At 72.6% G+C, this 57,671-nt stretch carries 49 protein-coding genes and 2 pseudogenes (2 of these 51 running past the window's edge); 41 read left to right on the forward strand and 10 right to left on the reverse strand.

Going from position 1 to position 57,671, the window contains the following annotated elements; genetic code table 11:
- The 15 genes from BN6_RS05165 to BN6_RS05230 form a co-directional block, all read left to right on the forward strand.
- Positions 1–735, forward strand: partial view of a TIGR02680 family protein gene (locus tag BN6_RS05165; protein ID WP_015098488.1) — the end only. Its footprint begins 3,342 nt before the window's first position; 735 of the gene's 4,077 nt are visible here — the last part of the coding sequence; the start codon falls outside the window, past its left edge; its stop codon occupies positions 733–735.
- A 427-nt stretch (positions 736–1,162) separates the two neighbouring features.
- Entirely contained in the window at positions 1,163–2,887 is a 1,725-nt protein-coding gene (locus BN6_RS05170; protein ID WP_041311995.1) for an FtsX-like permease family protein, read from the forward strand.
- Positions 2,888–3,112: 225 nt separating this feature from the next.
- Positions 3,113–3,316 carry a hypothetical protein gene (locus BN6_RS45315; protein WP_015098490.1) on the forward strand — a complete coding sequence of 68 codons (204 nt, stop codon included), beginning with the start codon at positions 3,113–3,115 and terminating at the stop codon, positions 3,314–3,316.
- A 98-nt stretch (positions 3,317–3,414) separates the two neighbouring features.
- Complete coding sequence (locus BN6_RS05175) at positions 3,415–4,272, forward strand: ATP-binding cassette domain-containing protein (protein WP_015098491.1); 858 nt, start codon at positions 3,415–3,417, stop codon at positions 4,270–4,272.
- Entirely contained in the window at positions 4,269–5,732 is a 1,464-nt protein-coding gene (locus BN6_RS05180) for a hypothetical protein (RefSeq protein ID WP_015098492.1), read from the forward strand. The genes BN6_RS05175 and BN6_RS05180 overlap by 4 nt, the downstream gene beginning before the upstream one ends.
- Positions 5,723–6,364 carry a hypothetical protein gene (locus BN6_RS05185; RefSeq protein ID WP_015098493.1) on the forward strand — a complete coding sequence of 214 codons (642 nt, stop codon included), beginning with the start codon at positions 5,723–5,725 and terminating at the stop codon, positions 6,362–6,364. Before BN6_RS05180 ends, BN6_RS05185 begins: the two co-directional genes overlap by 10 nt.
- A gap of 6 nt (positions 6,365–6,370) precedes the next feature.
- The gene (locus tag BN6_RS05190) at positions 6,371–6,889 is read left to right on the forward strand and encodes a MauE/DoxX family redox-associated membrane protein (RefSeq protein WP_015098494.1); all 519 of its coding nucleotides are present in this window, start codon (positions 6,371–6,373) and stop codon (positions 6,887–6,889) included.
- 16 nt (positions 6,890–6,905) lie between these two features.
- Positions 6,906–7,454 (forward strand): TlpA family protein disulfide reductase, encoded by a 549-nt coding sequence (locus BN6_RS05195; RefSeq protein ID WP_015098495.1) that lies wholly within the window; start codon positions 6,906–6,908, stop codon positions 7,452–7,454.
- 122 nt (positions 7,455–7,576) lie between these two features.
- The gene (locus BN6_RS05200) at positions 7,577–9,271 is read left to right on the forward strand and encodes an ABC transporter ATP-binding protein (RefSeq protein ID WP_231905003.1); all 1,695 of its coding nucleotides are present in this window, start codon (positions 7,577–7,579) and stop codon (positions 9,269–9,271) included.
- Positions 9,268–9,762 (forward strand): S26 family signal peptidase, encoded by a 495-nt coding sequence (locus tag BN6_RS05205; protein ID WP_015098497.1) that lies wholly within the window; start codon positions 9,268–9,270, stop codon positions 9,760–9,762. Before BN6_RS05200 ends, BN6_RS05205 begins: the two co-directional genes overlap by 4 nt.
- Before the next feature lie 166 nt (positions 9,763–9,928).
- Entirely contained in the window at positions 9,929–11,239 is a 1,311-nt protein-coding gene (locus BN6_RS05210; protein ID WP_015098498.1) for a BTAD domain-containing putative transcriptional regulator, read from the forward strand.
- Between the two features lie 217 nt (positions 11,240–11,456).
- Positions 11,457–12,047 (forward strand): TIR domain-containing protein, encoded by a 591-nt coding sequence (locus BN6_RS05215; RefSeq protein ID WP_015098499.1) that lies wholly within the window; start codon positions 11,457–11,459, stop codon positions 12,045–12,047.
- Entirely contained in the window at positions 12,047–13,675 is a 1,629-nt protein-coding gene (locus BN6_RS05220; protein ID WP_041312001.1) for a KGGVGR-motif variant AAA ATPase, read from the forward strand. The genes BN6_RS05215 and BN6_RS05220 overlap by 1 nt, the downstream gene beginning before the upstream one ends.
- An 11-nt stretch (positions 13,676–13,686) precedes the next feature.
- Positions 13,687–14,295: a hypothetical protein gene (locus BN6_RS05225; protein WP_015098501.1), complete on the forward strand. Its 609-nt coding sequence runs from the start codon at positions 13,687–13,689 to the stop codon at positions 14,293–14,295.
- Entirely contained in the window at positions 14,292–17,426 is a 3,135-nt protein-coding gene (locus BN6_RS05230; protein ID WP_015098502.1) for an ATP-binding protein, read from the forward strand. Before BN6_RS05225 ends, BN6_RS05230 begins: the two co-directional genes overlap by 4 nt.
- A gap of 62 nt (positions 17,427–17,488) precedes the next feature.
- Here the strand turns inward: BN6_RS05230 and BN6_RS05235 are convergent, their stop codons facing one another.
- Positions 17,489–18,385, reverse strand: coding sequence for a toll/interleukin-1 receptor domain-containing protein (locus BN6_RS05235; RefSeq protein ID WP_015098503.1), 897 nt, complete (start codon positions 18,383–18,385; stop codon positions 17,489–17,491).
- Positions 18,386–18,631: 246 nt separating this feature from the next.
- Here BN6_RS05235 and BN6_RS46475 point away from each other — a divergent pair, with 246 nt between their 5' ends.
- On the forward strand, positions 18,632–18,805 hold the full coding sequence (locus BN6_RS46475; protein WP_158509346.1) for a hypothetical protein: 174 nt from the start codon (positions 18,632–18,634) through the stop codon (positions 18,803–18,805).
- 272 nt (positions 18,806–19,077) lie between these two features.
- Here BN6_RS46475 and BN6_RS05240 read toward each other — a convergent pair whose 3' ends face one another.
- The gene (locus BN6_RS05240) at positions 19,078–22,008 is read right to left on the reverse strand and encodes an AfsR/SARP family transcriptional regulator (protein ID WP_015098504.1); all 2,931 of its coding nucleotides are present in this window, start codon (positions 22,006–22,008) and stop codon (positions 19,078–19,080) included.
- A gap of 161 nt (positions 22,009–22,169) precedes the next feature.
- Here BN6_RS05240 and BN6_RS05245 point away from each other — a divergent pair, with 161 nt between their 5' ends.
- From BN6_RS05245 to BN6_RS05265, 6 genes and pseudogenes are all read left to right on the forward strand, one after another.
- Positions 22,170–22,751, forward strand: coding sequence for a vWA domain-containing protein (locus BN6_RS05245; protein WP_015098505.1), 582 nt, complete (start codon positions 22,170–22,172; stop codon positions 22,749–22,751).
- A gap of 86 nt (positions 22,752–22,837) precedes the next feature.
- On the forward strand, positions 22,838–23,758 hold the full coding sequence (locus BN6_RS05250) for a hypothetical protein (protein ID WP_015098506.1): 921 nt from the start codon (positions 22,838–22,840) through the stop codon (positions 23,756–23,758).
- Between the two features lie 240 nt (positions 23,759–23,998).
- Positions 23,999–24,349, forward strand: a pseudogene (locus tag BN6_RS48390) (carboxyl transferase domain-containing protein).
- Complete coding sequence (locus tag BN6_RS48395; RefSeq protein WP_231905365.1) at positions 24,277–24,495, forward strand: carboxyl transferase domain-containing protein; 219 nt, start codon at positions 24,277–24,279, stop codon at positions 24,493–24,495. Before BN6_RS48390 ends, BN6_RS48395 begins: the two are co-directional and overlap by 73 nt.
- A 16-nt stretch (positions 24,496–24,511) precedes the next feature.
- Positions 24,512–24,706, forward strand: a complete 195-nt coding sequence (locus BN6_RS05260; RefSeq protein ID WP_041312004.1) for an acyl-CoA carboxylase subunit epsilon — start codon at positions 24,512–24,514, stop codon at positions 24,704–24,706.
- Between the two features lie 33 nt (positions 24,707–24,739).
- Positions 24,740–26,370, forward strand: a pseudogene (locus BN6_RS05265) (acetyl/propionyl/methylcrotonyl-CoA carboxylase subunit alpha).
- On the opposite strand, the gene BN6_RS47615 reads toward BN6_RS05265, so the two are convergent.
- Both BN6_RS47615 and lexA read right to left on the reverse strand, forming a co-directional pair.
- A complete protein-coding gene (locus BN6_RS47615; RefSeq protein ID WP_041312007.1) occupies positions 26,360–26,563 on the reverse strand; it encodes a hypothetical protein in 204 nt (67 codons plus the stop codon). The pseudogene BN6_RS05265 and the gene BN6_RS47615 sit on opposite strands and share 11 nt — an antisense overlap.
- A 253-nt stretch (positions 26,564–26,816) precedes the next feature.
- Positions 26,817–27,473, reverse strand: a complete 657-nt coding sequence (gene lexA / locus BN6_RS05275) for a transcriptional repressor LexA (RefSeq protein ID WP_041312009.1) — start codon at positions 27,471–27,473, stop codon at positions 26,817–26,819.
- Between the two features lie 170 nt (positions 27,474–27,643).
- On the opposite strand from lexA, the gene BN6_RS05280 reads away from it, so the two are divergent.
- Positions 27,644–28,378 (forward strand): polyprenol monophosphomannose synthase, encoded by a 735-nt coding sequence (locus BN6_RS05280; protein ID WP_015098511.1) that lies wholly within the window; start codon positions 27,644–27,646, stop codon positions 28,376–28,378.
- Between the two features lie 30 nt (positions 28,379–28,408).
- Here the strand turns inward: BN6_RS05280 and BN6_RS05285 are convergent, their stop codons facing one another.
- Positions 28,409–29,836 carry a gamma-aminobutyraldehyde dehydrogenase gene (locus BN6_RS05285; protein WP_041312012.1) on the reverse strand — a complete coding sequence of 476 codons (1,428 nt, stop codon included), beginning with the start codon at positions 29,834–29,836 and terminating at the stop codon, positions 28,409–28,411.
- A 140-nt stretch (positions 29,837–29,976) separates the two neighbouring features.
- Here BN6_RS05285 and BN6_RS05290 point away from each other — a divergent pair, with 140 nt between their 5' ends.
- The 12 genes from BN6_RS05290 to BN6_RS05345 all read left to right on the forward strand — a co-directional run bounded on the left by BN6_RS05290 (position 29,977) and on the right by BN6_RS05345 (position 46,592).
- Entirely contained in the window at positions 29,977–30,489 is a 513-nt protein-coding gene (locus BN6_RS05290) for an Lrp/AsnC family transcriptional regulator (RefSeq protein ID WP_041312016.1), read from the forward strand.
- A 147-nt stretch (positions 30,490–30,636) separates the two neighbouring features.
- Entirely contained in the window at positions 30,637–32,019 is a 1,383-nt protein-coding gene (locus tag BN6_RS05295; protein WP_015098514.1) for an aspartate aminotransferase family protein, read from the forward strand.
- Positions 32,020–32,230: 211 nt separating this feature from the next.
- Positions 32,231–33,718 carry an amidase gene (locus BN6_RS05300; protein WP_051075444.1) on the forward strand — a complete coding sequence of 496 codons (1,488 nt, stop codon included), beginning with the start codon at positions 32,231–32,233 and terminating at the stop codon, positions 33,716–33,718.
- Positions 33,719–33,738: 20 nt separating this feature from the next.
- Positions 33,739–34,989 carry an alpha/beta hydrolase family protein gene (locus BN6_RS05305; protein WP_015098516.1) on the forward strand — a complete coding sequence of 417 codons (1,251 nt, stop codon included), beginning with the start codon at positions 33,739–33,741 and terminating at the stop codon, positions 34,987–34,989.
- Positions 34,990–35,080: 91 nt separating this feature from the next.
- Positions 35,081–36,427, forward strand: a complete 1,347-nt coding sequence (locus BN6_RS05310) for an MFS transporter (protein ID WP_148302737.1) — start codon at positions 35,081–35,083, stop codon at positions 36,425–36,427.
- Positions 36,424–37,197, forward strand: coding sequence for an SDR family NAD(P)-dependent oxidoreductase (locus BN6_RS05315; RefSeq protein WP_015098518.1), 774 nt, complete (start codon positions 36,424–36,426; stop codon positions 37,195–37,197). Before BN6_RS05310 ends, BN6_RS05315 begins: the two co-directional genes overlap by 4 nt.
- 32 nt (positions 37,198–37,229) lie before the next feature.
- The gene (locus tag BN6_RS05320) at positions 37,230–38,483 is read left to right on the forward strand and encodes an aminotransferase class V-fold PLP-dependent enzyme (protein WP_015098519.1); all 1,254 of its coding nucleotides are present in this window, start codon (positions 37,230–37,232) and stop codon (positions 38,481–38,483) included.
- 82 nt (positions 38,484–38,565) lie between these two features.
- Positions 38,566–40,653, forward strand: a complete 2,088-nt coding sequence (locus tag BN6_RS05325) for a hydantoinase/oxoprolinase family protein (RefSeq protein WP_231905004.1) — start codon at positions 38,566–38,568, stop codon at positions 40,651–40,653.
- 1 nt (position 40,654) lies between these two features.
- Positions 40,655–42,457 carry a hydantoinase B/oxoprolinase family protein gene (locus tag BN6_RS05330; protein WP_015098521.1) on the forward strand — a complete coding sequence of 601 codons (1,803 nt, stop codon included), beginning with the start codon at positions 40,655–40,657 and terminating at the stop codon, positions 42,455–42,457.
- Positions 42,454–43,818 (forward strand): transaminase, encoded by a 1,365-nt coding sequence (locus BN6_RS05335; protein WP_015098522.1) that lies wholly within the window; start codon positions 42,454–42,456, stop codon positions 43,816–43,818. Before BN6_RS05330 ends, BN6_RS05335 begins: the two co-directional genes overlap by 4 nt.
- Positions 43,819–43,827: 9 nt before the next feature.
- Positions 43,828–45,324 carry a CoA-acylating methylmalonate-semialdehyde dehydrogenase gene (locus tag BN6_RS05340; RefSeq protein ID WP_015098523.1) on the forward strand — a complete coding sequence of 499 codons (1,497 nt, stop codon included), beginning with the start codon at positions 43,828–43,830 and terminating at the stop codon, positions 45,322–45,324.
- Positions 45,325–45,338: 14 nt separating this feature from the next.
- Positions 45,339–46,592, forward strand: a complete 1,254-nt coding sequence (locus tag BN6_RS05345) for an ABC transporter substrate-binding protein (RefSeq protein ID WP_015098524.1) — start codon at positions 45,339–45,341, stop codon at positions 46,590–46,592.
- Here BN6_RS05345 and BN6_RS45325 read toward each other — a convergent pair.
- Positions 46,589–47,311: a FadR/GntR family transcriptional regulator gene (locus BN6_RS45325; RefSeq protein WP_015098525.1), complete on the reverse strand. Its 723-nt coding sequence runs from the start codon at positions 47,309–47,311 to the stop codon at positions 46,589–46,591. The two genes, BN6_RS05345 and BN6_RS45325, sit on opposite strands and share 4 nt — an antisense overlap.
- Positions 47,312–47,420: 109 nt before the next feature.
- Here BN6_RS45325 and BN6_RS05355 point away from each other — a divergent pair, with 109 nt between their 5' ends.
- Positions 47,421–48,833, forward strand: coding sequence for an MFS transporter (locus BN6_RS05355; protein WP_015098526.1), 1,413 nt, complete (start codon positions 47,421–47,423; stop codon positions 48,831–48,833).
- Between the two features lie 114 nt (positions 48,834–48,947).
- On the opposite strand, the gene BN6_RS41575 is transcribed toward BN6_RS05355, so the two are convergent.
- Complete coding sequence (locus BN6_RS41575) at positions 48,948–49,400, reverse strand: MarR family winged helix-turn-helix transcriptional regulator (RefSeq protein ID WP_015098527.1); 453 nt, start codon at positions 49,398–49,400, stop codon at positions 48,948–48,950.
- 251 nt (positions 49,401–49,651) lie between these two features.
- On the opposite strand from BN6_RS41575, the gene BN6_RS05365 reads away from it, so the two are divergent.
- Positions 49,652–50,119, forward strand: a complete 468-nt coding sequence (locus BN6_RS05365; protein WP_015098528.1) for a hypothetical protein — start codon at positions 49,652–49,654, stop codon at positions 50,117–50,119.
- Between the two features lie 79 nt (positions 50,120–50,198).
- Here the strand turns inward: BN6_RS05365 and BN6_RS05370 are convergent, their stop codons facing one another.
- The 3 genes from BN6_RS05370 to BN6_RS05380 are packed head-to-tail and all read right to left on the reverse strand — an operon-like array spanning position 50,199 to position 53,430.
- Positions 50,199–50,852 (reverse strand): response regulator, encoded by a 654-nt coding sequence (locus BN6_RS05370; protein ID WP_015098529.1) that lies wholly within the window; start codon positions 50,850–50,852, stop codon positions 50,199–50,201.
- A complete protein-coding gene (locus BN6_RS05375) occupies positions 50,852–51,925 on the reverse strand; it encodes a sensor histidine kinase (protein WP_041316090.1) in 1,074 nt (357 codons plus the stop codon). The genes BN6_RS05370 and BN6_RS05375 overlap by 1 nt, the downstream gene beginning before the upstream one ends.
- 14 nt (positions 51,926–51,939) lie before the next feature.
- Positions 51,940–53,430: a serine hydrolase domain-containing protein gene (locus BN6_RS05380; protein WP_015098531.1), complete on the reverse strand. Its 1,491-nt coding sequence runs from the start codon at positions 53,428–53,430 to the stop codon at positions 51,940–51,942.
- Between the two features lie 147 nt (positions 53,431–53,577).
- On the opposite strand from BN6_RS05380, the gene BN6_RS05385 reads away from it, so the two are divergent.
- The 4 genes from BN6_RS05385 to BN6_RS05400 all read left to right on the forward strand — a co-directional run.
- Positions 53,578–53,886 (forward strand): DUF6191 domain-containing protein, encoded by a 309-nt coding sequence (locus BN6_RS05385; RefSeq protein WP_015098532.1) that lies wholly within the window; start codon positions 53,578–53,580, stop codon positions 53,884–53,886.
- A 221-nt stretch (positions 53,887–54,107) separates the two neighbouring features.
- Positions 54,108–54,881, forward strand: a complete 774-nt coding sequence (locus tag BN6_RS05390; protein WP_015098533.1) for a PP2C family protein-serine/threonine phosphatase — start codon at positions 54,108–54,110, stop codon at positions 54,879–54,881.
- Positions 54,878–56,392, forward strand: a complete 1,515-nt coding sequence (locus tag BN6_RS49470; protein WP_015098534.1) for an FHA domain-containing protein — start codon at positions 54,878–54,880, stop codon at positions 56,390–56,392. Before BN6_RS05390 ends, BN6_RS49470 begins: the two co-directional genes overlap by 4 nt.
- Positions 56,389–57,671, forward strand: partial view of a serine/threonine-protein kinase gene (locus tag BN6_RS05400; RefSeq protein ID WP_015098535.1) — the 5' portion only. The gene runs 199 nt beyond the window's last position; 1,283 of the gene's 1,482 nt are visible here — the first part of the coding sequence; the start codon lies at positions 56,389–56,391; the stop codon falls past the right edge of the window. Before BN6_RS49470 ends, BN6_RS05400 begins: the two co-directional genes overlap by 4 nt.

Here is a 57,671-nt window from a genome sequence, read left to right on the forward strand (position 1 = left end):
CGCCGCCACCTCGCCGCCCGGATACGGCAGGCGCACGACCTGGTCGACGGGATGAACGCCCGGTTGGAGCGCGTGCGCACCGCCTCGAAGGTGGCGGTGCGGTTGGTGTGGGAGGTCTCGCCCGAGCTGCCACCGGGTACGAAAGCGGCGCGTGACCTCCTGCTCAAGGACCCGGTGCGGTTGACGGAGGACGACCGCGAGTCGTTGCACCGGTTCTTCCGGGACCGGGTCGAACAGGCCAAGGGCGACGAGACGGCCACCAACTGGGAGCAGCAGTTGGGGCAGGTGTTCGACTACACGGCCTGGCACAGGTTCGTGGTGAAGGTCGACCGCATGAACGGGACGGGCTGGCAGCCCTTGACCAAGAAGCTGCACGGCGCGCTGTCGGGTGGCGAGAAGGCGATCGCGCTGCACCTGCCGCTGTTCGCCGCCGTGGCCGCCCACTACCAGGCCGTTGCCGGAGCGCCGCGGATCATCCTGCTGGACGAGGTCTTCGTCGGCGTCGACAGCGTCAACCGCGGCCAGGTCTTCGCACTGCTGTCGGCGCTGGATTTGGACCTGGTCCTGACCTCCGACCACGAGTGGTGCACCTACCGCGAGTTGGACGGCATCGCGATCCACCAGCTGATCAGCGGGGGCGACGACGACGCCGTCACCACCGCCCGGTTCGTTTGGAACGGCGCCGAGGTGGTCGATGAAGAGGTGGTTGGCGAAGAGGTGACGCAGGACGACTGAGCGCAGTTTTACGGCAGGCCGGAGCACGGATCGATCAGTGGCCGCATCGCCGGTCACGCCGGTTGTGGGCGAATGCGTGTGCGACTTGCGTTCAAGGGTCATTCGCTCTCGGCCTTGCGTGGTCCGTGCTTATGCGACCGGTCTTCGGTGTGCCGGGTGTGGATCATGACCTTGATCGACAGGGGCGTGACCGGTCTCCCTCGTAGGGGGGATAACCGCACGTCCAAGGCTATACACTTGGTGTAGACACACTGTGTATAGTGGTCTTCATGAGGGTGGGGGGCGGGCTGCTGGGGCGGTCCAGGGAGCCGTGTTCCGGTGGTCGGTTTCGCTTCACGTGCGATCGGCTGTTATGCGGCCGTTCTCGCAGCGGAGCGGGTGCTGAAACCCGTATGCGTTTGGCGCGTCCCGGGGCGGGGCAGGTGTGGTGAGGGCGGACATCGCCATCGGCGTTCGGTTGGCGGTCGGACGCGTTCGGGGCTCCCGCCAGGCGGTGGCGCGCTTCGTGCTCACGGCGCTCGCCATCGGCGTCTGCGTGGCCGTGTTGCTGTTCGGAGTGGCGGTGATCGGTGCCATCGGCACGTCGTCGGTACCCGGGGCGGCGCGGGTGCCGGTGCTCGCCGAGCGGAGTGGCGTGGAGCCGCTGCACTTGGCGGAGAGCTTCCAGGTGTACGACGGCACACCGATCTCGGGTCGCCACGTGCGGGAAGGTGGCCGGCCGACTCCCGTACCCCCTGGTATCCCGGCGGTTCCGCGGCCGGGTGAGGTGTTCGTTTCCCCCGCTCTGGCCGTGCTGCTCGACACCGATGCCGCCTTGGCGGCTCGGTTCTCCGCGACGCGGGTGGGCGTCATCGAGGGCGCCGGTCTCCTCGCCGCGGACGAGTTGTACTTCTACCGGGGCGTCGACCGGTTCGAGGACGGCGAACCGACAGCCCGGGTGTACGGCTTCGGGGGCCCGGCCGGTGACGGCGCGTCCCCCGGGCAGCTGATCTTGGTGATCGCCGCGGGCGGTGTGCTGTTGGTGCCGCTGCTCATGTTCGTCTCCTGCGTCGGCCGGCTGGGCGGGCAGGAGCGGGATCGCCAGCTCGCCACCTTGCGGCTGCTCGGTGCCCGCGCGGCCCAAGTGCGCCGGATCGCGGTCACCGAGTCCTTCGCGGGTGCGGCGGTGGGAGCCGCGGTGGGCGTGGCGATCTTCTACGTCGGGCACTCGCGCCTCGCAAACCTGTGGTCCGGGGCGCGCCTGTTCCACATCGCAGACGCCCTGCCGCCGTGGCCGACCTTCGTCGTGGTGCCCGCGGTCGTGGTCGCATCGGCCACCGGCGCTGCTCTGGTGGGTATGAGGAACGTGCTCGTGGAGCCGCTTGGCGTCGCACGCAGGGGTGGCACGTCGTGGCGGCGTCTGTGGTGGCGGCTGATCCCGGTCGGGCTCAGCGTCGTCTTCCTCGCGCCCGTGGTGCTGGACCGGGCGGGCGACAGCGGGACCACCACCGTGCTGGCGTCCTGCGGCATGGTGTCGATGTTGGCGGCCGTACCGGTCCTGCTGCCGTGGTTGGTCGAGCGGGTGGTCGGCGTGCTGCGGGGCGGACCGCCGTCGTGGCAACTGGCGGTGCGCCGTCTCCAGGTCGACAGCGGGACGCCGAGCCGGGTGGTCGGGGGGATCGCCGTGGTGCTGGCGGCGGCGATCGGCGCGCGCGTGCTCATCACGTCCATCGAGGGCCTGGTCGCCGCGTCGGAAGGGGCGCGGTTCCGGGTCCAGTGGTTCACGATCTTCCGAGGCGGCATCTACCTGCTGTCGGCCTTCACGTTGCTGGTGGCGGGTGCCAGCCTGCTGGTGCTCATCGCCCACCAGCTGACCGAGCGCAGGCGGGCCGTGGCCGCGCTGGCGGCGAGCGGGATCCCGTGGGGCGTGATCGGGCGTTCCCTGTTGTGGCAGAACGTGGTCCCGATCGGCCTGGGTGTCCTCGCCGCCGACATCACCGGCTTCGGGCTCGCCGCGGTGACGCTGCGCGCGCTGCGCGCACCCCTCGTCCTCGACTGGAGTTTCGTGGCGGTGGTGAACTCCATCGCCGTGCTGGTGATCGGCCTGGTCACGCTTTTGGCCATTCCGGTACTGCGCGTGCTCGCCCGCGCCGACGGGTTGCGCAGCGAATGAGGCGGCCCTGCGGTCGGGCGCCGCCGGAAGTTGCCCTTGTTGTTGCCCCCTTCGTTCCCGGTGCGGTTTCCGCCTGCCCGGGCGGGTGCTGTCGTGCCTGGTCAGCGCTCTGCGCAGCGCTGGGTTCGAGTGCTATTCCCCCTAATCGGGAATAGGGGGAGACTTGATCGCCCATCGGTAGGTTTCTTCTCGGTGACTCACAAAGAGGCACGGAGAGGAGTGAAAATGCGTAACGTTCTCTCGAGGGCGAGCGACAAGCTGCTCGCTCTCGTCGTACCCACTGTCGAAGCGCGGGCGGAAGCCTGTGAGCGGGACTACTCCTGGTGCGACGGCGACTGCCCGTTCTGGTGGTGGCGTCGTGCGCACCACGTTGTCTGCGACAACGGGTACGCGTTCATCGAATACGAGTGCTGCGGCTGCGGCTGCTGACTCATCCGTTGAGACGCGCTGGGTGCCGTGCCTTATGCAGCAAGGCACGGCACCCAGCCGCTCAAGTGTAGATGACTACGACACCCCGAGGTGGACTTATGGAGCTTGCTGTCGACGTGCGGGCGCTGACCAAGCGCTACGGGCAAAAACGCGTGATAGGCGGCTTGGACCTCGGTGTGTCGTCCGGTGTCACAGGACTGCTGGGCCCCAATGGAGCAGGCAAGACGACGCTGCTGCGGTGTCTTGCCACGGTGCTCGCTCCCGACACCGGTGAAGTGCGCGTACTCGGTCTCGACCCCGCCGATCACGCCCAGCGGGCGGCGCTCCGCCGGCGAATCGGCTATCTGCCGCAGGACCCCGAGCTGTACGGCCATTTCACCGTCGCGCAAATGGTGGACTACATCGCCATCCTGAAGGAGTTGACCGGCCGCCGGGAACGCTTGGACGAAGTCCGCCGGGTGCTCGCCGAAGTGGACTTGTCCGCGCAGGCGGCGGTCAAGGTGAAGAAGCTCTCGGGCGGTATGCGCCAACGCCTCGGCATCGCGGTGGCGCTCGTCGCCGATCCCGACTTCATCATCCTCGACGAGCCGACCGTCGGGTTGGACCCGGAGCAGCGGATGCGCTTCCGGACGCTGATCTCCCGCCTCGGTGAGACCAAGGTCGTGCTGCTGTCCACCCACCAGACCGAAGACGTCGCGGCGTTGTGCGAGCGGGTGGTGGTCTTCCGCGCCGGCGCGGCCGTGTTCGACGGCACTCCGGACGAACTCGCCTGGCAGGCGGAGGGGAAGGTGTGGTCGACCGTCTCCCGGCCGGCGGGCTCCGAGGTCTTCTGGCGCACCGTCGACGGGCGCTACCGCGTGGTGGGCGGCAGGCCGCAGGACGGCCAGGTCGTCGAGCCGACCGTCGAGGACGGCTACCTGCGCCTGCTCTCCGACACCCAGGAGAAGATCTCGTGAACGGGTCCTTCGGCGCGCTGGTGCTGTTCGAGGTCCGCATCCAGGCGCGCAACCCGATCCTGCTGGCGCTGGCCGCGGTGACGTTGGGAGCGCGGACGTTCGCGACCTGGCAGGTGATGCCGAACTGGTCGCTGGACACCGTCGACACCGCCACGGCGAGCCTCGTCCTCGGTGCCGGCGCGCTGCTCGCGGCGAACCTGGCGACCCTGCGCGACCACCGCAAGGGGTTCGCCGAACTGCTCGCACCGCTGCCGGGAAGGCCCGGGACCCGCACGCTGGCCGTGCTCGTGGCCACGACCGCGGTGACCGTCGTGCTGGCCACCGCGGTCATCGGGCTGCACTTCGCCACCCTGCTGGTGGGCAGCGTGCCGGTGGGGCGCTTCGACGTCTCCGAACTGGTCACCGGGGTGGTGCTGGTGGCGCTCATGACCGGCACCGGTGTGGCACTGGCCCGGTGGACCCCCGTGCTCGTCGCGGGGCCGATCGCGGTGCTGGTCCTGGTCTGGTCGATGTTCCAGTTCCCCGGGGTGTGGCTGCTGCCGGTGGTGCCGGACCTCAAGATCACCGTGGACCCGACCAGGCCCCCGCTCTGGCACCTGCTCTACGCGGTCGGGCTGTTCGTCGCCGTCGCGGCCGCCGCGCTGCTGCGGCACGGGGCACGACCGCTGCGGACGACCGTCGCCGCCGTCGGTCTCGTCGCCGTGGTCCTGGGCGGCGCGCTGACGCTGAACTCCCCGGAAGCCGGCGCACCGTCGGCGAGCGCCTCCCGCGGTTCGTCCGACCGGTCGGTGAGCGCCGGGGCCGACCTCTGCGAGACGCACAACGAGGTCCGGTACTGCGCGTTCCCCTCCTTCGCGGCGTGGATACCGCTGTGGCAGCAGGCGGTGGAACCCGTGGTGGCCGCGGCGCCCCCGGCGGCGAGGACACGACTGCCGGCCGTCGTGCAGCGGACCCGCACCGGCAGGATCGACCAGCGGGCGGCGAAGTCGACGATCATGCCCGACACGTCCTGGGGCCGCAACGGCGGCGAAGTCGACTCCCGGAGGTCGCTCGCCGCCCAGATGGCGGGTGCGCTGACCGGGTTCCCCGGCGTCAACTCCAGCCAGACCCCGGACGGTTGCGACGCGCGGGACCGCGCGCGGACCGTCGTCGCCCTCTGGCTCACCGGCCAGGTCGAGGAAGCGGTCGCGCCGGTGCGGGTGCAGAGCCAGGTGGTGCAGCAGGACGGTCGAGAGGTCACGCGCACGCGGGCCGCCTCCGACCTGGGCATGATCGACTACGGCAGCGCCGAGCTGGCCTACGCCGCACGGCTGTCGGAGGTGCCCGACGCCCGAGCCCGGGTGCGGGAGCACTGGGACGTGCTGGTCGACCCGTCGACGACGATCCCCGCCGCGCTGCCGCTGCTCGGTCTGACCGACGACGTCCCGGTCGAGCAGCCGGGGGGTACCCCGTGCCGTTGACGACTCGGGTGCGGGTGGCCGTCTGCCTGGTGCGGCCGTTGAGCCGCGCGATCGACTGGGGCCCCTTCGCGGCGGTGCTGGTCGCGCTCGTCGGACTGGCGGTGGCCACCGGCGACGACGTCCGACCGTTCAACCTGGCCGCCACGGTCCGGTTGGCCGCCCTGCTGCTGGGCGCGACCGCGGGATTCGCCCTCGTCGACGCCGCGGCGACGGTGACCGCCGCCGTTCCGGTGCCGCGCTGGCTGCGGCAGTGGACGCGGACGCTGATCGCCGCCCTCGTGGCGTGCGCCGCCTGGGGCTTGGTGTTCGGCGTGCTCGCGTGGCGTTCCGCACCGGGCTCCGACCTCGGCGCGCCCGGTTACGCGTTGGAGGCGGTGGTCTGCGTGGGCTTCGGTCTGGCGTGCACCGCGGCAGTGGCGCGGCGGCACGGCACCGACCGCTCCGCAGCGGTGATCGGGAGCGCGGTGCTGCTCGCGCTCGCCGCGGGCACGTTGTTCTACCCCGGCAGGGTCTGGCCGCTGCCGTCCGAACCGGATTGGGACTCGGTGCACACCGCGTGGTGGTTCGCCCTCCCGATCCCCTTGGTCGTGCTGGTTCTGGCGAACCGCGAAGCACGCCGGCAGAGGAGGTGAAGGTCCGTGGAGTACGCCGTCGTCGCTTGTCGGCTCTGCCTGGGGCTGGTGTTCCTGGTGTCGGTCTTCGGCAAGGTCCGGGGCAGGAGCAACTTCGCCGACTTCGTCCGCGCCACCGGAGAACTGGCACCGGCCCTGCCCCGGACACCGGCCGCGGTGGCGGTGGTGGCGGGTGAGGTCGCCGTGGTGCTCCTGCTCTGCTCGCCGTGGGCGGCTGTGGGAATGGTGTTGGCGACCGGGCTGCTGATGGTGTTCACCGCCGCGGTGGCGATGGCGATCGCGCGCGGCCGACGGGTGCGGTGCCAGTGCTTCGGGGAGTCCTCAGCACCGGTCGGCCTGCCCCAGGTCGTCCGGAACGCGCTGCTGATCACCGTGGCGGTCGTCGGGTGGTGGGGCGGGACGGGCGCGACCGGCGTCCCGCCCGACGCGGCGGGCACCGCACTCGCCCTGGCCGCCGGTGCCGTGGTGGGCGGAATCGTCTTGCTGACCGACGACGTGGTCAGCCTGTTCAGACCGATCCAATGAGGTGGGGGAGCTACCGATGTCGATCCTGATCGCTGTCACCGCGTTGCTGGCGGTGCTCTGCGTCTTCAACATCTTCCTGACCGTCGGAGTCATCCGGCGACTTCGCGACAAGACCGCGGCGGCGGAACGCGCGCGCCCGGAACCGCCCAAGGTGATGATGCCCAACGGCAGCCCGGTGGGGACCTTCACAGCGTCCACTGTGGACGAGGAGCAGGTGGGCACGGCGGTGTTCGCCGGCGGCCCGACGCTCGTCGGCGTGTTCGCGCACGGGTGCACTTCGTGCGACGAGAGGCTTCCCGAGTTCGTGACCACCGCGCAGAACTTCCCGGGTGGCCGGGACCGGGTGCTCGCCCTGGTCATCGGGTCCGCCGAGGACGTCGTGGACAAGCGCGCCGCGCTGGCACCGGTCGCCAAGGTCGTGCTGGAGGAGCGCCCTGGCGGACCGTTCGCGACGGCGTTCCAGGTCAAGGGCTACCCGGCCTTCGCCCTGGTGGACGCCGAAGGACTGGTCAAGAGCTCCGGGACGTTGGTCGAGCACGCCATGTCCCCCGCGATCCGGGTCTGACACTCGTGCGGGGGATTCGTGGAGCACTGGGCCTGACCTGGCGCGCCAGTCGCGTGTGCACGCTTGTCTTCGTCGTCCTCACGCTGGTCCTGGCTCTGACGCCGGTCGCGATCGCCTGGCTGATGAAGACTCTCCTGGACCTCCTCGTGGCCGGGGACGGCCGCGAGGAGGCCGTTGTCGGCACCGCTGTCACGCTCGCCGTGGTGAGCTTGCTCGCCGGTGTGCTGCCGCAAGCGGTCCAGTTCGTGCACAAGGAGCTGGAACGCCGGGTCGGTCTGGTCGCGCAGGACAGGCTGTTCGAGGCCACGGAGAGGTTCGTCGGGCTCGCGAAGTTCGAGGACCCGGTCTTCGTCGACCGGGTCAGGCTCGCGCAGCAGCACGGTGGTGCGACGCCTGGCGTCGTGGTCTCGACGGCGCTCTCGCTGGGCGGCAACACGGTGAAGGCACTGGGTTTCCTCGCGTCACTCGTGCTGCTGGCGGTGTGGTTGCCGCTCGCGGTGGTCGCGTCGGCGCTGCCGGCGCTGGTCGGCGAGATCTGGCTCGCCCGGCGGCGGGCCGCGCTGCACTGGCGGCTCGGCCCGGTCGAACGGCGGGAGATGTTCTTCCGCGCGCTGCTGACCGACGTGAAGGCGGCCAAGGAGATCCGGTTGTTCGGGACCGGCTCCCACCTGCGGGGTCGGATGTCGGCGCAGCGGCGTCAGGTCAACGGCGAGCAGGCCCGGCTGGATCGCGCCGAGGTGGTGGTCCAGGTCGGTGCGGGCGTGGTGACCGCCGGGTTCGCGGGCGGGGTGCTGCTGTGGTCGGCGCTGGCGGCGGTCGGCGGGCGCATCACGATCGGTGACGTGTCGCTCGTCGCGGCGTCCATCGCGGGCGTCCAAGCGGCCGTGCTGGCCCTCGTCCGCGACCTGGGCAACTCGCACAAGCAACTGCTGCTGTTCCGGCACTACTCGGAGATCGTGGGCAGCGGGCCGGACCTGCCGATCGCCGCGCAGCCGGTGCCGGTCCCGGCGCTGCGCCAGGGGATCGAGTTCCGGGACGTGTGGTTCCGGTACTCGCCGGACCACCCGTGGGTGCTGCGCGGCGTCAGCTTCACCGTCGAGCACGGCACCGCGCTGGGGCTGGTCGGCCGCAACGGCGCGGGCAAGAGCACGCTGATCAAGCTGCTGTGCCGGATGTACGACCCCGAGCGCGGAGCCGTGCTGTGGGACGGGGTCGACCTGCGGGAGTTCGACCCGGTGGAGCTGCGGCTCCGGATCGGCGCGGTCTTCCAGGACTACATGAACTACGACCTGACGGCGGCCGAGAACATCGGTCTGGGCGATCTCGACCAGGCCGGTGACCAGGAGCGGGTCACCGCCGCGGCGGTCAAGGCGGGTGCCGACGGGTTCGTGTCGGCCATGACGAGGGGCTACCGGACGCTGCTGTCCCGCGTCTTCTTCCACGGCGACGTGGTCAAGGGCGCGGCCGGGGTCACGCTGTCCGGTGGGCAGTGGCAGCGGCTGGCGCTGGCGCGCGCGTACCTGCGCGGAGACCGGGACCTGCTCATCCTGGACGAACCGAGTTCCGGGCTGGACGCCGAAGCGGAGCACCAGGTGCACAGCGGGCTGCGCGAGCACCGGGTGGGGCGCACCAGCGTGCTCATCTCGCACCGGCTCGGCGCGGTCCGCGACGCGGACCTCCTCGTCGTGGTGGACGAGGGGACGGTCGTCGAGCAGGGCACGCACGAGCAGTTGATGGCCGGCGGCGGGATCTACGCCGGGATGTTCACCAGCCAGGCGGAAGGCTACCAACGAGGGTTGTCGGAGGTCGCGGGATGATCTGGGCGGTGTTCGGCGCCATCACCGCGGCCCTCGCCGTGCTGCTGTGGTTGAGGAGCAGGGTCGTCTACGTGAAGATCAGCGGCCGGAGCATGGAGCCGACGTTCGAGCACGGGGACAGCGTGGTGGCCCGACGGGTCCGGACCTCCCGCCTGCGCACCGGCGACGTGGTGGTCGTGGACGGTCCCCGGGCCACGGTCGACCAGATCGGCCGCGGGCTGCCCAGCCGGACTCCGATCGTCGCCCGTGAGCCGCTCTCCGCCCCTCCACCGGCGACGGGGCCGAACTGGGTCATCAAGCGCGTGGCCGCGATGCCGGGCGAGCCCGTTCCGCAGGCGGTGGCCGGTGTCGTCACGAGCGGTCCCGTTGTGCCGCCCGGGTTCCTGGTCGTGCTCGGCGACAACTCGGAGAACAGCATCGATTCCCGCCAGCACGGTATGTTCCCGCTCGGGAAAGTGCTGGCAAAGGTAGTGCGCACCGTGCCACGATAAGAGGGTCGAGCACCGTTCCCATTGCGCTGCCAACACATCGCTCGATCGGCCGAACAGCGGTTGTGGTTCCTGTCGGGGGGGTCCACCCGAATTTCGGCGTTGTGTTGAGCGGTGAATCCATCGCCGAGGCGGAGCGAATCACGGCGGATAATTACGGGGGGGCACCGTGGCACATGATCCGATCGCCTTCGGGCGAGGCCTGCGCGTAGCCAGACTGAGAACTGGGTTGACGCAACGGGAGTTGGCCGGACGGGCGAGCGTGAGCCTGCGCACCGTCCGGCACATCGAGAGGGGCCAGGTGGAGCACCCGCGGCGGGAAACGATCCGGCGGCTCGCGGACGTGCTGGGCGGCGAGGACGGATGGCCCCGCGGTGACGTCGACGCGCGATTACGGATCGAGGTTCTCGGGCCGCTCAGGGTCACCCGCGGTGGGCGGGAGTTGAACCTGGGGCCGTTGAAGCAACGAACGCTCTTCGCGGTGCTCGCCCTGCACCCGAACACCGTGGTCGGCCGCGAAGAGCTCATCGACGCGCTGTGGGGAGAACTTCCCCCGCACAGTTGTCGGAACCTGTTGCACACCTACGTGTCCGGTCTGCGGAAGATCCTCGAGCCGGGGCCGGTGTCGGAGGCGGGTTCGATCATCGCCTCGGTCGGGGGTGGTTACCGGCTCGCGGCGGGACCGGATGAGCTGGACCTGGCCGAGTTCACCGAGCTGGTGGGCCGGGCACGACACGCCCAGCCCGGTGAGGCTCGCAAGCAGCTCTTCGCCGGGGCTCTGGACCTGTGGCGGGGCGCGGTGCTCGTGGACCTGCCGCACAGCGTGCGACAACACCCGGTGGCGGTGACCCTGGCGAGCCGTCGCGTCGCCGCCGCGCTCGCGTACGGGGACACGGCCTCGGCGTTGGACGACGGGGACGACGCGATCGATCGGTTGCGACTGGTCGCGCACCACGAACCCCTGCACGAAGGGGTGCACGCGCGGCTGATGATGGTCCTGGCCGCGGCGGGGCAGCAGGCGGCGGCGCTGCGCACGTTGACCGACATCCGAAGACGTCTCGGCGAGGAACTGGGGATCAGGCCGGGCGAGGAGATCCGGCTGGCGTACGAAAAGGTGACCCTGGCGGCGCGCAGGGCGCACGACCCGCTCATCGCCCAACTCTCGGCCAAAGCCGCCGGCTTCACCGGTGGCGCGGGATCGATGACCACCCTCACCGACCCCGTGCCGGTGGTGCCGATTGCGCGCGCGAAGCGCCAACCGCACTCCCGTCGCCTCCCCGACGACCTGCAGCGCCTGACCCTGTGCAGCTGCGCGTCCGTTCTGCCACCGCGAGCCGAGCAGACGTTGAGAGGAACCCGACGACTCTTCCCCAAGCCCGCTGAGCAACTCCCGCTGACCGGCGGGAACCCCGCGAGCGGTCCGCCGGTGCGGAAGCCGTCCGATCAGTGCTCGGAGTGCTTCCTGGGGCAGCCGGTGTGAACCGCGGCCCTGCCACGTTCCGCACCAGGTGGGCCGTGGCACGGCGGACGCTTGTGGTGGTGCGGCGGCCGTTGCGGCGGTTGCCGCGCCCCCCGGCCTGGTGATCAGGGGTGGTCCACCGGGGCCGCGGGGTTTGTCCACTTTTTGGCCTTTCCCGCCTTGATTGCCCACTTTTTTGTCTGTTTTCCGCGGGCCGACATTGCCTACCATCTGTCGCGTGTCCGGATACAAGTTCGATTTGTTCATCAGCTACGCCCGTCGCGGCAGCGTCCAAAAATGGCTGCTGAACCACTTCCACGACAAGCTCTTGGAGTGCCTGGCGGATCAGTTGGCGCCGACGCCGAGGGTGTACGTCGACCGGGATATGTCACGTGCTGTGCACTGGCCGTCCAGCCTGCAGCACGCTTTGCGGCACAGCAAGATCATGATTCAACTGCTCACTCCGCATTACTTCCAGTCGAAGTGGTGTCTGGCCGAGTGGTACAGCATGTTGGAGCGGGAGAGGATGTTGGGTCTGGCCAGCCCGGATCGGCCGCAGGGGCTGGTCTACCCCATCCTGTACTCGGACTCGGACAACTTTCCGCTGGAAGGGAAGGTGCGTTCCTGGCAGAACTTCAAGGACTTCGCCCACCCGGATCCGCCGTACCAGGAGACTCGCGAGTTCGTGCGCTTCCACCGTGAGGTGAACCGGGTCGCCGCTGACCTCGTCGCGCTGCTCCAGCAGGTGCCGCCGTGGCGTCCCGACTGGCCTTACGTGGATCCGCCCGACCCCGTGCTCCCCCCAACGCCTCCGATACCGAGGTTCTGATGACCGCCGGGACCGTCATCACCTTCTACTCCTACAAAGGCGGGGTCGGGCGGAGTTTCACGCTGGCCAACGTCGCCGTGCTGCTGGCTCGCTGGGGCCATCGAGTGCTCACCATCGACTGGGACCTGGAAGCTCCCGGCCTGCACCACTACTTCAAGTCGGTGATGTCCGCCGAGCCCGAAGGCGGCGTGATCGACCTCGCCCACGACTTTCTCGCGGGCGCGGCGGTTCCCCGTCCGCACGCCGTCCGGCTCGATGTCCAGGGCAACACGCTCGCGCTGCTCGCCGCCGGCAGGGACGACGAGTCCTACATGGAGCGGATGCAGCGCATCGACTGGGCGGACCTCTACGAGCGGGGGTTCGCCGCCTTTCTGGAGCGGTGTCGGGAGCAGTGGATCGAGGACTACGACTTCGTGCTGATCGACAGTCGGACCGGGATCTCCGACATCGCCGGCATCTGCACCGCGCACCTGCCCGACCAGCTCGCCGTCGTGTTCACGGCCAACGAGCAGAACCTCAAGGACGTCGTGAACATCGTGCGGCGGGTCGACGAAGCACGAGACCGGTTGCCTTACGACCGTCCGCGCCACCTGGTGCTCCCCGTCCTGTCCCGGTTGGACAGTGGTGTCGAGTACGAGCGCGCCGACAAGTGGCAGCGCAGGTGCGCCGAGGTCGTGGCCCCACTGTTCGGCAACTGGCTGGTCAAGAAAGTTCCGGCGGACTTGGCGCTGCGCCACCTCACGGTCCCTTACGTCTCGTACTGGAGCTTCGGCGAGCAGTTGTCCGTGCTGGAGGAGGACCCGCCGTCGGCGGGGCAGGTCTCGTTCGCCCTGGAGACGGTGGCGGCCGTGGTCGCGCAGCAGTTCGACCGCACCGACCTGCTCGCCGACAACCGGGACGCCTACGTCGCGGCGGCACGTGACCGCCGGCAGGACTTCGACCTGGACCTGCTGGTGTCCAGCCCGCGATCCGTGTTGCGCGTCGCGGACCAGCTGATCGAGGAGCTGCGCGCCTTGGGCGTGCGGGTCGAGCGGTCGTCGTCCGGCGACCTTGAGCTCCTCGACCGGACCAGCGGGCTCGCCGAGCACCTCTGCCTGGTGGTGGACGGCGGCCTGAGCCGCTGGCAGGTCATCGAGGTGGAGCGCTTCCTGCGGCACACGATCGGCCCGGACGGCGGCCAGCGCCGGCTGTTCTGCGTGCTGGCCGACGGCACCGACCCGGAAGGCTTGCCAGGCTTCCTGCGCAACCTGCGCCACCTCGGGTTGGAACCGGGGATCCGGCCCACCCGCGTGGCACGCGAGTTGCACGCCCAGCTCACCGGCACGCCGGCCGGCGCGGTCGATCCCGACCGGCAAGCCCTGCGCAACGCGGCGTCCGCCCTGCGCGCCGTGCCGGACCGGGTGCCCTCCGCCGGGCGGCTGTCACTCGTCGAGCAGACCGTGCGCGGGATGTCCGCCGCGCTCGACAACGGCGACCTGGCCGTGCTGCGGGACCTGTCGGTGGACTTGGAAGTGCTGTCCAAGCACCACGCGGACGGCGGCGGGTTCACCGCCCCCGTCGGCCTGCTCGCCGACGTCCAGACCCTCCTCGCCCGGATCGATCGACGGATCGACGCGTCCACGAACTGAAAGGCGGCGCAATGCCGGAGAAATTCGCCAACGAAGAGCGGGCGGCGCTCATCATGCTGATGTTGGAGAACCGGGACGTGCTCAACACGGAACTCGATCGCGACCTGAAGGCCCGGCTCGGCAAGCCCGGTCGGGAGAGGCTGAACAGGGCCGGTCTGCTCCAGTCGTGGACCGTGAAGCGCCAGTTCGTGCACCGGATCACCGACGAGGGGATCTCCTGGTGCCTGAAGGACCTGGCCGCGGGTGGGCCCCCGTCGAAATCGGGTCCGCTGTCGCGCGCGCAGTCCGCGGTGCTGACGATCTTCGTCCAGTACCACGTGTGGCGGGGCGACCTGGCCGAGGTGATCCGCTCCGGTGGGGGCCTGGAGTCGGTGATCCGGACCGCCTACCTGGCGCTGTCGGTCAAGTCCCAGGACTGGGTCCGCTTGGCCAAGCTCCGCCCCCAGCTCAACGGTGCGGAGCGGGACGAGGTGGACGCCGCCCTGCTCGCGATGGTGCAGACCGGCACCGTCCACTTGGCCCCGGACTCCAACCGCAAAGTGCTGACCGAGGCCGACCACGCCGCGGCGATCCGGATCGCCGGCGAGGACAACCACCTGGTGGCGATCGAGGAATCATGACCGAGCAACAGCGCAAGGCACTGGCCACGCTCCGATTCAACTCCGCCGAGACCCCGGACGACGTCTGGCAGACCTCGCCGTTCCACGTGGACGGTCTGCACGTCAAGGCGGAGGACCGGATCCGAGCCGGCATCGCGGACGCCAAGGCCAGCACCGGTCCCAGCCCCATCGGCCTGGTACTCCAAGGCCGCAAGGGAGTCGGCAAGACCCACCTGCTGGGTTCGGTGCGCCGTGTCGTCCAGCGGGAAGGCGGCTACTTCTTCCTGGTCGAGCTGACCACGGGCGCGGAGTTCTGGAACGACGTCGCCGAGGCGATGCGCAGCGAGCTGCGTCGGACCACGGACGACGGCGAACTCCAGCTCACCGTGCTGCTCCGGCAGTTGTGCGACGCGGCGGGCGTGCCCGGGACGGTGGCCGGGGCGATCACCGGCGCGACGCCGTTGACGCCGCACGACCTGACCGTCTTCCTCAACCACCTGCGCGCGGTGGACGGCCGGATCGCAGTCGAGTGCGGCGACACGATCCGGGCGCTGGTGCTCTACGCCTCCGAGCACGCCGACACCGGCCTGGCTCACCTCCAGGGGCTGGCCGAGGCGGGCGGCGCGGGCCGCGACTGGGGCCTCCTGCCCAGGTCGAAGCCACCGCAGACCGTGGTGCGGGACATCTCGCGCGTCCTCGCCATGACCGGCCCGTGCGTGATCGCCGTGGACCAGCTGGACAGCCTCGTCAACCTCGGCCAGGACGAGACCGACGCGAAGGTGACCAGCGCGGAGCTGAGCAGGGAGCTCTCGTTCATCGCCGACGGGTTGATGAAGCTCCGGGAGAAGACCAGGCGGACGTTGTCGATCGTGGCGTGCCTGCCCAACACCTGGAAGATGCTGCACTCGATCGCGAGCGACACGGTGGCGGACCGGTTCGCCGAAACCCCGTTCCTGGGCTCGATCGTCGACCCGGCCATCGGTCGCGCGCTGGTCGAGCGGTGGCTCGGGGAGGTGTACCGGCGAGCCGGTGTCACGCCGCCGCACCCGACCTGGCCGGTGGCACCGGGGGCGTTCACCGGGGGGTGGAGTCCCCGGACACCGCGCCAGTTGCTCATGAGTGTCCACGCGCACGCCGAATCCTGCCGGTACGGCGAGATCCGCGAGCTGCGCTCGTTCGACGAGAAACCCGTCCCGGTGCTCCCGCCCGCGGACGACGGGCCGGAGCCCGACTACCTGCAGGAGTTCGACGCCCGGTTCGAGCGGCTGCGGCAGAAGGCGGAGATCTCCGCCGCCGGGTTGAAGCAGCACAACGAGGACGAGGTGATGCCGGCGCTGCTGCTGGCCGGGCTGAAGTCGTGGATCAACGAGGTCGGCAACGACGACCTGGCGTGGAAGGCGGAGCAGCTGCACGGCGGGAGCGAAGTGCACGCTCAACTGCTCCACACCGTGAACGAGGACCTGGACACCGACGAGCGCTGGGGGTTCCGCCTCATCGCGAGCGCCCACGGCAACCACGTGCTGCGCCGGATGCGCAAGGTCCGCGACGCGGCCCGCTTCGGCACGCACAAGCGGCGCCTGGTCCTGATCTACAACGGGGGCAAGGGGTGGACCGGCCGGCAGACCAGGGTCGAACTCGCCGAGCTGGAGCAGGCGGGTGGTCGGCGGGTCGAGATCTCGGACGACGACCTGCGGACGTTCAGCGCGCTCAAGGAGATGTCGTCCACGCAGACGCACCAGCTGCTGGCGTGGCTGGTGGCGCGAAAGCCGGCCAGCCGGATGACGTTCCTGCGGGAGATCCTGCCCGGACCTGGTCGGTCGGCGGCGAGCCACCAGGAGACCCGCCCTCCGCCACCCGGAGAACCGACCACACCACCGCCCGGAGGACCGGCCACACCACCGTCCGGGGACCGGACCGCACCGCTGTCGCCCACGGAGATCGTGCTCGGCATGGACGGCGAGATCCGCATCGAGCTCGAATCGCTGCGCAAGCACGCCATCGTCTTCGCGGGTTCGGGCAGCGGGAAGACCGTGCTGCTGCGGCGGATCGTCGAGGAGTGCGCCCTGCGCGGGGTGTCGGCGATCGTGCTCGACCCGAACAACGACCTGGCGCGGCTGGGCGACGCGTGGCCGCGGCCGCCCGCCGACTGGTTGCCCGGTGACGTCGGTGTCGCCGCCGAGTACCTCGCGAACGTCGAGGTGGTGGTGTGGACGCCCGGACGCACCGGGGGACGGCCGCTCAGCTTTCACCCGCTGCCGGACTTTGCCGAGGTGCGCGGGGACGTGGACGAGTTCGCCGCCTCGGTCGAGGCGGCGGTGGCCCGGCTCGTCCCGCACGCCAGGGTCGGCGGCGGCTCGAAGACCGCGGTTCGCGGCCAAGCTGTGCTGCGGGAGGCCCTGACGCACTACGCGCGCAAGGACGGGCGGGACCTGGCGGAGTTCATCGACGTCCTGGACGACCTGCCGGAGGGCGTGAGCAAGCTCAGCACCGCCCGCGCGACGGCGGCGGACCTGGCGGAGACGCTGCGGGCCGCGATGGTCAACGACCCGCTGCTCGGCGGTGCGGGTGAGCCGACGGACCCGGCCGTGCTGCTGACGCCGACGCCGGGCAAGCGGGCGCGGATCTCGGTGATCAGCTTCGTCGGGCTGCCGTCGGAGGAGCAGAAGCAGGGGTTCGTCAGCCAGCTCCAGCTGGAGGTGTTCGCCTGGATCAAGCGCAACCCCGCGGCGGACCGACCGCTCGGCGGTCTGGTCGTGATGGACGAGGCGCAGACGATCGCACCGTCCGGCGGGTGGACGGCGAGCACGCAGAGCACGATCCTGCTGGCCTCGCAGGCCCGCAAGTACGGGTTGGGTCTGCTGCTCGCCACCCAGGCGCCCAAGGGCGTGCACAACCAGATCGTCGGCAACGCGACGACGCAGTTCTTCGGCAGGCTGAACAGCCCCGCGCAGATCGCCGCGGCGACCGAGATGGCCAAGGCCAAGGGCAGCTCGGTCGGCGACATCTCGCGGTTGGAGCGCGGACAGTTCTACGTCACGGGGGAGACCTTCGGGTTCCGCCGGATGCGGACGCCGTTGTGCCTGAGCCACCACCCGCCGAGCCCGCTGCGGTTGGAGGACGTGCTCGACCGGGCGCGTGACGGCCGGCACTGACCCGGCACGACCGGACGCGCTCCCCACCCCCTCGGGGGCGGGGAGCGCGTCTGATCACGCGGTCATCCGACGGTCGAGGCGAGCACCGCGTCGATCCGCTGCCAGAGGGCGGTGAACAGTTCCTCCCGCCGGTAGGCGCGCGGCGCGCCCCCGCCCCCGAGCACCGAGAAGTCGTGCACTTCGAGCAGGGCCGTGCCCACGCCGGTGTCGTAGACCGGGCGTGCCCAGCCGTTGGTGAGGGCACCGACCCCGTCGGTCTTGCCGACCACGAAGTTCACCGTCTCGTCGCCGCCGATCCCGCCGCGCTGGATGTCGAGCGCGTACACGGTGTCGCCCGCCCGCTCGACCCGCACGACGATCCGCGCGTCGCCGACATGCGCGGTGCCGACGAGCCCGCGCTGTTCCAGCCGCGGCAGCGCGGCGGCGAACTGCTCGCCCAGGTAGCGCAGCGTCGCGTCCTGCTCCGCGTAGCGGCTGAAGGTGGCGGGCACGACCGGCTCCGGCTCCGCCGCCGGGGTTGACCCCTTGGCCTTGAGCACCACCTCGCCGACCGGCGCGCGTTGCCGCCCGACCGCTTCCGCCGTCTCGATCCGGGCGGCCAGCGCCTCGGTGAGCTGGTCCGGCCGGTGGACCGTGCCGCGCACGTAGGTCACGTGCGGGTGCAGCAGGTCCGGGGGCACGGTCACGTCGCCGAGCAGCACCGGCAGCACGTGCTCGTCCCCGGCCTTGACCGCGCGCAGCGCGGCCGTGGTGAAGTCGTCCACCTCCGACACGAAGGGGACGAAGAACCGGACCCGCGCGTCCGGCAGGTCGCCGCCTTCCTTGTGCGCCCACCACTCGTGGGTCTGCTCGGGGCCGTGCAGCACGGTCAGCCCGCGCTGCTTGAACGCTTCGACCACCTCCTCGACGGCGGAGCGCTGCTCCTCGGCGAACGACACGGCCACGTCGTACTCACTCACGATCGAACCTCCCTGTTCACACCGGCGGGGTGCCGGCCGTCCTGGTCTGCGGGCACAGCATCGGGACCGCGTGTCGACCGGAAGTGGACGAGGAGTGGATGCGCCGCCGTATCCCGTCGGCTCTGCCGTCGGGAAATAGGAAACGCCTGGTCCTCCGGAGTGCGCTGGTGAATCATCAGCAATGCGGGTGAAATTGGCGGACAAATCGTCCGCAGTGCATTCATCGACTTCTTCGGAGGATTCGCCATGTCCAGGACCACGTCCACCGTCGTGTCCAGGTTCGGTTTGTCGCTGGCCGGGTTGTGCGCTCTCGTCGCGGTGTTCGCGCTGGGCGGCGGTGCCGCCGCCGCACCGCTCGACGAGTGCCCGCCGCCCACCACGGTCACCGTCGGTCCGGACGGCAACCCCTGGCACGGCTGACAACGCGCGAACAGTCGCCGTAGGCCGCAGGGTGTTCCGCGAGCGGGTCGGGTGGTCGTGGCGGCCTCGCGTGGCCGCCTGCCCGGTCCCGGTCAGATCGTGCGGCCTGGCCTTTCGGTGAATCGCTCCGTACATTCTTTCCGGCGCGTGGACCGGGCTCGCGGTTCGCGCGGCACGCTTTTCGGAACCGGAACATCGCCGGCCAGGCGCGGCGGCGTCGAAGAAATGCCCGGAGGGCGCGGTCCACCGCAACCCTCCGGGCAGGACGCCGTTCAGCGGCAGCCACAGGTCAGGACCGCGTGCTCGGCCCGGACCTCGCCTGCTTCGGGTTGGCCGAGCGCGACGAACGCGGCCTCGGCCGCGTCCCAGTGTTCGACGGCGGTGGTGTGCTGCCCCAGCGCGTGCAGGTTCCGGGCGACGCCGAGGTGGGCGTGCGCCCCGTGGCCGCGACTTCCCGTGCCGGTGGCCAGGTCCAGCGCCGCCCGGTAGGAGCGCAGCGCTTCCGCTCGGTCACCGCGGGCCTGAGCGGTCGCGGCGCGGTCGAGGTAGAGCCGGGTGCGGAGGTCGGCATCGGACACCTCGGCCGCGATCGTCCTGGCCCGTTCCTGGTAGCGGGCGGCTTCGTCGAGTTCACCCCGTGAGCGGAGCACGTTGCCGGTGTAGTTCAAGGCGTAGGCCGCGAGGCAGTCGTCGCCGAGTTCGCCGGCCAGTTCGTACGCCTCCAGGTGCGCGGCGAGCGCCTCGTCGGTCAGGCCGAGTCGTTGCTGCACCGTGCCCAGGTTGTTCAACGCGTGCGCCAGTCCTTGCACGTGGTCGACCTCGCGCAGCATCGGCACCGCGGCGAGGTGTTGGCGCAGTGCGAGGTCGAGGTCGCCGCGTTCCTCGTTGAGCACGCCGAGCATGCTCAACGCGTGCGCTTGGCCGCGGACGTCCTCGCACTGCCGGTACTTCTCCAGCGCGGCGCCGAAGTTCTCGATGGCCTCGTCGTGCCGGCCGAGTTCCATCAGGGGGACGGCGATCGCGCACAACGTGACCGCCTCGCCGAGCACGTTGCCGAGCCGCCGCCACCCCGCCAGCGCGCGGGTGGCGAGTTCCAGCGCGTCCGCCAGCCGCCCGAGCCGGTCGTAGGCGGTGGCCAGCCGGAGCAGCACGTGCGCCCGGCCGTAGTCCTCGTCCGGCTCGGCGCACACGACTCCGCGGGCCAGTTCCATGGTTTCTACCCAGTCCTCGAACCGGCTCGTCGTGTGGAAGTGGCGCCAGATCAGCACCGCCAGCCGCCAGGTGTGCCCGGGCAGGTCGTGATCGGCGGCGTAGCGGATCGCGGCCACCAGGTTGTCCCGCTCGGCGGTGATCCACGCCGCCGCGTCCCGCTTGTCACCGAAGTGGGGAACCACCCGGCTGGTGCGGTGCACGGCGGGCAACTGCGCGCGGTCGAACGGGTAGGCGGTGCCCACCGCGTCCGCCAGGCCCACCAGGTAGAAGTCGAGCAACCGCAACAGGGCGTCCGCGCGCTCGGTCGCCGTCGTCGGCGGCGGCTCCGCCGCCGCGAACTCCTTGAGCGGGTCGAGCATCCGGTAGCGCTCGGGCGCGACCTCCTCCAGCAGGCACACCTCGTGCAGGTCGTCGAGCACCGCGCGCACCCCGGCGACGTCGCGGGCCACCAGCGCCGCCGCGCCGACCACGTCGAGGTCCGGTCCCGGGAGGTGGCCGAACAGTCGGAAGACCTCCCGCTGCGGCGGGTCGAGCTGGAGGTAGGACACCCGCACCGCGGCGGTACCCGCCACGTCGTCGACGTCCGCGTTCCACGGCCCGCTCTCCTCCAGCAGGCGCAGCAGGTGGCGCAGCGGCCACCGCTCGTGCCTGCGGAACAGCGCCGCCGCCACCCGGATCGGCATCGGCAGATGTCCACAGCGCTTGACCACATCGGCGACCTCGGCCGCCCGGCCGCGCAGGCGCAGCGGGCCCGCCAGCGTGTGGAACAGCGCCAGCGCGTCCTCGGGCGGCAGCGGGGAGAGCCGGACGTGCTCGCCGGTGTCCGGCTCGCCCACCCGTCGGCTGGTCACGACCGCCAGGCAGTCCGACGCCTCGGGCAACAGCGACCGCACCTGCTCCGGGGAGCGCGCGTTGTCCAGCACCACCAGAGTCCTCGTGCCGTACAGCTCGGTCTGGTACAGCGCGAACTTCCGGTTCACCGAAGCCGGGATCTGCTCGGCCGGCACCCCCAGCTCGACCAGGAGCTGGGTGAGCGCGTCCGAGACCGTCACCGGGGGCAGGTTCGGGGTGTACCCGTTGAGCCGAACGAGCAACTGCCCGTCCGGAAAGCGGTCCCGCAGCCGATGGGCGGCCTCCACGGCGAGCCCGGTCTTGCCGACTCCGGGCGCGCCGCTCACCCACACCGCGCGGCGCTCGCCCGGTGCCGAGGCGACCGCCCCGATGGCCGCCAGCTCCGCCTCCCGACCGGTGAACCCGCCCGGCCGGGACGGCAGGTAGCCGGCCGGCTCACCGCGTTCCGCCCGCGCGGCGAGCTTGCGCAGCTTCGGCCCGGGCTCCCAGCCCTCCCCGGCCAGGGCTTCGCGCGTGTGGTGGAAGACCCGGATCGCCTCGACCCGGTCGCCGCCGGCGATCAGCGCCCGCATGAGCAGCTCGGCGTGCTTCTGCCGGGCCGGGTCGGCGCGCACCACCGGGCGCAGCCGGTCCCGCGCCGACCGGTGGTCGCCCGCGTTCAGCTCCAGCTCGGCCAGGTCGCCGACCGCGTCGAAGTAGCCGTCGTCCGGGTACAGCACCTCGGTGCCGCCGACCCGGTCGATGTCGATGTCCTCCAGGAACCGCCCGCGCCACAGGTCCACGGCGGTGCGCAACAGCCCGATCGCCCGACGCGGGTCCGCCGCGCGCGCCGCCTCCTCCTGCAGCCGGGCGAACCGGGTGGTGTCCAGCTGGTCCTCGCCCACCTCCAGCTGGTAGCCGGTCGGCGTCGTCTCGATCGAGACGTCGTCCACGTCCCGGAAAGCCGTGCGCAGCTTGCTGATGTACCCGCGTACCAGCACCCGGCGCTCCGGGTTGCCGCCCCAGACGATGTCGGTCAACTTCTCGGGGGACACCGGCCTGTTCGCGTGCAGGAGGAGCACGACGAGGACGAACCGCTGCTGCTGGTCCCCCAACGGCACCCGAGCGCTCCCGTGCCACGCCTCCAGCGGACCCAGCATCCGAAATTCCACGCCACCTCCCGGTTCGCGAGCTTGGTGTCTGCTGCGGATGTCGCATCAGCGACCCTCCGCGTGTCCGAATCCGCTCGGGATCCACCTTCGGTAGACAAACACCGGCCAGGCTCCGACTTGTCCGCAAAAGGAGTGGAAGGGGGAGCCGAATGGTCTCCGACGTGGTGCCGTGCTACGTGGTGTGCGACATGTCGCTCTCGATGGCCGACCACCTCGAGGAGGTGAACGCCGGCCTCCGCGAGTTCCGCGGTGCCGTCCACGCCGACCTCTCACCGGGTGCGCGGATCATGACCTGCGTGGTCGGGTTCGCGGCCGCACCCACCGTGCTGCAACCGCTGGGACCCGCGGCGGCGCTCGCCGAACTGGGTTCGGCGGGACCCGGCGCGGCAACCAACTTCGGCTCCGCGTTCGCGCTCCTGCGCGAGATCATCGCCCGCGACGTCCGCGCTCTGAAGGCGTGTCGCCACCGGGTCCACCGGCCGGTCGTCTTCTTCACCTCCGACGGCCGGGCGACCGACCCGGCGGCCTGGCCCGGGGCGTTCGCCGCGCTGGCGGACCCGGACTGGCCGGCCCGCCCGACCGTGATCGCCTTCGGGCTCGGCGCCGTCGACAGCGACACCCTCGACCGGATCGGCACGTCCCGCGCCTTCCTCGGCCAGGACGGCATCCGGCTGGGCACCGCGCTGGCAGTCTCGGTGACGTCGACGGCACGACGCCGCGACCGCGTCTAGGCCATCCACGATGCGTCCACCGCCGGTCCACCGGCCCGCCGCACGCTGCACCGGAGAACACGGCGGGGATCGACAGGGGTGAGCCGATGAACGCGTACGCGGACCTGGTCCGGGAGCTGAAGTCGCTCCGCAAGGGGCGCGGCGTGCTGGCCGACGGGATCGGCGGCCGGGTGGGGCCGAGCCTGCGCGCGACCTGCGGCGTGACCGAGGGCGACGAGCCGGGCGCCATCCGCCGGAAGGTGTCCGCCAGGCTCACCGAGCTGGCCGGGCGGCTGCCGGCAGACCTGCGCCTGGCGACGCTGGCGGCGTTCGCCATCGAGTGCGAGGCGCGGCTTCCCCTCTACCAGGACCGGGTGCACTGGGCGGCGGTCCGGATGGACCGCGACCCGCGCACGGTCCGCCGCCGGGTCGACGAGGCGATCAACCACCTCGCCGAGTTGGCCGCCGAGGCGCCCCGGGACCGGCCGGACGGTCCGTCGGTCGGGTGGCGCACCGCCGAGCTGCACGTCGTGCTGGTCCTGGACCGCTCACATCCCGAGGTGATCGAGCGGCACCGGATCGTCGCCGACCGGGACGGGCTGCGCGAACTGACCTTCACGCCCCCACTCCCGCTGGACCGGCCCGGCGTCGACGTGCGGGTCCTGTACGGCGGGACGCTGGTCGACCGCTCGACCCCGACCCTCGCCCTGCCGACGACGGTCATCGAGGGCCACTCCCACGACTTCGCGATCCGCCTCCGCCCCCCTACGTCGCGCGTGATGCGGCCGTACCTCTTGTACGTGCCACAGCAGCCGTGCGACCTGCTCGTCCTGCGGGGGCGCTTCGGCGACACGGGCGTCCCGCCACGGGTGTGGGCGTTGCACGGTGCGAGCCAGCGCGACGGTGTCGATCTGACTCGCCACGGCAACCGTCGCGTGGTGGACCAGGCCGGCGAGATCCACGTGCGCTTTCGCCGACTCGTACCGGGCTTGGCCTACGGCGTGCGCTGGGAAGCGTCGAGCGACTAGGGCCGAGGTCTTTCGACGTCGGCCCGGTGTGCGCGATCGGCTCCTGGTGGGTCCGTGCCTGGAGGACGTGCGGCTGCTGCTGTCGATGCTGCCCGCCAACAACCGGGAGCAGCCGCCCGTCCTGCCGGTGGGCGACCCGGTCGACCGCCGCGGCGACGGCCTGCACCGGCTGGTGCCGACCGACGGCAACCGGCCTACGACATGCGGGCGGTGGTGGAGGAGGTCGTCGACGACGAGTTCGTGCTTGAGGTGCAGGAGGGCTGGGCGGCCAACGTCGTCTGCGCGCTGGCCCGCTTGGGCGGGCGGGTCGTGGCCAACCAGCCGTCCGTGCTGGCCGGCGCGCTGGACATCGCGGCGTCGGAGAAGGCGGCGCGGTTCGTGTAGTTCTGCGACTGCTTCACCATCCCCATCGTCACGTTCGTGGACGTGCCCGGCTTCCTGCCCGGGGTGGGCCAGGAGCACGACGGCATCATCCGGCACGGCGCGAAGCCGCTGTCCGCATCATCTTCCGGCGGGACATCGCCGCCGCGAACGGCGACCGGGAGGCGGTCCGGGCCCGCAAGATCGACCTGTACCGCGACGAGCTCATGAACTTCTCGTACGCCGCCGAGCGCGGCCTGGTCAACGACGTGATCGACCCGGCCAAGACCCGGCCCGTGCTCATCCGCGCCTTGGAGGTGTTGCGCTCCAAGCACGCCGACCTGCCGCTGCGCAAGCACGGCAACCCACCCCTGTAGGCAGGAAGGAGCGGTCATGGCGGAAGACCCCGTCCTCCGCGTCGAGTCCGGGACGCTCGACGACGTCGAGCCGGCCGCGTTGACGGCCGTGCTGTGCCTCGTCGGGCGGCCGAGGCCGGACGACGCGCGACCCCCGGCCACCACCCGGTGGCCGCACCCGGAGCGGGCCGCGGTGTTCGTCCCGCCGCACAGCCGGCGCAGCGACGGCTAGTGAATCCGAGCAGACCGACCAGAGGAGCCACAGGTGCACAAGGTGCTCATCGCCAACCGGGGCGAGATCGCGGTCCGGGTGATCAGGGCGGCCCGGGACGCGGGGATCGGCAGCGTCGCGGTGTACGCCGAGCCGGACGCCGACGTCCCGTTCGTCGCCTTGGCCGACGAGGCGTTCGCGCTGAGTGGCGCGACGGCGGTCGAGACCTGCCTGGCGGCCGACAAGGTCCTGGCGCACGCCCGGCGCAGCGGCGCCGACGCGATCCACCCCGGCTACGGCTTCCTGTCCGAGAACGCCGACTTCGCCCACGCCGTGCTCGACGCCGGGCTGACCCGGATCGGGCCGAGCCCGCAGGCCATCCGGGACCTCGGCGACGAGGTGACCGCGCGGCGGATCGCCGAACGGGTGGGCGCGCCGCTGGTCCCGGGCACCGACCTGGTCGACGACGTCGGCGAGGTGGTCCCGTTCGCCGGGCGGCACGGCCTGCCGGTCGCCATCAAGGCCGCGCACGGCGGCGGCGGGCGCGGCCTGAAGGTCGCGCGCACGCTGGAGGAGATCCCGGAGCTGTTCGAGTCCGCGACCCGGGAGGCGATCGCCGCCTTCGGTCGCGACGAGTGCTTCGTGGAGCGCTACCTGGACCGGGCGCGGCACGTCGAGGCGCAGGTGCCGGCCGACCGGCACGGCAACGTGGTCGTGGTCGGCACCCGCGACTGCTCGCTGCAGCGCCGGCACCAGAAGCTGGTCGAGGAGGCCCCGGCGCCGTTCCTCACCGACGACCAGCGGCGGCTCGTCCACGACTCGGCCAAGGTCGTCTGCCGCGCGGCCGGGTACGCCGGGGCGGGGACGGTGGAGTACCTGGTGCAGGGCGCGACCGTGTCGTTCCTGGAGGTCGACACCCGCTTGCAGGTCGAGCACCCGGTCACCGAGGAGACCGCCGGCATCGACCTGGTGCCGGCGCAGTTCCGGATCGCCGAGGGGCACCCGCTGGACCTCGCCGACGACCCGGGGCCGCGCGGCCACGCGATCGAGTTCCGGATCAACGGCGAGGACGCTGGCCGGGGCTTCCTGCCCACGCCCGGCACGATCACCCGGTACCGCGAACCGGCCGGGCCGGGCGTCCGGGTGGACTCGGGGGTGCCGGCGGGCAGCGTGGTCGGCGGCGGGTTCGACTCGATGCCGGCCACGCTCGTCGTCTGGGGACCCACCCGCGAGCAGGCCCTGCGGCGGGCCCACCGCGCGCTGCGCGAGTACGAGGTCGAGGGGATCGCCACCGTGCTGCCGTTCCACCGGCACGTCGTGGGCCACCCGGTGTTCGCCGGGACGGGTCGTTCGACGTGCACACCAGGTGGATCGAGACCGAGTGGGACAACCCGGTCCCACCGCACACCGGCGTCGATGTGCCGGACGGCGGGCTCCCGCGCCGGCGGGCCGGCATGACCCTGGTGACCGGCGACGCGATCACCGCGCCGATGCAGGGCACCGTGGTGAAGGTCGCGGTGTCCGAGGGGCAGGGGGTCGCCGCCGGTGACCTCGTCCTGGTGCTGGAGGCGATGAAGATGGAGAACCCGGTCACTACGCACAAGGCCGGCGTGGTCACCGGGCTGACTGTCAAACCGGGTGCCGCGATCACGCAGGGGACCGTGCTGGCCCAGCTCAAGCAGTGACGTCCGGGCTCGCGGCACGCAGGTTCGGGTCACCAGTGGCGTTTGCCTGCCACACATCGACACCGGGCCAGGCCGAAGCGACGCAGACCCGGTCCACCGTGGAGGGATTCGCCCCGAGCAGCGCGCCGATGAGCAGGGCCGCGCAGAAGCGGTTCAGGTCGGCGGTAGCGGAGATCAGCTCGCCGCCGCCCACTCCAGTCGGGTTCATCCTGGTGGCGTCGACGAAACCCCGGCCCGGCGGGAAGCACGGGGGCTGGCGAATGCCACGTCCAGGAGTTCATGGGCGTGCAGGTGCGCTCGCCGTCGCGCAGGCGCAGCAGGGCCGCAGACGGGTGCCGCGACCGTCAGCAGGGCGGCTGGTTTTGTTCACCTGGCCGGAAGTCAGGGCGCGCGGCGTCCGTGGACCATCAGGTTGTCCTCCGGGTCCATTGTGGTGCGTTGGAGGGCTAGACGCTGCGCAGGACCGAGACCACGACGCCCAGGATCGCCGCGTGGTCGCCGGGGATGGGGGCGTACGCGTCGTTGCGGGGCTCGAGCGAGACGTGGCCGTTGCGGCGCTGGTAGACCTTCACCGTCGCCTCCTCGTCGATCATCGCGGCCACGATCTGGCCGGAGTGCGCCTCGGTCTGCCGGCGCACGACGACGATGTCGCCGTCGCAGATCGCCGCGTCGACCATCGAGTCGCCGCGCACCCGCAGGCCGAACACCGTGCCCCGGCCGGTCAGCTCGCGGGACAGGGTGATCGTGTCGTCCACGTGCTCCTCGGCGGTGATCGGCGTGCCGGCCGCGATGTGGCCGACCACCGGGACGGCCACCGATTCCGCTGCCGGCCGGCGCGTGCCGGGGGCGTGCAGGAACGCGCGGACGTCGATCGGGCGCGAGACCGTGTCGCCGCGTCGCAGGAAGCCCTTGTCCTCCAACGCGGCCAGGTGCCGGGAGACCGCCGACGCGGAGCGCAGGCCGACCGCCTCGCCGAGCTGCCGGGTGCTCGGCGAGTGCCCGTGCCGGACCACCCAGTCCCGGATCGCCACCAGGATCCGCTGTTGGCGCGTCGGCAGGGCCGAGGCGTCGAGGTCGTCGAACACGTCGTCGTAGGCGGTCACCTCCGGAATGGTAGAGAGCGGTTGACCGGGGCCCGTCCCGGGTAGGTGGAGGTGCGCGTCGGGTGACCGAACCGCCGGTTCGAGTGGTGCTCCGGCGTGTGGTGAATAAGGTGGGGCCGGTCGGCCGGACCGGCGGGCAACGCTCAACGGAAACTTCTCAGGGGTCCAAGATGGAATCGAGTTCGCCCAAGGTGACGGTGGTCGTCCCCACCTACGACGAACGGGACAACCTGCCGGTGCTGGTCGACCTCCTGGCCGGTCTGGACCTGCCCGACCTGCACGTCCTCGTGGTCGACGACAACTCGCCGGACGGCACCGGAGCGGTCGCCGACGCACTCGCCGCGTCCGGCCCGGTGCCGCTGTCGGTGCTGCACCGCACCGAGAAGAACGGGCTCGGCCGCGCCTACGTCGCCGGCATGCTCAAGGCGTTGGACGAAGGCGCGGACATCGTCGTGCAGATGGACGCCGACCTGTCGCACCCGGCGAGCGTCATCCCGACCATGGTGCGGACGCTCGCCGAGACCGACGCCGCCGTGGTGATCGGCTCCCGGTACGTCGAAGGCGGTTCGGTGGCCGGTGAGTGGGAGTGGCACCGCAAAGCGTTGTCGGCGTGGGCGAACATCTACGTCAACACGATCCTCCGGTTGGGCGTCAAGGACGCCACGGCCGGGTTCAAGGCGTGGCACGCCGCCACCCTGCGCAAGATCGACATCGGCTCGATCCGGAGCAACGGCTACGCGTTCCAGGTCGAGATGAACTACCGGGTGACCCAGCGCGGGATGCGCATCCGGGAGGTGCCGATCCGGTTCGAGGAACGCGCCGAGGGCACGTCGAAGATGAGCTTCGCGGTGCAGGTGGAGTCGGCCCGGATGCCGTGGAAGCTCCGCTTCGGCCGCAAGCCGTAAGGGCCGGCGGGGCCGGCGGGGCGGCCGGGGTCAGTCGAGGGCGCTCATGACGTGCTTGACCCTGGTGTAGTCCTCCAGGCCGTAGAGCGAGAGGTCCTTGCCGTAGCCGGACATCTTGAAGCCGCCGTGCGGCATCTCGGCGACCAGCGGGAGGTGCGTGTTGACCCACACGCAGCCGAAGTCCAGCCGCCTGGTCAGGCGCAGGGCGCGGGCGTGGTCGCGGGTCCACACCGAGGACGCCAGGCCGTACTCCGTGTCGTTGGCCAGCGCCACCGCCTCCTCCTCGTCGGTGAACCGCTGCACGGTGATCACCGGGCCGAACACCTCGTCGCGGGCGATCTCGTCATCGGGGCGCACGCCCGCCACGACGGTCGGCGCGTGGAAGTAGCCGCGGTCGCCCACGCGGGTCCCGCCGCACACGATCGTGGCGTGCTCGGGCAGCCGGGCCAGGAACCCGGTGACCCTGGCCAGGTGGTCGGCGCTGTTGAGCGGGCCGTAGTCGGCGTCCGGGGTGTCACCCGTGCGGGTGGCGCGGGCGCGGTCGACCAACGCCGCCAGGAACTCGTCGTGGACGTCGTCGTGCACCAGGACGCGGGTCGCGGCCGTGCAGTCCTGACCGGCGTTGAAGAACCCCGCCTCGGCGATCGCGGCGGCGGCGCGGAGCAGGTCGGCGTCGGGGAAGACGACCACCGGGGCCTTGCCGCCCAGTTCCAGGTGCACGCGCTTGAGGCCGGCCGCCGCGGCGGTGGCCACCTCGATCCCGGCGCGCACCGAACCGGTGATCGACACCAGGTCGGGGCGGGGGTGGGCGACCAGCGCGCGGCCGGTGTCGCGGTCGCCGCACACCACGTTGATAACGCCGGGCGGCAGGTACTCGGCCGCGACCTCGGCCAGCAGCAGGGTGCTCGCGGGGGTGGTGTCGGCGGGCTTGAGGACGACGGTGTTGCCGGCGGCCACGGCCGGCGCGATCTTCCAGACCGCCATCATCAGCGGGTAGTTCCACGGCGTGACCTGGGCGCAGACGCCGATCGGCTCGCGCCGCACGAACGAGGTGTGCCCGGCCAGGTACTCGCCCGCCGCCTTGCCCTCCAGCACGCGCGCCGCGCCGGCGAAGAACCGCAACTGGTCCACGGCGGCAGGCAGCTCCTCGGACCGGGTGAGCGCCAGGGGTTTGCCGGTGTCGGTCCCCTCGACCCGGATGAACTCCTCGGTGCGGGACTCCAGCGCGTCGGCCAACCCGAGCAGCGCGCGCTGGCGGTCGGCCGGGGTGGCGTCGCGCCAGGTCTCGAACGCGGCGGAGGCGGCGGCCAGCGCGTGGTCCACATCGGACGGACCGGACCGGGGCGCGGTCGCATACACCTCGCCGGTCGCCGGGTCGACCACGTCGAGGGTGCGGCCGTCCGCGGCGTCCCGGTGCGAGCCTGCGACGAAGTTGCGGAAGGTCTGCTTGGCGCTCATCGGACCGGGCGTCCTCTCGTCGGCTGGCTCTAGGGCGGTCATGAAACGCCGCCCCGATCCATGGTGTCAATGCGAACTGTGCGACGGAATTCGTCGTCACGCGGACTGGATCCGGTCGCCGTGCCGGGCCGGTCTCGGGGATGATCCGGCGGGTGAACACCGACGAGAACCACCGGGACCGGCCGGCGCCACCGGTGCTGGACGACCTCTCCCGGGCGATCATCGCGCAGTTGCAGGAGGACGGCCGGCGGGCGTACGCGACGATCGGCAAGGCCGTCGGCCTGTCCGAGGCGGCGGTGCGCCAGCGGGTGCAGCGGCTGTCCGACTCGGGCGTGATCCAGATCGTCGCCGTGTCGGACCCGTTGCAGGTCGGGCTGCTGCGCCAGGCCATGGTGGCGATCACGGTGGACGGTCCGCTGGAGCCGGTGGCCGACGCGCTCGCGGCGATGGCCGAGATCGACTACGTGGTGCTGTGCGCGGGCCGCTACGACGTGCTGTGCGAGGTCGTCTGCGTGGACGACGCGGCGTTGCTGGAGCTGATCTCGAACCGGATCCGGCTGGTGCCGGGCGTGCGCACGACCGAGGTGATGGTCTACCTGAAGCTGCGCAAGCAGTCCTACCAGTGGGGCGTGCATCCGCAACGAAATCCGTAGGTGTAGGCGCAGAACTCATCTGAATTCGTTGTACATGCGGCGACAGGGCAACTGATTCCCTTGCCGAGTGGTGTCGGGGCGTGAGATAACGGGAAGGGCCGGGCCGCACGTCGCCCCGGCGCTCACCAGCCCGTTGCGAGGAACCCCATGACTGCGACCTCCCTTCCCGCCGGCTCGCCGGACCTGACGCGCGCCGCCCGTGACCACCTCTGGCTGCACTTCACGCCGCACGGCACCGACGCGACCGCGCCGATGATCGTCCGGGGCGAGGGCGCGTACCTGTGGGACGACACCGGCAAGCGCTACCTCGACGGGCTGGCCGGCCTGTTCGCGGTGCAGGTCGGCCACGGCCGCGAGGAACTGGCCGAGGCCGCCGCGCGGCAGACCCGGCGACTGGGGTACTTCCCGCTGTGGGGTTACGCGCACCCGACCGCCGCCGAACTCGGCCGGCGGCTCGCCGAGGCCGCGCCCGGCGACCTGAACCGGGTCTTCTTCACGGTCAGCGGCGGCGAGTCGGTGGAGACCGCCTGGAAGCTCGCCAAGCAGTACTTCAAGCTCACCGGCAAGCCCACCAAGCACAAGGTGATCAGCCGGGCGATGGCCTACCACGGCACGTCGCAGGGCGCGCTGTCGATCACCGGCATCCCCGGCGCGAAGGCGGCCTTCGAACCGCTGGTGCCGAGCACGGTCCGGGTGCCGAACACGAACTTCTACCGGGCCACCGAGCACGCCGACGACCTGGACGCGTACGGCCGGTGGGCGGCGGACCGGATCGAGCAGGCGATCGAGTTCGAGGGCGCGGACACCGTCGCGGCGGTGTTCCTGGAGCCGGTGCAGAACACCGGCGGCTGCTTCGTGCCGCCGCCGGGCTACTTCCGGCGGGTGCGCGAGATCTGCGACCGGCACGACGTGCTGCTGGTCTCCGACGAGGTGATCTGCGCGTTCGGCCGGCTCGGCCACGCGTTCGGGGCCGACCGGTACGGCTACCGGCCGGACATGATCACCACGGCCAAGGGGCTCACCTCGGGGTACGCCCCGCTGGGCGCGGTGCTGGTCAGTGACCGGCTGGCCGAGCCGTTCTTCGGCCACGGCGGGGACGCGTTCATGCACGGCTCGACCTACGGCGGGCACCCGGTGTCGTGCGCGGTGGCGCTGGCGAACCTCGAGCTGATGGAGCGCGAGGACCTCTACGGCCACGTGCTGGCGAACGAGTCCGCGTTCCGCACCACTCTTGAGAGGCTGTCCGATCTGCCTATCGTGGGGGACGTGCGCGGCGCGGGGTTCTTCTACGCTGTGGAACTGGTGAAGGACAAGGGGACCAAGGAGAGCTTCACCGCCGAGGAGGCCACCCGCGTGCTGCGCGGGTACCTGTCGAAGGCCCTGTTCGACGCCGGGCTGTACTGCCGGGCGGACGACCGCGGCGAGCCGGTCATCCAGCTCGCGCCGCCCCTGATCTGCGGTCAGCCCGAATTCGATGAAATGGAGCAGATTCTCCGCGAGACCCTCACCGCTGCCTGGACGCTGCTGTAGCGACTGACCGCGGTGCGTGCCCCGACTGGTGTCCACCGCTTCTGGAAGACGGCATTCCACGAATCTCGGCGGCACGGCCAACAAAGCGCTGACCAGGGCATAGTCCCTGGTAAGCGGGTCGTGCTGCCGATTTGGCGTGCTCTTTTCCGGCTGTTCGGAAGTAGCTGAAGAACTTCTTGCGCGAATGGCGGAATCAGCTACTATCGAAAACATGGTTAAAGGGCTTAACGATGTTTCCGGGACCGGCCCGGTCGCCGGGGACGAGTTCGCCGGGCTCGACGGGCTGGGCCAGGCGGAGCTCGTCCGGACCGGCCAGGTCACGCCGGCCGAACTGCTCGAAGCCGCCCTCGCGCGGATCGGGCGGGTGAACCCGGCGGTCAACGCGGTCGTCACCACGATGGCCGGGCAGGCCCGCGCGACCGCCGCCGGGCCGCTGCCCGACGGCCCGTTCACCGGGGTGCCCTTCCTGCTCAAGGACGGCGGCGGCGTCGGCTACGCGGGCGTGCCGATGACCTCCGCGAGCCGGTTCCTGGCCGACTACGTGCCCACCCAGGACGGTGAGCTCACCCGCCGCTACAAGGCCGCCGGGCTGGTGGTGTGCGGCAAGACCAACCTCTCCGAGTTCGGCCTGCTGCCCACCACCGAGCCCGAGCTGCACGGCCCGACCCGCAACCCGTGGGACCTCGCGCTGTCCGCGGGCGGGTCCAGCGGCGGCGCGGCGGCGGCCGTGGCCGCCCGGATGGTGCCGATGGCCAACGCCAGCGACAGCGGCGGCTCGATCCGCGTCCCGGCCGCCAACTGCGGCGTGTTCGGGATGAAGCCCACCCGGCTGCGGATCTCCTCCGCGCGCCGCCGGGCCGGCGTGTCGATGCGGATCGCGGTGCTCAGCGAGCACGCCGTGACGCTGAGCGTGCGGGACTGCGCCGCGCTGCTCGACGCCACCGCGGGCCCGCTGCCCGGCGACCCGTTCGTCGCGCCCCGCCCGCCGCGCCCCTACCTGGAGGAGACCCGGCGCGACCCGGGCCGGCTGCGGATCGCGGTCAGCGCCGAGTCGCCGACCGGGGCCCCGCTGCACGCCGACTGCGCCGCCGCCGTCGAGGACGCCGCCCGGCTGTGCGAGAGCCTGGGCCACCACGTCGAGTACGCCACGCCCCGGCTGGACGCCGCCGCGCTGGGCAAGGCGTTCGCCACGGTCTCCGCCGGCGGGCTCGCCTGGGACATCGCCCGCTTCGAGCGCCTGCTCGGCAAGACCGCGACCGCCGCCGACTTCGAGCCCGCGACCTGGGCGATGGTCGAACGCGGCCGCGCGGGCACGATCAGCCTGGCCGGCTACCTGGACGCGCTGGCCGAGCTCCAGGCCCTGTGCGACGACCTGGCCGCGTTCCAGGCCCCCTACGACGTGTGGCTGACGCCGACCGCCGGCGCGCCCGCCCCGCCGCTGGGCTCGTTCGACGCCCCGGCCGACGACCCGACCCGCGGCCAGCGCTTCGCCGCCGCCTACCTGCCGTTCACGGTGCTGTGCAACGTGACCGGCCAACCCGCGATGTCCGTGCCACTGCACTGGAACGCCGACGACGTGCCGGTCGGCGTGCACTTCGTCGGCCCGTACGGCGACGAGGGCCTGCTCTACCGGCTCGCCGCCCAACTGGAAGCCGCCCGCCCGTGGGCGCACCGCCGCCCGCCCCACTCGGCCACCTGACCGGACCAAGGAGAACGAGCATGACCGCACCCGAGAAGACCGGCACCGGACCCAGCGTGAACCCGCTGTTCCCCGGTCCGCACTGGACGTCGTTCCGGTTCATCGACAGCGACGTGATGGACAGCCAGTTCAAGCACCACCTCGGCCTGGCCCTCTACGGCATGTCCGACATCGGCGAGTGCCTGGAAGCCCTGCGCACGATCGGCGTGGACGACGAGGAGAGCTGGCTGCGCGCGTGGACCGCCCGCGCCGAGATCCTCCAGGAGCGCGCCGAGCTCGCCGAGAAGGAGGGCCGGCTGATCAGCGCGGCCAGCTCCTACCTGCGGGCGTCCACCTACTGGCGGGCCGGGCTGATCCACTTCAGCTTCCCCGAGGACCCGCGGATCAAGGCCAACGCGCTCAACAGCTACCACTGCTACGACCGCTACCTCGACCTCGCCGACTACCCCGGCGAGTACGTGAAGATCCCCTACGAGAACAGCTTCCTGCCGTCCTACCTGTACCGCAGCCCGCACGCCGAGGGCGCCGCGCCGGTGCTGATCTTCTTCCAGGGGCGCGACGCCTGGCCGGAGGACACCCGCTGGGTCTACGAGGGCGCGATGCGGCGCGGCTACCACTGCCTGGCCGTCCAGTGCCCCGGCCAGGGCATGGCGCTGCGGGTCAACGGCCTGACCTTCCGGCACGACTGGGAGAACGTGATCACGCCCGTCGTGGACGTCGTGGTCGCCCTCGACGGCGTGGACCCGGACCGGATCGGGCTGATGGGGTCCAGCTTCGGCGGCCACCTCGCGCCGCGCGCCGCTGCGTTCGAGAAGCGGATCAAGGTGCTCATCGCCAACCCCGGCTACCTCCAGTGGGGTCCGCCGATCCGCGCCCAGCTCCCCGACGTGCTCGCCGAGGCGTGGGAAGCGGGTCCGGACGCCTTCAACGCCGCCATCGCGGCGGTGGGCGAGCACTCGGCGCTGATCGAGTGGTACGTCCGCGACTCGGCGTGGAAGCACGGCGCGGGCTCGGCCTACGAGCTGTTCGCCGAGTTCGACGCGTGCGACCTGACCGACGTGGCCGGGCAGATCGAGGCCGACACGCTGATCATGGACGGCACCGAGGAGGCGTACTCGGAGGGCCAGGCCGAACTGCTCTACGACGCGCTGACGTGCCCCAAGAAGTTCCTGGTCTTCGACGAGTCGACGACCGCGCAGCTGCACTGCCAGGCGGGCGGCGAGGCCACCGCCGCCGAGTTCACGCTGGACTGGCTGGACGGCCGGCTCTGATCGCCACCCCCTTCCCGGCGGCCCCCTTCCCCTGAGGAGAAACGATGACGCGCGCCCCGATCCGCCTCTGCGAGGCCGCGCCTTGAGCGGCGTGACGGACGTCGCCCCGGCCGCGCCGGCACCGGTCGTGCGGCTGCGGGACACCCTGCGCCAGGGCGGGTGGGCGATCTGCCTGCTCGCCGTCCCGCTGGTGGTGATGGAGCAGCTGAGCCGCGAGGCCACCAACACGCTGGCGCCCGACATCCGGGACGCGTTCGGGATCTCCGACGCGCTGCTGGTGGCGCTGGCCGGGTTCGCCGGCGTCGCGCTCACCCTGGGCGGGCTGCCGATGGCGTGGCTGGCCGACCGGGTGCGGCGCAAGCACCTGGTGGTCGCCTCGGCCTCGGTGGGCGCGCTGTCGCTGGTGGGGGCCGGCCTCGCGCAGAACACCTGGCAGCTGTTCGTGGCCTACACGTTCACCGGGTTGGCCGCGGCCTACTCCAACCCGGTGTTCGGCTCGCTGATCTCCGACGCCTACCCGGTGGGCGGGCGCGGCCGGGTCTTCTCGTTGCAGGCCATGGCGACACCGCTGGGCCAGGCCATCGGGCCGGTGCTCGCGGGGGCGATCTCCGGCGTCGCGGGTGACGGCGACCAGGCGTGGCGGTGGGCCTACCTCGCGCTCGCCGCGCCGTACGCGGTGCTGGCCGTCACGGCGGCGCTGTTCCTCAAGGAGCCCGAGCGGGGGCAGGCGGACCGGCTGGGACTGTCCGAAGAGGACACCAGGCCGCACGAGCCGCCGGTCGGGACGTGGACGGCGTTCCGCCGGATGATGAAGGTGCGCACGTTCCTGTACATGTGCCTGGGGATCGGCGTGCTGGGCCTGGCGCTGTTCACCGTGCCGGTGCAGATGTCGATCCTGCTCGGCGACGAGTACGGGTTCGACGCGTTCACCCGCGGCCTGATCTTCTCGCTCACCCAGATCCCGGTGGTCGGGGCGATGATCTACGGCGGCCACCAGTTCGACCGGACCTACCGGCGGCGGCCGGAGCGGACCGTGCACATCGCGGGCGCGGCGATCCTCACGTTCGGCGGGCTGGTCGTGGTCGGCGTGTGGTTCCAGCCGATCGCGCTGCTGCTGGCCTGCTACGTGCTGGCCTCGGTGTGCGTGGGTGTCGCCCTGGTGGCGGTGAGCCCGCTGGTCGCCTCAGTCACACCGTTCGTGCTGCGGGCGCAGGCCTTCGCGCTGCTGCCGGTGTTCACGTTCCTGATGGGCGGGTTCTTCGGCTCGATCTTCGCGGGCATGATCTCCGGCTCCTACGGGCCGAGGCTCGCGCTCACCATCGCCGTGGCCGTCTCGGCGTTCATCGCCGGCTACCTGTTCCTGCGCGGCGGCCGGTACCTGGTCCACGACATCGACGCGGCGGCGGGCAAGCCGCCGGCAGCACAGGAGGAGCCGTGAGCACGGCAGGCAGTGTCGCGCCGAACCCGTTCGACCTGACCGGCAAGGTCTCCGTCGTCACCGGCGCCAGTTCGGGCATCGGGGCGGAGATCGCGCGGGCGTTGGCCGCGGCGGGCAGCGCGGTCGTGCTGGTCGGCCGGTCCACCGACCGGCTGGCGGTCGCGGCGGAGGCCGTCGCGGCGGTCGGGGCCGAGCACCACGAGGTGGCCGCCGACCTGCGCGACGACGGCGCGGCGGAGGCGGTCGTGGCCGCCGCGCTGCACCGGTTCGGCCGGATCGACGTCCTGGTGCACTCGGCCGGCATCTACGCGCAGGCGTCGCTGGCCGACACCACCGACGAGATCTTCGACGGGCAGTGGGAGACCAACGTGCGCGGGCCGTTCCGGCTGACCCGGGCGGCGCACCCGCACCTGGGCCGGGGCGCGTCGGTGGTCTTCGTGTCCTCGATGTCCGGGCACGTCGGCTCGCCCGACGACGCCGCCTACTGCGCCTCCAAGGGCGCGGTGGAACTCCTGGTGAAGGCCCTGGCCACGGAACTCGCGCCGGCCGGCGTGCGGGTCAACGCGGTCGCGCCCGGCAACGTGCACACGCCGATCAACGCCGGCCTGATCACGCCCGAGGTGCAGCGCGGGATCGAGGCGAGCACGCCCGCCGGCCGCGTCGGCGTGGTCACCGACATCAGCCCGGCGGTCGTCTACCTGGCTTCGGACGCCGCGGCGTACGTGCACGGCGCGAGCCTGCGCGTCGACGGCGGATTCACCGCCCAGTAGCCACTCTTCCCACCGAGCACGAGGAACACCCGATGAGCACATTCCCCAGCGGTGTCGGTCTCGACGCCTTCCACCGCGAACTGGACCGGCTGGAGCTGGTCTCCCGGTTCCCCGAGATGCCCCGCAACATGTTCGACGAGGGACCGCACCTGGTGACCACGCCGGAGCTGCCCTGGGGCGACGAGGTGCGCGAGCGTTCGATCGAGGCGTACCGGCGGTTCATCCACGGGGAGACGTGGATCACCGGCGGCGGCGCGCGGGAGATGGAGGCGCAGGTCGTCGGCTGGCTGGGCGGGCTGCTCGGCGCGGCGGAGCCCGCCGGGTTCGTGTCCTCCGGCGGGTCCGAGTCCAACATGTGCGCCATCCTCACCGCGAAGCACCTGGCCGGCCGCAAGGGCGGCAGCGTGGTGTTCCCGGACAACGGGCACTACTCGCTGCACAAGCTGTGCCGGATGTTCGACCTCGACCCGGTCGTGGTGCCCGCGCCCGAGGGCGCGCTGCACCTGGTGGACCCCGCCGCGATCGAGGCCGCCATCCGGCCGGACACCATCGCGATCATCGCGACCGCCGGCACGTGGGCGTACGGCAGCGTGGACCCGATCGCCGAGATCGGCGAGATCGCCCAGCGGCACGGGCTGTACCTGCACGTGGACGGCGCGTTCGGCGGGTACATCCTGCCGTTCCTGGAGCGCTGCGGGTACGACCCGACCATCCCGCCGTGGGACTTCCGGGTGCCCGGGGTCTGCTCGATCAGCGCGGACCTGCACAAGAACGGCATGGCACCGCCGCCCGCCGGCACGCTGATCTTCCGCGACCCGGAGCTGTTGGCCGCCGCCAAGGAGATCTGCCCGCCCAACGGGACGATGTCCGGCACGCGCGGCGCGGGTCCGATCGCGGGCGCGTGGGCGATGGTGACGCTGCTGGGCGAGGCCGGCTACACCGCCGTGTCGCTGAAGTCCATGGCACTGCGGGACGAACTGGTCGCCGGTGTGCGCGAGATCGACGGGCTCAGCGTCCACCCGGGGTCGCGGATCAACATGACGCTGATCCACTCCGGGACGCTCGACCTGCGGCCGGTCGCCGAGGAGCTCCGCGCCCGGGGCTGGATGTACGCGGCCCGCGCGGTGCCCGCGCCGGTGAGCATCGTCGTGGTCCCCATGCCGCACAACGACGGGCAGACCGCGCCGTTCCTGGCCGACCTGCGCGACGCGGTCGGGCTCGCGCTGCCGCTGGGCTCCGGCGTGGTGCCCGCGGAGCGGGAGAAGGTGTCCAGCTATGGGTTCTGAGCCGACCACCGGGCCGGTTCCCGGGCAGATTGCCGGGCCGATCCCCGGGCCGATCCCCGGGCAGATTACTGGGCAGATCCGGGTGTCCGTCGACATCGGCGGCACCTTCACCGACCTGGTCGTGGAGCAGGGGGCGGCGCTGCGGCTGTTCAAGTCGCCGACCGTGCCCGGCGACCCCGTGCTGGGCATCATGAACGCGCTGGAGATGGCCGCCGACGCCGACGGCGTGCCGCTGGCCGAGTTCCTCGGCCGGACCGGCTCGTTCGTGCACGCCACCACGCGCGGGCTCAACGCCGTGCTCACCGGCAACACCGCGCGCACGGCGTTCCTCACCACCGAGGGCCACCCGGACGTGCTGCTGCTGCGGGAAGGCGGCCGGCAGCGGCCGTTCGACTTCACCGTGCCGTTCCCCGAGCCGTACGTGCCGCGCTCGCTCACGTTCGAGGTGCGCGAGCGGATCGGGTCGACCGGGGAGGTGTTGCGGCCGCTGGACCTCGCGGCGCTGGAGCACACCTGCGACCGGTTGGCCGCCACCGGGGTGGAGGCCGTCGCGGTGTGCCTGCTGTGGTCCACCGTCAACCCGGAGCACGAACTGGCCGTCGCGCAGGTGCTGCGGCGTCGGCTGCCGGACGTCCCGGTGACGTTGTCGCACGCGCTCAACCCGTCGCTGCGGGAGTACCGGCGGGCGTCGTCGGCGGCGATCGACGCGTCGCTCAAGCCGTTGATGACCGAGTACGTCGCCGGGCTCACCGGCCGGCTGCGGACCGCCGGGCTGACCGGGCGGATCCTGATGGTCACCTCCGCCGGCGGGGTGGTGGACGTGCTGGACGCGGCCGACAAGCCCATCCTGACCATCAACTCCGGGCCGTCGATGGCCCCGGTCGCCGGGCGCGCGTACGCCACGGCCGACCTGGGCGCGCGGACCGTGATCGTCGCCGACGCCGGCGGCACCACCTACGACGTGACCCTGGTGCGGCGCGGCGAGATCCCGTCGACCCGCACGGCGTGGGTGGGCGACGAGGGCACCGGGCACATGACCGGGCTGCCGTCGATCGACGTGAAGAGCGTCGGCGCGGGCGGCGGCAGCATCGCGTGGGTCGACCCGGGCGGGCTGCTGTGGGTCGGGCCGCAAAGCGCCGGGTCGGTCCCCGGTCCCGCCTGCTACGGCAACGGCGGCACGGACGCGACGGTCACCGACGCGGCGCTGGTGCTGGGCTACCTCGACCCGGCGAACTTCTCCAGCGGGTCGATGACGCTCGACGCGCGGGCGGCGCTGGACGCGGTGACCGAGCGGGTCGCCCGGCCGCTGGGGCTGGACCCGATCGCGGCGGCGGACGCCGTGCTGCGGTTGACCACCGAGCAGATGGCGCACGCCATCCAGGAGATCACCCTCCAGCAGGGCGTCGACCCGGCGCGGGCGGTGCTGGTCGGCGGGGGCGGGGCGGCCGGGTTGAACGCGGTCGCCGTCGCCGCCCGGCTGGGCAGCCGCGAGCTGGTGATCCCGGCGGTGGGCGCGGCGCTGGCCGCCGCCGGGGCGCTGATGTCCGACCTGACCGCCGTGTACAACACCACCGTCCCGGCGGTGACCAGCAGCTTCGAGCCGGCGCGGGTGAACGCGGCGCTGGCCGGGCTGCGCGAGCGGTGCCGCGAGTTCACCGCGCACGTCGGGGCGGCCGAGGACGACGCGATCGTCACGCTGTTCGCCGAGGCCCGGTACCCGCAGCAGATCTGGGAGCTGGAGGTGCCGCTGCGGGTGGGCGCCTTCGTCGACGGATCCGACGTGACCGACTTCGAGGCCGACTTCCACGCCACCCACCAGCAGATCCTCGGCATCACCGACGAGGGGTCGCCGGTCGAGGTGGTGAGCTGGGGCGCGCGGGTCCGGGTGCCGCTGCGCGAGTCCGGCGGCGTGCTGACCGCCCGGCTCGGGCCCGCCGCGCCGCCGACCACCCGCCGCGCGTACGTGCGGGGGACCGGGATGACCGACGTGCCGGTGCGCTCGCTCGCCTCGATCGTGCCGGGCGAGCTGCTGCCCGGACCGCTGCTGGTCGAGTCGCCGTTCACCACGGTCGTGGTCGCCGACGCGAGCACGTGCGAGCTGAGCGGGTCCGGCTCGTTGATCGTCCACCCCGCGCGGGACGCCCGCCGGGCCGACACGGAGGTGGCCTGACATGACCGGGACCACGGCGGTGCGGGACGGCGCCGCGCTGGCGGTGCTCAGCCACCGCTTCGAGGCGATCGTCCGGCGGATGTCCACCACGCTGGCCCGCTCGGGCCGGTCCGGGGTGCTCAACACCGCGCGGGACTTCTCGTGCTGCGTGCTGACCGCCGCCGGCGACGTGCTGATGACCGGGCAGAGCCCGCCCATCCACGTCATGGGCGGTCCGGACCTCCAGGCGAGGTCGATGCTGGAGTTCCACCCGGACGTCCGGGCCGGCGACGCCTTCCTGCACAACTCGCCCTACCACGGCAACACCCACGCCGCGGACCACTCGATCCTGGTGCCGGTCGTGGACGACGCCGGCGTGCACCGGTTCACCGTGCTGGCCAAGGCGCACCAGGCCGACTGCGGCAACTCGGTGCCCACCACCTACATGGCCGGCGCCCGGGACGTCTACGAGGAGGGCGCGCTGATCTTCCCCGTGGTCAAGGTGCAGGAGGACTACCTCGACCGCGCGGACGTGCTGCGGATGTGCGAGATGCGGATCCGGGTGCCGCACCAGTGGCGCGGCGACTACCTCGCCGTGCTGGGCAGCGCCCGGATCGGCGAGCGCGCGCTGGTGGGGCTGGCGGAGGAGGTCGGCTGGGACGAGCTGGACGCGTTCGCCGCCGACTGGCTGGACTACAGCGAGTCCCGGATGGCCGCGGCGATCGCCGGCCTGCCCGCCGGGCGGGTCGTCACGACCACCCGGCACGACCCGTTCCCCGGGGTGCCCGACGGCGTCCCGGTGCGGGCGGAGGTGTCGGTCGACCCGGTCGACCGGGTGATCGAGATCGACCTGCGGGACAACCCGGACTGCGTGCCGTCGGGGCTCAACCTCAGCGAGGCGTCGTCCCGGACCGCCGCGCTGATCGGCGTGTTCAACAGCATCGACCACACCGTGCCGCACAACCAGGGCAGCTTCCGGCGGGTCCGGGTGCGGCTGCGGGAGAACTGCGTCGTGGGCATCCCGCGGCACCCGGTGAGCTGCTCGGTGGCGACCACCAACCTGGCCAACCGGCTGGGCAACCTGGTGCAGCGGGCGATGGCCGACCTCGGCGAGGGGATCGGGCTGGCCGAGGTCGGCACCGGCATGTCGCCGTCCGAGGCGGTGGTGTCCGGGGTGGACACCCGCAACGGCGCGGAACCGTTCGTCAACCAGATCTTCATCGGCACCAACGGCGGCGCGGGCGGTCCGGCGGGCGACGGCTGGCTGACCATGGACGACCTGGGCAGCGGCGGCACGCTGCTGCTCGACAGCGTCGAGATCGACGAGCTCAAGCAGCCGATCGTGATCCACGAGCGGCGGCTGGCCCGCGACACCGAGGGCGCGGGGCGGCACCGGGGCGCGCCCGGCCTGCACGTCGAGTACGGGCCGGTCGGCTGCGAGCTGGAAGCCATCTACGCCAACGACGGCGCGATCAACCCGATGCTGGGCGCGCGCGGCGGGCTGCCCGGCGCGCGGTCCGCGCAGCACAAGCGCGACCGGGCGGGCGAGCTGGTCGAGCTGGACAGCTGCGGGCCGGTGCGGGTCGTCGAGGGCGAACGGCTGGTGGCCCGCACCAGCGGGGGCGGCGGCTACGGCCCCCCGCACACCCGCGACCCGGAACTGGTCGCCAAGGACGTCCGCGAGGGCTGGGTCGGCGCGGTCCGCGCGCACCACGTCTACCGGGTCGTGCTGGACGACCACGGCCAGGTGGACGCCGCAGCCACCGCGCACCTGCGTGACGCGGCAGCCACCGCGCACCTGCGTGACCAGGAAGGCACCTCATGACCGCCACGACCGCACCCGATCGAACGCGCCTGGCCGCGCTGCTGGCCGCCGAGCGCGCCGCGTTCACCGAGCGCAACCCGCGCTCGGCCGCCGCGCACGCGGAGAGCCGGCACCTGCTGGGCGGCGTGCCGATGACGTGGATGGCCAAGAGCCTGGCCGGGTTCCCCCTCTACCTGGGGCGGGCGTCCGGCGCGCGGGTGGTCGACCTGGACGGCCACGAGCTGCTGGACTTCTGCCTGGGCGACACGGGGGCGATGGCCGGGCACTCGCCCGCGCCGACCGTGGCCGCGGTGACCCGGCGCTACGCCGAGCTGGGCGGCGCGACCACGATGATGCCGACCGAGGACGCCGAGGTCGTGGCGGCCGAGCTGGCGTCCCGGTTCGGCCTGGCGCAGTGGAGCTTCGCGCTGTCCGCGACCGACGCGAACCGCTGGGCGCTGCGGCTGGCCCGCGCGCTCACCGGCCGGCCGCGGATCCTGGTCAACAGCTTCAGCTACCACGGCAGCGTCGACGAGTCGTTCATCGTCGCCGGGCCGGAGGGCCCGCGACCGCGACCCGGCAACGTCGGCCCGCCGGTCGACGTGACCGAGACCAGCCGGGTGGCCGAGTTCAACGACCTCGCCGAGCTGGAGCGGCAGCTCGCGTTCGGCGACGTGGCCGCGGTGCTGATGGAACCCGCGCTGACCAACATGGGGATCGTGCTGCCCGACCCCGGCTACCTGATCGGGGTCCGGGCGCTCACCCGGGCCGCCGGGGTGCTGCTGGTCAACGACGAGACGCACACCGTGTCGGCCGGGCCCGGCGGGTGCACGCGGGCGTGGGGGCTGAGCCCGGACGTCGTCACGATCGGCAAGGCCATCGGCGGCGGGATCCCCATCGGGGCCTACGGGTTGAGCGCCGAACTGGCCGAGCGGCTGCGCCGGCGGACCGAGCTGGACCTGGTCGACACCGGCGGCATCGGCGGCACGCTCGCGGGCAACGCCCTGTCGCTGGCCGCCGCCCGCGCCACCCTCACCGAAGTCCTCACCGACTCCGCCTACGAGCACATGACCGCGTTGTCGACCCGCTACACGGCCGGGGTGCAAGAGCTGATCACCACCTGCGGCCTGCCGTGGACGGTGACGCAGCTCGGGGCGCGCTCGGAGTACCGGTTCACCCCGGTGCGACCGCGCAACGGCACCGAGTCCCAGCGGGCGACCGACGTCGAGCTGGAGGACTTCCTCCACCTCTACCTGCTCAACCGGGGCGTGCTGCTCACGCCGTTCCACAACATGGCGCTGATGTGCCCGCAGACCACCGCCGCCGACGTCGACCGGCACCTGACCGTGCTCGGCGCCGCCGTCCGCACCCTGACCAGCTGAAGGATTCCGATGTCCGAGCCGCACCACCTGCACCACTGGATCAACGGCAGGCCGCACGCCGGCACGGGCGAGCGGCGCGGGCCGGTGTTCGACCCCGCGCTGGGCGTGCGGACCGGGACCGTCCCGCTGGCCGGGCGCGCCGACGTGGACACCGCCGTCGCGGCGGCGCGTGACGCCTTCCCGGGCTGGAGCGCCACCTCCGCCGCCAAGCGGCAGCAGGTGGTGTTCCGGTTCCGGGAGCTGCTCGCCGCGCGGGCCGGTGAGCTGGCCGCGATCATCACCGCCGAGCACGGCAAGGTGCTCGCCGACGCGGCCGGCGAGATCGCCCGCGGCCTGGAGGTGGTCGAGCTGGCGACCGCGTTCCCGTTGCTGCTCAAGGGAGAGCACTCGGCGAACGTGTCCACCGGCGTCGACGTGCACACGATCGTCGAGCCGCTGGGCGTGGTCGCGGTGATCAGCCCGTTCAACTTCCCGGCGATGGTGCCGCTGTGGTTCGTGCCGGTCGCCGTCGCCGCCGGCAACGCGGTCGTGCTCAAGCCGAGCGAGAAGGACCCGTCCGCCGCGAACTGGCTGGCCGGGCTGTTCACCGAGGCGGGCCTGCCCGACGGCGTGCTCAACGTGCTGCACGGCGACAAGGAGGCCGTCGACGGGCTGCTGGAGCACGCCGACGTGCAGGCGGTGTCCTTCGTGGGGTCGACGCCGATCGCCCGCTACATCTACGAGACCGCCGCGCGGCACGGCAAGCGCGTGCAGGCGTTGGGCGGCGCGAAGAACCACATGCTCGTGCTGGCCGACGCCGACCTGGACGTGGCCGCCGACGCGGCGGTCAACGCCGGGTTCGGGTCGGCGGGGGAGCGCTGCATGGCGATCTCCGTGGTGGTCGTGGCGGAGCCGGTGGCCGACGAGCTGGTGGAGCGGATCACCGCGCGGATCCGGACGTTGCGGGTCGGCGACGGGCGGCGGTCGTGCGACCTGGGGCCGTTGATCACCGCCGAGCACCGGGACCGGGTGGCGCGGTACGTCGCGGGCGCGGCCGACGAGGGCGCGGTGGTGGTCGTGGACGGGCGGGACGTGCCGGTGGACGGCGCGGCGGAGGGGTTCTGGCTCGGGCCGACCCTGCTGGACCGGGTGCCGACGACCGCGCGGGTGTACCGCGACGAGATCTTCGGGCCGGTGCTGTGCGTGGTGCGGGTGCCCGGTCTCGCGGAGGGCCTGGCCCTGGTCAACGCGAGCGAGTACGGCAACGGCACCGCGATCTTCACCCGGGACGGCGGCGCGGCCCGCCGGTTCCAGCGGGCCGCGCAGGTCGGCATGATCGGCGTCAACGTGCCCATCCCGGTCCCGGTGGCCTACCACTCGTTCGGCGGGTTCAAGGCGTCGCTGTTCGGCGACGCCAAGGCCTACGGCGCGGCCGGCTTCCGGTTCTTCACCCGGGAGAAGGCGGTCACCAGCCGCTGGCCCGACCCCGGCCACGGCGGGCTCGACCTCGGCTTCCCGCGGAACTGACGGGAGGCGCGGCGGTGCGGCGGATCCTGGTGGTGGCGGTGCTCGTGCTCGCCGGGTGCTCCGGCGGGCAGCGGGCGGCCGAGCCGGAGCACGTGGTGCGGCCGACGCCGCCGGCCGCGCTGGGCGGCGGCAGCGGGACGGTCGAGGGGCCGGGCGTGACCGACACCCGGATCACCGTCGGCATGATCACCACCCGGACCGGGTCGGGCGGCGGCGCGTTCGAGCGGGCCGTGGACTCGATGGACGCGTTCGCCGCCCACCTCAACGCGCAGGGCGGGCTGCTCGGGCGTGAGCTGGTGGTGCTGCACGCCGACGACGCGTCGGACTGCGCCACCTACGGCCGGCTGCTGTCGTCCCTGCGGACCGAGGTGTTCGCGATGGTCGGCACCTGGTCGAACCAGGACGGCTGCGGGCAGGAGGTGCTCGACGCCGACCCGGACTTCGTGTCGGTGCACGGGAACCTGCTCACCCCGACGCTGTACCGGCTGCCCAACGCGGTCTCCGCGATCACCCTGCCGCCGGGCCTGCCCACCGGCGGGTACGAGTGGGTCGAGCAGCGGCACCCGGACGCGGTCACCCGCGCCGCCGCGCTCTACTCCACGCACATCCCCACCAACGGCCTGGCGGTGCACGCGACGGCCGAGTCCGTGGGCTACCGGTTCGCGTACTCGCGCGGCATCGGGCCCGGCGAGACCGGCTTCGCCGAGGACGTCGCGAAGATGGCGGACGCCGGGGTCCGGGTGGTCGACCTGTCCGGGACCGGCCCGGACGTCGTCGCGCGGTTCCAGCGGGAGTCCGCGCGGCAGGGCTTCCGGCCGGACGCGGTGATCGCGCCCACCGCGTACTCGCCGGGGTTCCTGGCCGAGGTCGGCGACGACGCCGGGAACCTGGTCGCGCCGCTGCCGTACGCGATGTTCCTGGGCGAGGACCGGGCCGACAACCCGGCGCTGGACACCTACCTGACGTGGCTGGAGCGCACGAGCCCCGGCGCCGTGCCCGACCTGTACGGGCTGGGCAGCTGGTCGGCGGGCGTGCTGTTCGCGGAGGCGGTGCGGGCCGCCGGGCCGGCGGTGACCCGGGCCCGGCTGCTCACCGCGCTGACCACCCTCGGGCCCACCACGGCCAACGGGATGAACGCGCCGTCCGAGGCCGGGCGGCACGACCCGCCGACCTGCCTGGCCGTCGTCGGCGTGCGGGACCGCCGGTTCGTGCGGCTGGACCCGGTCGGCGGCGGTTACCGGTGCCTCGGCTCGTACCGGCACATCTAGTGCCAGTCCACGGTCTCCGCGCGCACCGCGGCGTAGCGGTCCTCGGCGGTGTCGACGTAGGCGCGCATGTGCTCGCGGGTGAGCCGTTCGGCCAGGTCGCCGTCACCGTCGAGGATCGCCTGGCAGATCGCGCGGTGCTCGCGCTCGAACTTCGGCCGGCGCTCCGGCGGGAACAGGCCGCGCACCCGCTCGACGAACATCCGCTGGAGCGAGCGGGCGGACAGGGTGAGCACCGGGTTGCCGGACATCTCGGCCAGCAGCGCGTGAAAACCGTTGGTGTCCAAGGCGTGTTCGTCGTCCGGGTGCGCCAGGTGCGCCCGCAGCACGGCCAGGTCGCGCTCGTCGTGGCGTTCGGCGGCGAGGCGGGCGATCACCGGCTCCAGCGCGTACAGCGCGGAGGCGACGTCGCCGTAGGTGGCACCGGACATGTGGTAGTACAGCGAGGAGACCCGGGCGAAGTGCACGCTGTCCACCTGGGCGACCATCGGCCCGCCGCCGGGGCCGGGACGGATCACGATCAGGCCCTGCACCTCCAGCAGGCGCAGCGCCTCGCGCAGCGATCCCCGGCCCACGCCGTACTTGCCGAGCATGATCGCCTCGGCCGGCAGCATGGTCGCCGGCGGCAGGTCGCGGATGTCGCGGACGATCTCCCGCGCCACCACCTCGGACAGCTTCTCGGTGCGCCGGGGGCGGACCCGCCCGGCCTCCTTACCGTCCACAGTGGAGTTCCCCTCGCCTCGTCCCGGTCCTGCCGGGGAGCGTATCGGAGATCCATGGCAATCGTAGGCATTGATTCGCGGCGTCGCCGTCGACCAGGGGAGAGCAGTCGTGGGCAGACTCCAGGAAACCACCGCCACCGGGCACCGCGACCGGTGGCGCGCGCTCGCCGTGCTGGCCACCGCGCAACTGCTGGCGGCCGTCGACGTGACGATCATGGTGATCGCCCTGCCGTCGGCGCAGCGCGACGTCGGGCTGGCCGACGGTGACAAGCACTGGGTGCTGGTCGCCTACTCGTTGACGCTGGGCGCGCTGCTGCTGGCCGGCGGCCGGGTCGGCGACCGGATCGGGCAGCGGCGGGCGCTGGTCGTCGGCGTGCTGGGGTTCACCGCGGCCTCGGCGGTCGGCGGGGTCGCGCCGGACGCGGCCACCCTGATCGGCAGCCGGGTCGGCCAGGGGGTGTTCGCCGCGATGCTGGTGCCGGCGGCGTTGTCGCTGGTCAGCGTGACCTTCACGGACCGGGCCGAGCGGGCGCGGGCATTCGCGGCGTTCAGCGCGACGCTGATGGCGGGCGCCGCCGTCGGGCAGGTGCTCGGCGGGGCGCTGACCACCTGGGCGGACTGGCGGTGGTGCATGTACGTCAACGTGCCGATCGGGGTGGCGGTGGTGGTCGCGGCGCTGAAGTACGTGCCGGCGACCCGGCCGTCCCGCGAGGCGCGCATCGACGTGCCGGGGGTGCTGCTGGCAGCCGGCGGGCTCGGGGCGATCGTCTACGCGCTCGGCGAGGTCGACCGCAACGGGTGGTTCTCGCAGGTGACGCTCGGGTTGCTCGGAGCGGGTCTGGTGCTGCTGGCGGCGTTCCTGCACTGGCAGACCCGCGCGCGCCGGCCGTTGCTGCCGCTGGGCGTGCCCGCCCACCGGTCGCGCGCGGGCGCGAACCTGGCCGTGGTGGCGGCGCAGTTCGCGATGTTCGGCATGTTCCTGTTCCTGACCTACCAGTTGCAGGTGGTCAGCGGGTTCTCGGCGCTGCGCACGGGGCTCGCGTTCCTGCCGTTCGTGGCGGTGAGCGTCCTGGCGACCCGGCTGGCGCTGCGGCTGCTCGCGGTGGTGCGGCCCCGGCTGCTGATCCCGGCCGGGCTGGTGCTGATCGGCGGCGGGTTCGCGTTCCTGGTCGCGCTCACGCCGACCAGTTCGTACGTCGGGCTGGTGCTGCCCGCGCTCGTCCTGGCCGGGGTGGGCAGCGGGCTGCTGATGGCCCCGAGCATGAGCGCGGCGACCACCGTCGAGGACGTCTCGCACGCGGGACCGGCGTCCGCGCTGGTGCGCACCAGCCAGCAGATCGGCGCGGCACTGGGCCCCGCCGTGCTGGGCGGGCTGGCGTCGGCGTACACCGACGTGCCCGCGGGCGGGGCACCGGACGCGGCGGCGATCGTGCGCGGGTACGCGTCGGCCGGCGCGTGGGCGGCGGCGATCCTGATGGGCACGGCCCTGGTGGTCGCGCTGTTGTTGCCGCGCAAGGGTTAGTTGTCGCGGGTCAGGAAACCGATGACGGCTGGTAGGCGGCCACACCGCCGCCGGATACCGACCACCGGCAACCCGGCTCCACACCGGCGTCACCGGCCTCCCGGCCTCGTGCAACTAGCGGGTGCGGCTGGGGCCGAACTCGCGGTCGGCCTGCGCGTCGATCGCGTCCTCCAGCTCGGTGCTGTGCAAGAGGGTCAGGGCCTCGCCGGAGTTGCCGAGCACGTCGGTGAACCGGCGCACCAGCAGACCCTCCACCCTGTCCAGCACCTCCCGGCCGTGGTCGGTGATGGAGAACAGGACGCCGCGCCCGTCGTCGGCCGTGCCGCTGCGCCGGATGAAGCCCGACTTCACCATGCCGCTGGTCAGCGCCGAGATCGCCGGCCGGGTGACCGCCGCGTACCGGGCGAGCTCGTACGCGCGCTGGTGGCCGAGGGCCGCGCTGCTCAGCGCGCGGTACTGGGCGAGCGTCAGACCGCCGTCCTCGCACACCTGCTGGGCGATCCGGGCCAGCCGGATGACCGTGCGGATCGCGTCGAGCATCCTGGTGTCGGAATCCCTGTCGTCCACGGTGCTCTCCTCGCTGCGGTCGGCCGCGTTGCGGTCGACAACAGGCCCGGGAAGAAGCCTAGTGCGTGCTGTGGCCGACTGCGGGCCGATCAGGTCGATGTGCGGCCGATCGAGCGACGAGTGGCTGCGGGAAAGCGCTGCGCGCCGGATCGCAGTGGTGACTGGTGCACAGGGACAGCGACACGCTCGCTATGGTCGATTCGTCTTGCTGTCGCGCCGCTCGTGACTTGGCGGCGAGTGGTGGGGGAGTCGTGGACGACGACGAGTGCAAGCACCTGTTGCCACCGGGGCAGTGCGCGCTGTGCCGGGAACCGCCGCCTGGTGTGCTGAAGCAGGGGTGGCGGACCGAAGGCGGGCGTGCCTACCACAACGACCCGTCGTGCGACTGGCTGCGCAAGGGGCACCAGCGGTCGCGGCGTCAAGGCAAGGACACGCACGACGCGGTGCGCGTGCGGTGGAACGACGTCGACCCCGGCACCTTGCAGCCTTGCGACTACTGCTGCACGCCCGAGTGGTTGCGGCGGCACGACTTCCAGTCCCCGCTCGACCCCGGCAAGGCGTGCGAGGTGCGCGCCGACGGCCGGTGGTGGCCCGGCACGCTGGTGTGGGAGGGCGCTCGCCGCGCCGACGGGCTGTGGTGGGCCCGGGTCTCCTACCGGCGTGACGGCCGGGTGGTGCGCGCCGTGGTCGGCGAACGCGACGTGCGGCCCGCCGGGTAGTCCGCAGGAACGACCCGTTCGGCAGGCCCCCGTCAGCGTTGGACCCGTCAGCGTTTGACCCGTTCAGCGTTTGAGCCGTTCAGGGCTGGACGAGGCCGGCCTCGTGGGCGAGGACGGCGGCCTGCACCCGGTTGGCGAGGTCGAGGCGGGTCAGGATGGTGCTCACGTGGCCCTTCACCGTGCCCTCCACCAGGTTCAGCCGGGTGGCGATCCGGGCGTTGCTCAACCCGGCACCCAGCAGCGCCAGCACCTCCCGCTCGCGCGGCGTGAGCAGGTCGGTCTTCGCACGTGCCGCTCCGGAGCGGCTCAGCGGCCTGGTGCCCAGCGCGGCGAGCACCCGCGCGGCCACCTTCGGCGCCAGGTACGCGCCGCCGCCCGCCACGGCGTGCACGCCGGCCAGCAGTTCCCTGGGGTTGCCCGATTTCAGCAGGAAACCGCGGGCCCCGCCGTCCAGCGCCCGCGCCACGTAGGCGTCGTCGCCGAACGTGGTCAGCACCGCCACCGCCACCTCCGGCGCGGCCCGGGTGATCTCGGCCGCCGCCGCCAGGCCGTCCAGCCGGGGCATCCGGACGTCCAGCAGCGCCACGTCCGGCCGGTGCGCGATCGCCAGGTCCACCGCGTCCCGGCCGTTGTCGGCCTCCGCCACGACGGTGAGGTCCGGGTCGGTGCCGAGGATCGCCTTCACCCCCGCGCGGATCATGGCTTCGTCGTCGGCCAGCAGTACCCGGATCATCAGTGCCCCACCTCTTCGTGCCCCATCCCGCCGTGCCCCACCTCTTCGTGCCCCATCCCGCCGTGCCCCACCCCGTCGTGCCCCGTCTCGTCGTGCCCCACCTCGCGCTGAACCGGTTCGTCGTGGGTCGGTTCGTGGGCGAGTGGGAGGGTGGCGACCAGTTCGAACGTGCCGCCGGCGCGGTCGAACCGGATCGTGCCGCCCGCCAGGCGGACCCGCTCGCGCAGCGCGGTCAGGCCGGTCCGGGCACCGGGGGCGCGGCGGGCGGTGGCCGGCACCGGGTTGGCGACGGACACCACCGCCGTGTCGTCGGTCGCGGTCACGGTGATCCGCACGGGCGCGCCGGGCGCGTGCTTGGCGGCGTTGGTCAGCGCCTCGCGCACCACCCGGTGCGCGGCCTGGGCGGTCGCCGGGGGCAGCGGTCGGCGGCCGGTCCAGGACAGCGTGACCGGCAGGCCCGCCTCGGCCGCCCCGGCGGCCAGGTCGTCCAGGTCGGCGGTCGGCGGGTGCAGCGGCGGCGGGTCGTCGGCGCGCAGCAGCGTGACGATGCCGGCCAGGCCCTCGATCGCGGTGCCGGCCGCCGAGCGCAGGCCGGCCGCCGCTTCCCGGTGGTGTTCGGGCAGGTCGCGGGCGAGTTCGAGGGCCCCGGCGCGCAGGGCCAGCAGGCTCAGCTCGTGGCCCAGGCTGTCGTGCATGTCGTGCGCGATCCGGGTCCGCTCACGCAGGTGGACCCGTTCGGTGGCGGCCGCGGCCAGGTCCGCCTGCTGGCGGGCCGAGCGGCCGACCAGCCACGGCAGCACCACCGCCCCGACCAGCAGCACGGGCGCGGTGGTCCACGCGTCGGCGGCCACCAGCCCGAGCGGGACGACCAGCACGGCCGCCGCCCCCAGCACCGCCGCCGCCGCCCGCGCGTGCGGCACCCGGCGGCCGATCAGGAACGCCGCCACGGCCAGCGCCGCGTCCACCACGACCACCCACGGCGGCACGTGGTCCACCATCGCGACCGCACTCGCCTGGGCGGCCACCGCGCACAGCGCCAGCGCGGCGAGCGGGCCGCCCGTCCCCGGTTCCATCACGGGCACCGACGCTACCTGCCGGCCGGCTGCGGCTCGGGTGCCCGGTCGGCCGGCCCGGTGCGCTCGCGCAGCAGCCGCGCGGCGCGGGTGGCCAGGACCGCCAGGTTCAGCGCGCTCGACACCGCGAGCCAGACCACCAGCGCCGGCGAGTAGTGGGCGACCTGGAACAGCGTGATGTCCCGACCGCCGCCGACCAGCAGCCCGAGCAGGGTCGGCAGCAGGATCAGGGCCGCCACCGGGACCAGGCGCGGGACCATCCGGACCACCACCTGCCACAGGGCGCGGCGGGGCCACGCGCGGCGCAGCGCCAGGACGCCGAGCACCAGGCTGAGCAGCGTCAACGCCCCCAGCACCAACTCGGTCACCAACCGGGTGGACGGCGGCTCGGCGGGCGTGCCGCCGTCGGCGAGCGCCGCCAGGCCGTCCTCCAGCGCGGAGGTGCCCTCGTTGCCCAGGGCGAAGCCGGTGTTCGCGATCACGGCGACGCCGTAGCCGGAGGGCAGCAACAGCTGGCCCGCGCAGTAAGTGAACCAGATGCCGCTGTGCCGCACCTTGCCGCCGTTCGTGGCCCAGCCCAGGGCGTAGGACGGGCTCTGCGCGGACGCCGTGTGCATCGCGGTGATGCCGGCGGCGGACACCAGTTGCGCCCCGGACGCCGCGCGACCGCCGTTCGACTGCACCACCAGCCACTTCGCCATGTCCTCGGCGGTGGTGATCACCCCGTCCGAGCCCGCGACGAACCGGGTGGGCTCGGTGGCCGGGATCGACGCGCCGTAGGCGTGCACGTGCCCCTTGACGACGTCGTCGGGCAGGTCGTCGGGAGTGGTGGTGATCGACGTCGTGTCGTGCATCCCGGCGGGCTCGAAGACGTGCCGGCGCAGGTAGTCGCCGAACGGTTCGCCGCTCGCCCGCTCGACCACCAGGGCGGCCAGGTGGTAGTTGGTGTTGGTGTAGCGGTGCTCGGTGCCGGGGTCGGAGGCCAGGGCCGTCGGGTTGACCCGGGTGACGGCGTCGGCCGGCGAGGACGGCTGCGGCCGGCTCTTCTCCGGCAGGGTCCGGTCGGTGATGCCCGAGGTGTGGTCGAGCAGGTGGCGGACGGTGATCCGCGCGCCGCGCTCGTCGGCCGGGTGGAACTCCGGGACGTACCGGGCCACCGGGGTGTCCAGGTCGAGCGCGCCGCGCTCGGCGAGCTGGACGACGGCCAGCGCGGTGAACGACTTGCTCACCGACGCGATCGGCATCCGGGTCTTCGCGGTCACGGCGGCACCGGTGGACGTGCGACCGTGACCGGACACGTGGACCACCCGGTCGCCCTTGGTGATCGCGACGGCGACACCGGGGTAGGCGGCCGCGTCGGCGTGGTCGGCCACGTACTCGGCCACCCGGCGGTCGAGCGCGGCCGGGTCGGCGGCGTGCGCCGCAGCCGTGGTTGCGGTCGTCGCGGCCACGACCGGGATCGTGGCCACCAGGAGTGCTGCGGCGAGTGCTGTTGTCTTGCCCATCACGGGTCTGTCCCCCTCGTTCGGTCGGCGTGGACGACGCTACGAACGGCGGGCCGGCGGCACCCGACCCGGAGGACAGGGCCGGTACCCGACTTTCGTCAGGGGGAACCAGGCGGCCGGGCCTGACGTTCGTCAGGGGTGGGCACGGTGGAGACGGTGTTGACGTGGGGCGTTCCCGGCGGCGTGCTGTCGGTCGTCGCGATCGGGGTCTACGACGTGGTCCGGCAGCGCCGGCGCCGGCGGACCGGCCGGACGCTGTCCGCCACGTACCTGGACGAGGTCACCGCGATGTTCTACGGGACCAAGCGGGTCCAGCTGGACCACCAGGAGTCGATGTCGCTGATGCGCGAGGAGGACGCCCAGGGCGCGCCGCCGCGCACGGGAGTCGACCTCGACCGGGGGATCGTGGTCCTGCGGCCGGGGACGACCGGGCGTCCCGCTGACGGCGACCGCTGACGGCGACCGCTGACGGCGACCGCTGACGCCGGGGCGTTCACACCGGGGGCGCGGTTCGGCGGTGTCGCGGGACGGGGACTGCGCCGTGCGGTCGCCCGGGGGAGGCTGGAAGGGTGGGTGGGCGTTGCTCCCGGAGGTGGGTGCAACGTTCTGGACCGGGTTGACGATGTGAGACGCGAGTGGTGGTCGTGCCGAGTGGGCCGCCCGGCGGGGAGGCGTTGATGGCGCGGGCGGACGGCGTGCGGGCCGGGGCGGCGTCGGAGGTCGGCCGGGTGCGGTCGTCCAACGAGGACAGCCTGCTCGTGGGGGCCGCGCTGTTCGCGGTCGCCGACGGGATGGGCGGGCACGCCGCGGGCGAGGTGGCCAGCGCGATGGCGGTCGAGCACCTGCGGGAGCTCGACCGGCGCGCCGAGCTGCGGCCCGACGACATCCGGGAGACCCTCGCGGAGGCCAACCGGGCGATCCGCGCCGCCGGGCTGGAACACCCCGAGCAGGCCGGCATGGGTGCCACGGCCACCGGGCTGGGGCTCGTGCGGTTCGCCGGGTCGCCGCACTGGGTGGTGTTCAACATCGGCGACTCGCGGGTCTACCGGTACGCCGGCGGGGTGCTGACCCTGCTGACCGTCGACCACTCCGAGGCCGCCGAGATGGTGGCCGCCGGGGCGCTGACCGAGGAGCAGGCCAGGTACTCGCGGTTCCGCAACGTGATCACCCGGGCGCTGGGCGTGCACCCCTCGATCGAGCCCGACCAGTGGGTGTTCCCACCGGTCGCGGGCGAGCGGTTCGTGCTGTGCTCGGACGGCCTGACCGGTGAGCTGGAGGACGACGAGATCGCCGCCGTGCTGCGGGACGTGACCGACCCGGAGTGCGCGGCCGGCGAGCTGGTGCGGCGGGCGGTCGACGCGGGCGGGCGGGACAACGTCACCGTGGTCGTCGTCGACTACGGGCCGGGTGACGACGCGCCCGCTGACACGGTGCCGCGGACCGCGCCGTGACCGTCTACACGCCGGGGGCGTCCGTCGCCGTCGTGGCCGAGGGCACCTGGCTGCTCATCGGTGCCGCGCCGGGCTCGGACGTGGTGCGCCGGTGCTGGGAGCTGGTGCGCGGCGGTGCCGGGCTGGACGACGTGCTGAGCGTGATCGTGCACGAGGGGTTCCGGGCGGTGGGGAGCTTCGCGCTGGTCCGGTACACCGAGGGCGAGCGGCGGGTGGTGCTGCGCGGCGACTCGGTGGTCGGCCTGGTCGGGCTGGACGGGGTGCTGCTCGAACTGCGCGCCGACGGGGTGGCGACCTGGGTGGACACCGGGTTGCCGGAGTCGGCGGTGGAGCTGCGGCTGACGGCGGCGGTCGCGGGCGGCCCGGAACTGCCGCTGGAGCGCGGGGTGGTGCTGGCGTCCCGGCTGGTGGCCCGGTTGGTGGCGGCGCCGGAGGTGGGCCGGGTGACCGAGGTGATGCCCGCGCCGGGCGTGTCCTCGCTGACCGAGGTGCTGCCGATGCCCGGTTCGCCGCCTCGGCCGGAGCCGGGCGCGGTGCCGCTGCTGCCGCAGGGCTTCACGCCGTCGGCACCGGAGTTCACGCCGGTGCCGGACGCGCCCACGCCGGATCCCGCGATCTCCGGAACGAAGAACCCCGAGGCCATACGGGTCGCCGAACCCGCCCCGACGTCACCGCCTGTGCCGCCGCCGACTTCACCACCGACCTCACCGCCTGTGTCGCCGCCGACCTCGCCACCCGTTTCGCCGCCGACCTCACCGCCAGGCCCGGTGCCGACGCCGCCGCCGGACGTTCCCCAGCTCATCACGCCGCAGCCGAGCGGGGCGCGGACCGTTGTCCTGCAACCATCGGACGTCCCGCCGTCCGGTGTGCCGGACCCGCCGGCCGTGGACGGGCCGCCGATCGGGGACAAGCGGGTGCCGCAGGCGGTGCAGCGCGACGCCGACGGCGTGATCCAGGCACTCGGGTGGGCCGGGCCGCCGCCCCGCGTGGACGAGACCATGGTGCGCCGCAACAACTCCCCGGACGACACGCGGCACGTGTTCACCGCCGGCGCGCCCAGGGTGCGGGCCGTCGCCTGTCCCGCGCGCCACCTCAACCCCGAGCACGCGATCGCCTGCCGGGTGTGCGGCCAACCCTTCCCGCCGCAGGACGCGTTCGTCGTGCCGCGCCCGCCGCTGGGCGTCCTGCGGCTGTCGACCGGCGAGCTGATCACCCTGGACCGCAACGTGATCCTCGGCCGCGACCCGCAGGTCACCGACCGCAGCCCGACCGCGCCGCACGCCATCCGGCTGGCCAACCAGGGCAACGACATCTCGCGCAACCACGTCGAGGTCCGCCTCGACGGCTGGGACGTCCTGGTGGTCGACCTGGGCTCGAAGAACGGCACCACGATGATCGCGCCGGGCTGGTCGCCGCAGGAGCTCGCCGGGCTCATCCCGGCCATCCTCACGCCCGGGTCGCGGGTGATGGTCGGCGAAGGCGCGTTCTTCACCTACGAGGTGACCGGGTGACGCCGCCGGAGATCCCCGGGTTCACCTACCGGCGGGAGATCGGGCGCGGCGGGTTCGCCACCGTGCACGTCTACTACCAGCACAGCACGGACCGCGAGGTCGCCGTCAAGGTGCTCAACGAGGCGGGCCTGCCGGAGCGGGTGCGGGACATGTTCCTGGCCGAGGCCAAGGCGATGGCCAAGGTCGGCAGCCACGACAACATCGTCACCGTCTACTCCGCCGACCAGTCCGCCGACGGCCGGCTGTTCCTGGTGATGGAGTACTACTCCGGCTACGACCTCAAGCGGGTCGCCGACCACCAACCGCTGCCCGTGCAACGGGTGCTGGACGTCGGGGTGAAGATCGCCGGCGCCGTGGAGACCGCGCACCGCGCCGGGATCCTGCACCGGGACATCAAGCCCGCCAACATCCTGGTCAACTCCTACAACAAACCGGCGCTGACCGATTTCGGCATCGCCGAGAAGCAGGCCGCGCCGACCGCCGACGGCGACGTGATGCTGTCGGTCCCGTGGTCCGCGCCGGAGGTGGTGCGGCCGACCGGCGTGGAACCCGGCGTGCCCGCCGAGGTCTACTCGCTGGCCGCCACGCTGTGGCACCTGCTGACCGGGCGCGCGCCGTTCACCGTGCCGGGCGGTGACAACTCCCGGGAGGCCCAGGAGTCCCGGATCCTGCGCGGTGGTCCGCCGGCCACCGGGAAGGCACCCGGGTCGCTGGAGGTCCTGCTGTCGCGGGCGATGGCGGCCGATCCGGCGGTGCGGCCGCGCAACGCGGTGGAGTTCGCGCACGGACTCCAAGCCGTGCAACGGGAACTGGGCTTCGCGATGACCGAACTGGCGCTGGAGTCCGAGCCGGTCGCGCTGCGCGAGGCGCCGCGCCCGGAACCGTCCGACCTGACGGCCACCCGGGTGCGCGGCCCGGTGCCCATCTTCGAGGTCGTCCCCTACCGCCCGATAGTCCACAGTGGACTGGACTCCGCCGGCACGGTGTACCGGCCGCGCCAGGCGGACCCGCCGAGGTTCCAGCCGCCCGCTCCCCGGAGCGCCCCGGCCCCGGAGGAACCCGACGAGCCGCGCCGCCCGGCGTGGCCGGTGCCCGCCGCGATCGGCGGGGTGGTGGTCGTCGCGGTGGTGCTGGGCGTTCTGCTCGGCGGAGGCGACGACGGCACCGCGACGACGACGCCGCCGTTGACCACCGGGCACGACGTCGACGCGGGCGGCGACAACACCCCGCCCGGCAAGCCGACCGTCAGCGCCGTGCGGACCAACCCGGCGACGCTGCG

This window comes from Saccharothrix espanaensis DSM 44229 (genome assembly GCF_000328705.1).
Lineage (GTDB): Bacteria > Actinomycetota > Actinomycetes > Mycobacteriales > Pseudonocardiaceae > Actinosynnema > Actinosynnema espanaense.

Coding starts and splice junctions, on each gene's coding strand:
- BN6_RS45315 (WP_015098490.1), top strand. CDS start 3,113: ATGCGTAACGTTCTCTCGAGGGCGAGCGACAAGCTGCTCGCTCTCGTC.
- BN6_RS05175 (WP_015098491.1), top strand. CDS start 3,415: ATGGAGCTTGCTGTCGACGTGCGGGCGCTGACCAAGCGCTACGGGCAA.
- BN6_RS05195 (WP_015098495.1), top strand. CDS start 6,906: ATGTCGATCCTGATCGCTGTCACCGCGTTGCTGGCGGTGCTCTGCGTC.
- BN6_RS05200 (WP_231905003.1), top strand. CDS start 7,577: ATGAAGACTCTCCTGGACCTCCTCGTGGCCGGGGACGGCCGCGAGGAG.
- BN6_RS05205 (WP_015098497.1), top strand. CDS start 9,268: ATGATCTGGGCGGTGTTCGGCGCCATCACCGCGGCCCTCGCCGTGCTG.
- BN6_RS05220 (WP_041312001.1), top strand. CDS start 12,047: ATGACCGCCGGGACCGTCATCACCTTCTACTCCTACAAAGGCGGGGTC.
- BN6_RS05225 (WP_015098501.1), top strand. CDS start 13,687: ATGCCGGAGAAATTCGCCAACGAAGAGCGGGCGGCGCTCATCATGCTG.
- BN6_RS05230 (WP_015098502.1), top strand. CDS start 14,292: ATGACCGAGCAACAGCGCAAGGCACTGGCCACGCTCCGATTCAACTCC.
- BN6_RS46475 (WP_158509346.1), top strand. CDS start 18,632: ATGTCCAGGACCACGTCCACCGTCGTGTCCAGGTTCGGTTTGTCGCTG.
- BN6_RS05240 (WP_015098504.1), bottom strand. CDS start 22,008: ATGCTGGGTCCGCTGGAGGCGTGGCACGGGAGCGCTCGGGTGCCGTTG.
- BN6_RS05245 (WP_015098505.1), top strand. CDS start 22,170: ATGGTCTCCGACGTGGTGCCGTGCTACGTGGTGTGCGACATGTCGCTC.
- BN6_RS05250 (WP_015098506.1), top strand. CDS start 22,838: ATGAACGCGTACGCGGACCTGGTCCGGGAGCTGAAGTCGCTCCGCAAG.
- BN6_RS05260 (WP_041312004.1), top strand. CDS start 24,512: ATGGCGGAAGACCCCGTCCTCCGCGTCGAGTCCGGGACGCTCGACGAC.
- BN6_RS05280 (WP_015098511.1), top strand. CDS start 27,644: ATGGAATCGAGTTCGCCCAAGGTGACGGTGGTCGTCCCCACCTACGAC.
- BN6_RS05285 (WP_041312012.1), bottom strand. CDS start 29,836: ATGAGCGCCAAGCAGACCTTCCGCAACTTCGTCGCAGGCTCGCACCGG.
- BN6_RS05290 (WP_041312016.1), top strand. CDS start 29,977: ATGATCCGGCGGGTGAACACCGACGAGAACCACCGGGACCGGCCGGCG.
- BN6_RS05295 (WP_015098514.1), top strand. CDS start 30,637: ATGACTGCGACCTCCCTTCCCGCCGGCTCGCCGGACCTGACGCGCGCC.
- BN6_RS05300 (WP_051075444.1), top strand. CDS start 32,231: ATGGTTAAAGGGCTTAACGATGTTTCCGGGACCGGCCCGGTCGCCGGG.
- BN6_RS05305 (WP_015098516.1), top strand. CDS start 33,739: ATGACCGCACCCGAGAAGACCGGCACCGGACCCAGCGTGAACCCGCTG.
- BN6_RS05320 (WP_015098519.1), top strand. CDS start 37,230: ATGAGCACATTCCCCAGCGGTGTCGGTCTCGACGCCTTCCACCGCGAA.
- BN6_RS05330 (WP_015098521.1), top strand. CDS start 40,655: ATGACCGGGACCACGGCGGTGCGGGACGGCGCCGCGCTGGCGGTGCTC.
- BN6_RS05335 (WP_015098522.1), top strand. CDS start 42,454: ATGACCGCCACGACCGCACCCGATCGAACGCGCCTGGCCGCGCTGCTG.
- BN6_RS05340 (WP_015098523.1), top strand. CDS start 43,828: ATGTCCGAGCCGCACCACCTGCACCACTGGATCAACGGCAGGCCGCAC.
- BN6_RS05370 (WP_015098529.1), bottom strand. CDS start 50,852: ATGATCCGGGTACTGCTGGCCGACGACGAAGCCATGATCCGCGCGGGG.
- BN6_RS05375 (WP_041316090.1), bottom strand. CDS start 51,925: ATGGAACCGGGGACGGGCGGCCCGCTCGCCGCGCTGGCGCTGTGCGCG.
- BN6_RS05380 (WP_015098531.1), bottom strand. CDS start 53,430: ATGGGCAAGACAACAGCACTCGCCGCAGCACTCCTGGTGGCCACGATC.
- BN6_RS05390 (WP_015098533.1), top strand. CDS start 54,108: ATGGCGCGGGCGGACGGCGTGCGGGCCGGGGCGGCGTCGGAGGTCGGC.